This is a genomic window from Rahnella sp. PD12R, from assembly GCF_019200965.1.
GTDB lineage: Bacteria > Pseudomonadota > Gammaproteobacteria > Enterobacterales > Enterobacteriaceae > Rahnella > Rahnella laticis.
Genome location: NZ_JAHTMS010000018.1, coordinates 1 through 57,671 on the forward strand (window position 1 = coordinate 1; position 57,671 = coordinate 57,671).

49 protein-coding genes, 1 tRNA gene and 1 pseudogene (1 of these 51 running past the window's edge) are annotated in these 57,671 nt (G+C 49.1%); 23 read left to right on the plus strand and 28 right to left on the minus strand.

Going from position 1 to position 57,671, the window contains the following annotated elements; translation table 11 throughout:
• A pseudogene (locus KWG64_RS23870) lies at nucleotides 1–82 on the minus strand (IS200/IS605 family transposase); the annotation flags it as partial.
• A gap of 191 nt (nucleotides 83–273) precedes the next feature.
• Nucleotides 274–2,268, minus strand: coding sequence for a transketolase (gene tkt, locus KWG64_RS23875; RefSeq protein WP_195823742.1), 1,995 nt, complete (start codon nucleotides 2,266–2,268; stop codon nucleotides 274–276).
• Nucleotides 2,269–2,516: 248 nt separating this feature from the next.
• Here tkt and KWG64_RS23880 point away from each other — a divergent pair, with 248 nt between their 5' ends.
• Entirely contained in the window at nucleotides 2,517–3,269 is a 753-nt protein-coding gene (locus KWG64_RS23880) for a M48 family metallopeptidase (protein ID WP_152327750.1), read from the plus strand.
• A gap of 216 nt (nucleotides 3,270–3,485) precedes the next feature.
• Complete coding sequence (locus tag KWG64_RS23885) at nucleotides 3,486–4,244, plus strand: M48 family metallopeptidase (RefSeq protein WP_218523340.1); 759 nt, start codon at nucleotides 3,486–3,488, stop codon at nucleotides 4,242–4,244.
• 117 nt (nucleotides 4,245–4,361) lie between these two features.
• On the opposite strand, the gene speA is transcribed toward KWG64_RS23885, so the two are convergent.
• Nucleotides 4,362–6,344 (minus strand): biosynthetic arginine decarboxylase, encoded by a 1,983-nt coding sequence (gene speA, locus KWG64_RS23890; protein WP_195813867.1) that lies wholly within the window; start codon nucleotides 6,342–6,344, stop codon nucleotides 4,362–4,364.
• Nucleotides 6,345–7,215: 871 nt separating this feature from the next.
• Between speA and metK the strand changes: the two genes are divergently transcribed.
• The 8 genes from metK (at nucleotide 7,216) to ruvX (ending at nucleotide 14,495) form a co-directional block, all read left to right on the plus strand.
• On the plus strand, nucleotides 7,216–8,370 hold the full coding sequence (gene metK, locus KWG64_RS23895) for a methionine adenosyltransferase (protein ID WP_152327747.1): 1,155 nt from the start codon (nucleotides 7,216–7,218) through the stop codon (nucleotides 8,368–8,370).
• Between the two features lie 414 nt (nucleotides 8,371–8,784).
• On the plus strand, nucleotides 8,785–10,179 hold the full coding sequence (locus KWG64_RS23900; RefSeq protein ID WP_101075329.1) for a sugar porter family MFS transporter: 1,395 nt from the start codon (nucleotides 8,785–8,787) through the stop codon (nucleotides 10,177–10,179).
• Between the two features lie 75 nt (nucleotides 10,180–10,254).
• Entirely contained in the window at nucleotides 10,255–10,776 is a 522-nt protein-coding gene (locus KWG64_RS23905; RefSeq protein ID WP_218523341.1) for a SprT family zinc-dependent metalloprotease, read from the plus strand.
• A 93-nt stretch (nucleotides 10,777–10,869) separates the two neighbouring features.
• A complete protein-coding gene (endA, locus tag KWG64_RS23910; protein ID WP_218523342.1) occupies nucleotides 10,870–11,583 on the plus strand; it encodes a deoxyribonuclease I in 714 nt (237 codons plus the stop codon).
• A gap of 100 nt (nucleotides 11,584–11,683) precedes the next feature.
• Complete coding sequence (gene rsmE / locus KWG64_RS23915) at nucleotides 11,684–12,415, plus strand: 16S rRNA (uracil(1498)-N(3))-methyltransferase (RefSeq protein ID WP_195813864.1); 732 nt, start codon at nucleotides 11,684–11,686, stop codon at nucleotides 12,413–12,415.
• A gap of 11 nt (nucleotides 12,416–12,426) precedes the next feature.
• On the plus strand, nucleotides 12,427–13,377 hold the full coding sequence (gene gshB, locus KWG64_RS23920) for a glutathione synthase (protein ID WP_218523343.1): 951 nt from the start codon (nucleotides 12,427–12,429) through the stop codon (nucleotides 13,375–13,377).
• A 126-nt stretch (nucleotides 13,378–13,503) separates the two neighbouring features.
• Entirely contained in the window at nucleotides 13,504–14,067 is a 564-nt protein-coding gene (locus KWG64_RS23925) for a YqgE/AlgH family protein (protein WP_152327741.1), read from the plus strand.
• Complete coding sequence (ruvX, locus tag KWG64_RS23930; protein WP_195813862.1) at nucleotides 14,067–14,495, plus strand: Holliday junction resolvase RuvX; 429 nt, start codon at nucleotides 14,067–14,069, stop codon at nucleotides 14,493–14,495. Before KWG64_RS23925 ends, ruvX begins: the two co-directional genes overlap by 1 nt.
• On the opposite strand, the gene KWG64_RS23935 is transcribed toward ruvX, so the two are convergent.
• Nucleotides 14,486–15,508 carry a type IV pilus twitching motility protein PilT gene (locus tag KWG64_RS23935; protein ID WP_218523344.1) on the minus strand — a complete coding sequence of 341 codons (1,023 nt, stop codon included), beginning with the start codon at nucleotides 15,506–15,508 and terminating at the stop codon, nucleotides 14,486–14,488. The genes ruvX and KWG64_RS23935 overlap by 10 nt on opposite strands.
• A gap of 22 nt (nucleotides 15,509–15,530) precedes the next feature.
• On the opposite strand from KWG64_RS23935, the gene KWG64_RS23940 reads away from it, so the two are divergent.
• The 6 genes from KWG64_RS23940 (at nucleotide 15,531) to hemW (ending at nucleotide 19,787) form a co-directional block, all read left to right on the plus strand.
• Nucleotides 15,531–16,250 (plus strand): YggS family pyridoxal phosphate-dependent enzyme, encoded by a 720-nt coding sequence (locus KWG64_RS23940; RefSeq protein ID WP_218523345.1) that lies wholly within the window; start codon nucleotides 15,531–15,533, stop codon nucleotides 16,248–16,250.
• A 78-nt stretch (nucleotides 16,251–16,328) separates the two neighbouring features.
• Nucleotides 16,329–17,150: a pyrroline-5-carboxylate reductase gene (gene proC / locus KWG64_RS23945; protein WP_218523346.1), complete on the plus strand. Its 822-nt coding sequence runs from the start codon at nucleotides 16,329–16,331 to the stop codon at nucleotides 17,148–17,150.
• Between the two features lie 21 nt (nucleotides 17,151–17,171).
• Complete coding sequence (locus KWG64_RS23950) at nucleotides 17,172–17,726, plus strand: YggT family protein (protein WP_104923215.1); 555 nt, start codon at nucleotides 17,172–17,174, stop codon at nucleotides 17,724–17,726.
• Entirely contained in the window at nucleotides 17,711–18,016 is a 306-nt protein-coding gene (gene yggU / locus KWG64_RS23955; protein ID WP_218523347.1) for a DUF167 family protein YggU, read from the plus strand. Before KWG64_RS23950 ends, yggU begins: the two co-directional genes overlap by 16 nt.
• A 33-nt stretch (nucleotides 18,017–18,049) precedes the next feature.
• Nucleotides 18,050–18,658 carry an XTP/dITP diphosphatase gene (locus KWG64_RS23960; RefSeq protein ID WP_218523348.1) on the plus strand — a complete coding sequence of 203 codons (609 nt, stop codon included), beginning with the start codon at nucleotides 18,050–18,052 and terminating at the stop codon, nucleotides 18,656–18,658.
• Nucleotides 18,651–19,787: a radical SAM family heme chaperone HemW gene (gene hemW, locus KWG64_RS23965; protein WP_218523349.1), complete on the plus strand. Its 1,137-nt coding sequence runs from the start codon at nucleotides 18,651–18,653 to the stop codon at nucleotides 19,785–19,787. Before KWG64_RS23960 ends, hemW begins: the two co-directional genes overlap by 8 nt.
• A gap of 223 nt (nucleotides 19,788–20,010) precedes the next feature.
• Here hemW and KWG64_RS23970 read toward each other — a convergent pair whose 3' ends face one another.
• The 4 genes from KWG64_RS23970 to trmB all read right to left on the minus strand — a co-directional run bounded on the left by KWG64_RS23970 (nucleotide 20,011) and on the right by trmB (nucleotide 22,816).
• The gene (locus tag KWG64_RS23970; protein ID WP_218523350.1) at nucleotides 20,011–20,745 is read right to left on the minus strand and encodes a DUF2884 domain-containing protein; all 735 of its coding nucleotides are present in this window, start codon (nucleotides 20,743–20,745) and stop codon (nucleotides 20,011–20,013) included.
• A gap of 24 nt (nucleotides 20,746–20,769) precedes the next feature.
• Nucleotides 20,770–21,696 (minus strand): glutaminase B, encoded by a 927-nt coding sequence (gene glsB, locus KWG64_RS23975; protein ID WP_165059139.1) that lies wholly within the window; start codon nucleotides 21,694–21,696, stop codon nucleotides 20,770–20,772.
• A 74-nt stretch (nucleotides 21,697–21,770) separates the two neighbouring features.
• Nucleotides 21,771–22,097: a YggL family protein gene (locus tag KWG64_RS23980; RefSeq protein WP_195813854.1), complete on the minus strand. Its 327-nt coding sequence runs from the start codon at nucleotides 22,095–22,097 to the stop codon at nucleotides 21,771–21,773.
• Nucleotides 22,097–22,816, minus strand: a complete 720-nt coding sequence (gene trmB, locus KWG64_RS23985) for a tRNA (guanosine(46)-N7)-methyltransferase TrmB (protein ID WP_195813853.1) — start codon at nucleotides 22,814–22,816, stop codon at nucleotides 22,097–22,099. The genes KWG64_RS23980 and trmB overlap by 1 nt, the downstream gene beginning before the upstream one ends.
• Nucleotides 22,817–23,035: 219 nt before the next feature.
• Between trmB and mutY the strand changes: the two genes are divergently transcribed.
• The 3 genes from mutY (at nucleotide 23,036) to mltC (ending at nucleotide 25,546) form a co-directional block, all read left to right on the plus strand.
• A complete protein-coding gene (gene mutY / locus KWG64_RS23990; RefSeq protein ID WP_218523351.1) occupies nucleotides 23,036–24,130 on the plus strand; it encodes an A/G-specific adenine glycosylase in 1,095 nt (364 codons plus the stop codon).
• Nucleotides 24,127–24,399, plus strand: a complete 273-nt coding sequence (locus tag KWG64_RS23995; RefSeq protein ID WP_101075311.1) for an oxidative damage protection protein — start codon at nucleotides 24,127–24,129, stop codon at nucleotides 24,397–24,399. Before mutY ends, KWG64_RS23995 begins: the two co-directional genes overlap by 4 nt.
• 67 nt (nucleotides 24,400–24,466) lie before the next feature.
• The gene (mltC, locus tag KWG64_RS24000; protein ID WP_152327729.1) at nucleotides 24,467–25,546 is read left to right on the plus strand and encodes a membrane-bound lytic murein transglycosylase MltC; all 1,080 of its coding nucleotides are present in this window, start codon (nucleotides 24,467–24,469) and stop codon (nucleotides 25,544–25,546) included.
• A gap of 75 nt (nucleotides 25,547–25,621) precedes the next feature.
• Here mltC and speF read toward each other — a convergent pair whose 3' ends face one another.
• Nucleotides 25,622–27,784 carry an ornithine decarboxylase SpeF gene (speF, locus tag KWG64_RS24005; RefSeq protein ID WP_218523352.1) on the minus strand — a complete coding sequence of 721 codons (2,163 nt, stop codon included), beginning with the start codon at nucleotides 27,782–27,784 and terminating at the stop codon, nucleotides 25,622–25,624.
• Between the two features lie 682 nt (nucleotides 27,785–28,466).
• Here speF and KWG64_RS24010 point away from each other — a divergent pair.
• Together KWG64_RS24010 and KWG64_RS24015 are read left to right on the plus strand one after the other, a co-directional pair.
• Nucleotides 28,467–28,542: transfer RNA gene (locus KWG64_RS24010), tRNA-Phe, on the plus strand.
• 273 nt (nucleotides 28,543–28,815) lie between these two features.
• Complete coding sequence (locus tag KWG64_RS24015) at nucleotides 28,816–29,154, plus strand: DUF1294 domain-containing protein (protein WP_218523371.1); 339 nt, start codon at nucleotides 28,816–28,818, stop codon at nucleotides 29,152–29,154.
• 77 nt (nucleotides 29,155–29,231) lie between these two features.
• Here KWG64_RS24015 and KWG64_RS24020 read toward each other — a convergent pair whose 3' ends face one another.
• From KWG64_RS24020 to KWG64_RS24110, 19 genes are all read right to left on the minus strand, one after another.
• The gene (locus tag KWG64_RS24020; protein ID WP_218523353.1) at nucleotides 29,232–30,317 is read right to left on the minus strand and encodes a GDP-mannose 4,6-dehydratase; all 1,086 of its coding nucleotides are present in this window, start codon (nucleotides 30,315–30,317) and stop codon (nucleotides 29,232–29,234) included.
• A gap of 145 nt (nucleotides 30,318–30,462) precedes the next feature.
• Nucleotides 30,463–31,617 carry a glycosyltransferase family 4 protein gene (locus tag KWG64_RS24025; protein ID WP_218523372.1) on the minus strand — a complete coding sequence of 385 codons (1,155 nt, stop codon included), beginning with the start codon at nucleotides 31,615–31,617 and terminating at the stop codon, nucleotides 30,463–30,465.
• 145 nt (nucleotides 31,618–31,762) lie between these two features.
• Nucleotides 31,763–33,142, minus strand: a complete 1,380-nt coding sequence (gene cpsG / locus KWG64_RS24030) for a phosphomannomutase CpsG (RefSeq protein WP_218523354.1) — start codon at nucleotides 33,140–33,142, stop codon at nucleotides 31,763–31,765.
• Between the two features lie 14 nt (nucleotides 33,143–33,156).
• Nucleotides 33,157–34,578: a mannose-1-phosphate guanylyltransferase/mannose-6-phosphate isomerase gene (locus tag KWG64_RS24035; protein WP_218523355.1), complete on the minus strand. Its 1,422-nt coding sequence runs from the start codon at nucleotides 34,576–34,578 to the stop codon at nucleotides 33,157–33,159.
• Nucleotides 34,579–34,674: 96 nt separating this feature from the next.
• Complete coding sequence (locus KWG64_RS24040) at nucleotides 34,675–35,664, minus strand: glycosyltransferase family 2 protein (RefSeq protein WP_218523356.1); 990 nt, start codon at nucleotides 35,662–35,664, stop codon at nucleotides 34,675–34,677.
• 8 nt (nucleotides 35,665–35,672) lie between these two features.
• On the minus strand, nucleotides 35,673–37,136 hold the full coding sequence (locus tag KWG64_RS24045; RefSeq protein WP_218523357.1) for a lipopolysaccharide biosynthesis protein: 1,464 nt from the start codon (nucleotides 37,134–37,136) through the stop codon (nucleotides 35,673–35,675).
• A gap of 17 nt (nucleotides 37,137–37,153) precedes the next feature.
• Nucleotides 37,154–38,170 (minus strand): polysaccharide pyruvyl transferase family protein, encoded by a 1,017-nt coding sequence (locus KWG64_RS24050; protein ID WP_218523358.1) that lies wholly within the window; start codon nucleotides 38,168–38,170, stop codon nucleotides 37,154–37,156.
• 25 nt (nucleotides 38,171–38,195) lie between these two features.
• Complete coding sequence (locus KWG64_RS24055; protein WP_218523359.1) at nucleotides 38,196–39,413, minus strand: glycosyltransferase; 1,218 nt, start codon at nucleotides 39,411–39,413, stop codon at nucleotides 38,196–38,198.
• Nucleotides 39,414–39,469: 56 nt separating this feature from the next.
• Nucleotides 39,470–40,507 carry a cellulase family glycosylhydrolase gene (locus KWG64_RS24060; RefSeq protein ID WP_255562292.1) on the minus strand — a complete coding sequence of 346 codons (1,038 nt, stop codon included), beginning with the start codon at nucleotides 40,505–40,507 and terminating at the stop codon, nucleotides 39,470–39,472.
• A 53-nt stretch (nucleotides 40,508–40,560) separates the two neighbouring features.
• Nucleotides 40,561–41,556, minus strand: a complete 996-nt coding sequence (locus tag KWG64_RS24065; protein ID WP_218523360.1) for a glycosyltransferase family 1 protein — start codon at nucleotides 41,554–41,556, stop codon at nucleotides 40,561–40,563.
• 33 nt (nucleotides 41,557–41,589) lie between these two features.
• The gene (locus tag KWG64_RS24070; protein ID WP_218523361.1) at nucleotides 41,590–42,798 is read right to left on the minus strand and encodes a hypothetical protein; all 1,209 of its coding nucleotides are present in this window, start codon (nucleotides 42,796–42,798) and stop codon (nucleotides 41,590–41,592) included.
• Nucleotide 42,799: 1 nt separating this feature from the next.
• On the minus strand, nucleotides 42,800–43,948 hold the full coding sequence (locus KWG64_RS24075) for a glycosyltransferase family 4 protein (RefSeq protein WP_218523362.1): 1,149 nt from the start codon (nucleotides 43,946–43,948) through the stop codon (nucleotides 42,800–42,802).
• Nucleotides 43,949–44,035: 87 nt separating this feature from the next.
• A complete protein-coding gene (locus KWG64_RS24080) occupies nucleotides 44,036–46,213 on the minus strand; it encodes a polysaccharide biosynthesis tyrosine autokinase (RefSeq protein ID WP_218523363.1) in 2,178 nt (725 codons plus the stop codon).
• A 19-nt stretch (nucleotides 46,214–46,232) separates the two neighbouring features.
• Entirely contained in the window at nucleotides 46,233–46,667 is a 435-nt protein-coding gene (locus KWG64_RS24085) for a low molecular weight phosphotyrosine protein phosphatase (protein ID WP_218523364.1), read from the minus strand.
• Between the two features lie 2 nt (nucleotides 46,668–46,669).
• Nucleotides 46,670–47,806 (minus strand): polysaccharide export protein, encoded by a 1,137-nt coding sequence (locus KWG64_RS24090; RefSeq protein ID WP_218523365.1) that lies wholly within the window; start codon nucleotides 47,804–47,806, stop codon nucleotides 46,670–46,672.
• 288 nt (nucleotides 47,807–48,094) lie between these two features.
• Nucleotides 48,095–49,525: an undecaprenyl-phosphate galactose phosphotransferase WbaP gene (wbaP, locus tag KWG64_RS24095; protein ID WP_195813806.1), complete on the minus strand. Its 1,431-nt coding sequence runs from the start codon at nucleotides 49,523–49,525 to the stop codon at nucleotides 48,095–48,097.
• Between the two features lie 369 nt (nucleotides 49,526–49,894).
• Nucleotides 49,895–50,590 carry an EAL domain-containing protein gene (locus KWG64_RS24100; protein WP_218523366.1) on the minus strand — a complete coding sequence of 232 codons (696 nt, stop codon included), beginning with the start codon at nucleotides 50,588–50,590 and terminating at the stop codon, nucleotides 49,895–49,897.
• Between the two features lie 88 nt (nucleotides 50,591–50,678).
• Nucleotides 50,679–51,182, minus strand: a complete 504-nt coding sequence (locus KWG64_RS24105; protein WP_255562293.1) for a helix-turn-helix transcriptional regulator — start codon at nucleotides 51,180–51,182, stop codon at nucleotides 50,679–50,681.
• A gap of 953 nt (nucleotides 51,183–52,135) precedes the next feature.
• Nucleotides 52,136–54,844, minus strand: a complete 2,709-nt coding sequence (locus tag KWG64_RS24110) for a cation-transporting P-type ATPase (RefSeq protein WP_218523367.1) — start codon at nucleotides 54,842–54,844, stop codon at nucleotides 52,136–52,138.
• Between the two features lie 278 nt (nucleotides 54,845–55,122).
• On the opposite strand from KWG64_RS24110, the gene KWG64_RS24115 reads away from it, so the two are divergent.
• Nucleotides 55,123–56,223 (plus strand): efflux RND transporter periplasmic adaptor subunit, encoded by a 1,101-nt coding sequence (locus KWG64_RS24115; RefSeq protein WP_370628763.1) that lies wholly within the window; start codon nucleotides 55,123–55,125, stop codon nucleotides 56,221–56,223.
• 1 nt (nucleotide 56,224) lies between these two features.
• On the plus strand, nucleotides 56,225–57,671 hold the 5' end (the start) of the coding sequence (locus tag KWG64_RS24120; protein ID WP_218523369.1) for an efflux RND transporter permease subunit. The gene runs 1,619 nt beyond the window's last position; only the first 1,447 of its 3,066 coding nucleotides appear in the window; it begins with the start codon at nucleotides 56,225–56,227; its stop codon lies off the right edge, out of view.

Sequence of the window (57,671 nt, forward strand, 5' to 3'; positions counted from 1 at the left end):
CCTTTCTTCGGTACTTCGGCGCAAAAACTATGTGATATTTACAGTTCCATCGCGTGTGCGCTAAGCTCTTTTCGTCCCTCATTGGGACCCCCTTTTGATTTCTTGTTGAACCTTTGCAGTTGCCAGACCGCAAACTGTTTTAACAAATCAAAAGGGGTTTTTATAACTGGCTCAAAGCTGAAAGCTTTACTGAACCCCCAGCCTAGCTGGGGGTTTTCTGTGCACAAAAAAAAGCACCCGAAGGTGCTTTTTTAAGATGACATCAGGGGCAGATTACTTCAGTAATGCCTGTGCCTGAGCCACAACGTTATCAACCGTGAAGCCGAACTCTTTGAACAGCAGCTCTGCCGGAGCAGATTCGCCGAAGCTATGCATGCCCACGATAGCGCCGTTCAGGCCAACGTATTTGAACCAGTAATCAGCGATACCCGCTTCAACTGCCACGCGTGCAGAAACGGCTTTCGGCAATACAGATTCACGGTAAGCCGCGTCCTGTTTGTCGAAGGCGTCGGTAGACGGCATGGAAACCACGCGCACTTTAGTGCCCGCTGCGGCCAGTTTGTCTGCGGCTTCAACGGTGATCCCCACTTCAGAACCGGTCGCGATCAGAATCACTTCTGGCGTGCCGTCGCAATCTTTCAGGACATAACCACCACGTGCCACGTTCGCCAGTTGCTCAGCGGTACGCGGTTGTTGGGTCAGGTTCTGACGGGAGAAGATCAGGGTAACCGGGCCGTCGTTACGTTCGATGGCGTATTTCCATGCCACCGCAGATTCGACCTGGTCAGCCGGACGCCATGTGCTCATGTTTGGCGTTACGCGCAGGCTGGCGATTTGCTCAACCGGCTGGTGCGTAGGGCCGTCTTCGCCCAGACCGATGGAGTCATGGGTGTAAACGAACACGTTACGGATCTTCATCAGTGCTGCCATACGCACGGCGTTACGCGCGTATTCAACAAACATCAGGAAGGTTGCGGAGTACGGCAGGAAACCACCGTGCAGCGCGATACCGTTGGTAATCGCGGTCATACCGAATTCGCGCACACCGTAATGGATGTAGTTACCCGCCTGATCGTCGCCGATAGACTTAGAACCGGACCACATGGTCAGGTTGCTTGGCGCCAGGTCAGCGGAGCCGCCCAGGAATTCTGGCAACACTTTACCGAAAGCTTCCAGCGCGTTCTGAGACGCTTTACGGCTGGCGATGTTGGCAGGTTTTGCCTGCAACTCTTCGATAAATTTCTGTGCGTCGGTTTCCCAGTTAGCAGGCAATTCGCCGTTGATACGACGTTTGAACTCTTTTGCCAGCTCAGGGTGCGCTTTAGCGTAAGCGGCGAATTTCTCATCCCATGCGGATTCTTTCGCTTTGCCGGCTTCTTTAGCATCCCACTGTGCGTAGATGTCTTGCGGGATTTCAAACGCAGCATATTTCCAGCCAAGAGCTTCGCGGGTGGCGGCCACTTCGGCTGCGCCCAGCGCTGCGCCGTGCACATCATGAGTACCGGCTTTGTTCGGAGAACCGAAACCGATCACGGTTTTGCACATCAGCAGGGAAGGTTTGTCGGTGACTTTGTGCGCTTCTTCGATAGCCGCTTTGATGGAATCAGGGTTGTGACCATCAACGTGACGCACAACGTGCCAGCCGTAAGCTTCGAAACGGGCAGCGGTATCATCGGTAAACCAGCCTTCTACGTGGCCGTCGATGGAGATGCCGTTGTCATCATAAAACGCGGTCAGTTTGCCGAGTTTCATGGTACCGGCCAGGGAACACACTTCGTGAGAAATGCCTTCCATCATGCAGCCGTCGCCCAGGAACGCGTAAGTCTGGTGATCGACGATATCGTGACCTGGTTTGTTGAACTGCGCGCCCAGTGTACGTTCAGCAATCGCCATACCCACTGCGTTCGCAATGCCCTGACCCAGCGGGCCAGTGGTAGTTTCTACGCCAGGGGTATAACCGTATTCCGGGTGACCCGGAGTTTTGGAATGCAACTGACGGAAGTTCGCCAGCTCGCTGATTGGCAGGTCATAACCGGTGAGGTGCAGCAGGCTATAAATCAGCATAGAACCATGACCATTAGACAGCACGAAGCGGTCGCGGTCAGCCCAGTTCGGGTTTGACGGGTTGTGGTTCAGGTAATCACGCCACAAGACTTCGGCAATGTCTGCCATGCCCATAGGGGCGCCAGGGTGGCCGGAATTCGCTTTCTGCACGGCGTCCATACTAAGTGCGCGGATAGCGTTCGCAAGCTCTTTACGAGAGGACATGTTCTACTCCAGGTCGGATTAAAAAAGCAGTCAAGAAAGTCATTTTCTCAGACTCGGCATTAAAACGGCAATCCTTAATCACTCTCGTGACTAAGTTCACAGAATTCGCTTTTAAATCAGTGCGTTTTTTCAGACTTACACTATAGATCGGGCGATCCCAAAAACCTATCTTAACGCTATTCTTACAATCAGAGCCTTTTTGAGGCTGTACTGACTTTATTATTAACGTTCTCCGGGAACCCAAACTGATGAAATTCCACCCCGTTTTGCTGAGTCTTTGCGCGGCCGCACTGGTCAGCGGTTGTTCAACCCTTAATACCGATACCTTAATGCAATCCGGCGCGCAGGCTTATCAGGCTTATACACTGAGCGACGCCGATGTAAAAACCCTGAGTGTTCAGTCCTGCGAAGAAATGGATAAAAAAGCGCAAATAGCACCAGAAAGCAGCGAATACGCGCAACGTCTGAAAAAAATCTCGGCGGCGCTGGGGGACAACATCAATGGCACGCCAGCCAACTACAAGGTGTATCTGACGAAAGACGTCAACGCCTGGGCGATGGCGAACGGATGCATCCGCGTGTACAGCGGCCTGATGGATATGATGAACGACAACGAAGTTGAAGGCGTACTCGGCCACGAAATGGGCCACGTCGCGCTGGGACACACCCGCAAAGCGATGCAGGTTGCCTACAGCGCCACGGCGGCGCGGACGGCGGTGGCGTCACTGGGCGGCGTCAGCACCACGCTTTCTCAATCGCAGCTGGCCGATCTTGGTGAGAAATACGTTAACGCGCAGTTCTCGCAGAAACAGGAATCCGAAGCCGACGATTACTCTTTCGATCTGCTGAAGAAACGCGGAATTGATCCGACCGGGCTGGCGACCAGTTTTGAAAAACTGGCAAAACTGGATCAGGGAAGCAGCATTGGCTGGTTTGACGATCACCCGTCATCCGAAGCGCGTGCCAAACATATCCGTGATCGCATAGCTGCCGGTAATTAATTCCTTCCTGCATACAGATGCGCCCGCTAAAGGGCGCATTTTTTATTATCGGTATAAATGAAGCTTCCTAATTTTATTAAAAATCCATTATTCAGAAATAAATATCGCACAAAATCTGAAAATAACCTTTCATGAAGACTTTTCCTCGCTAAGTAAAAACGTTTGGTTATTCTTCCTGCGTTTTTATTTAATTTAACTATCAAAGGAAGATGGATTATGAATTTTCGCATAACTGCAATTGCGTTAGGGATCACCGTATTATTAAGTGGTTGTCAGAACGGCGCGCTCAATACCGATGCCTTAATGAAATCCGGCTCAGATGCATACAAAGCGGCCACGCTGACCGATCAGGATGTCATCAATATGACGGAAGGTTCCTGTAAAGCGCTCGATGCCGAATCCCAAATTGCTTCATCAAAAAGCAAATACACAAAACGCCTGAATAAAATTGCCAAAAACCTCGGCAAGGATATCAATGGCCGGCCGGCGAATTATAAAGTGTACCTCACCAGCGACGTTAACGCCTGGGCGATGGCGAACGGCTGTATCCGCGTGTACAGCGGCCTGATGGACATGATGACCGACGATGAAGTCGAAGGCGTACTGGGCCACGAAATAGGTCACGTCGCACTGGGTCACAGCAAAAAAGCCATGCAGGTGGCGTATAGCACTTCCGCCGCGCACAATGCAGCGGGCGCAGCCGGTGGCATTGCCGGACAACTTTCCAGCACACAGCTGGCCGATCTGGGTGAAGACCTGATTAACGCGCAGTTCTCTCAGAAACAGGAATCTGACGCTGATAATTATTCCTACGACTTGCTGAAAAAACGCGGCCTGCCGACCAAAGGGCTGGTTACTGCCTTTGAGAAACTGGCAAAAATGAGCGGTGGCAGTGAGAAGAGTTTATTCAGCTCTCATCCGCCTTCTCAGGAGCGCGCAGATAATATTAAAAAGCGTATCGCCGAAGATAAATAATCGCGAAATAAATTCGTTATTTATATCCCCCAAAATAGAATATTCATAACCTAAATAATAAAGGCACCCGAAGGTGCCTTTATTTTATCTGTCATTCAGGGCTAAAAACCGGCGCCCCTATTCGTCTTCTTCCAGATACGTATAACCGTATAAACCGGATTCAAACTCTTCCACAAACTGCGCCTGCAGTTCCGCATCCAGATCGGTTTCTTTTACCTGATCGCGGAAACGGGTCAGCAACACATTCGGGTCAAGCTGCACGTATTCGAGCATATCGGCCACGGTGTCGCCTTCGTCAGACTGCTGCACTTCAATGCTGCCGTCCGGGAACACAAATACGTCTACTGCCGCGGTATCGCCGAACAGGTTGTGCATGTTGCCGAGAATTTCCTGATACGCGCCAACCATGAAGAAGCCCAGCACCGGCGGATTCTCAGGATCATACGGAGGCATCGGCATGGTGGTCGCCACGCCGTCACCGTCGATATAGTGATCGATAGTGCCGTCGGAATCACAGGTAATATCCAGCAGCACCGCGCGGCCAACCGGCGGTTTGTCCAGCCCTTCCAGCGGCAGAACCGGGAACAGCTGATCGATACCCCACGCATCCGGCATGGACTGGAACAGCGAGAAGTTCACGTACAGCTTATCAGCCATACGTTCCTGCAATTCGTCGATGATCGGACGGTGCGCGCGGTTGCTTGGATCCAGCTGATCCTGAATTTTATTACAAATATTCAGGTAGATATCTTCCGCCCAGGCGCGCTGAGTCAGATCCAGAATACCGTGTGCGTAGGCCGAATGGACGTCGTGCAAGTCCATCTGGCTGTCGTGCAACCATTCGCGCAGTGAGCGGCGGTTTTCCGGATCGTGCATTTCATTCCAGGTATCCCACATGCTGCCAAGCGCGCGTGGTGCATCATCTTCCGGCGCAACCGGCTCTTTGAACTCGTTGCGCTCAACGCCAATCACGTTGGAAACCAGCACGGTGTGATGCGCCGTGACGGCGCGGCCTGATTCCGTGATCACCGTCGGGTGCGGAAGACCGTGCTCATTACAGGCATCACCGATACCCCAGATGACGTTGTTAGCGTATTCGTTCAGGCCGTAGTTCACGGAGCAATCGGACTGAGAACGCGTCCCTTCGTAATCCACGCCCAGACCGCCGCCTACGTCGAAGCACTGGATATTGACGCCCAGTTTGTGCAGCTCAACATAGAAGCGCGCCGATTCACGCACACCGGTTGAGATGTCGCGGATATTCGCCAGCTGCGAACCGAGGTGGAAGTGCAGAAGTTGCAGGCTTTCCAGACGCCCTGCTTCGCGCAACATTTCGACCAGTTGCAGAACCTGAGAAGCCGCCAGACCAAACTTGGACTTTTCGCCACCGCTGGACTGCCATTTACCGGAACCCTGCGAAGACAGGCGCGCACGCACACCCAGACGCGGGATGACGTTCAGACGTTCAGCTTCTTCCAGCACCAGTTTAATCTCGGTCATTTTCTCAATAACCAGATAAACCTTGTGACCGAGTTTCTCGCCGATCAGTGCCAGACGAATGTATTCGCGGTCTTTATAACCGTTACAGACGATAACGGAACGGGTCATTCCGGCGTGAGCCAGAACAGCCATCAGTTCCGCTTTTGAACCCGCTTCCAGGCCCAGCGGTTCGCCGGACTCGACCAGAGATTCAATCACGCGGCGATGCTGGTTAACCTTGATCGGATAAACCAGGAAATAATCACCCTCATAACCGAACGATTCACGCGCACGTTTGAACGCGGCGTTAATCGAACGCAGACGGTGTTGCAGAATTTGTGGGAAACAGAACAAGGCTGGCAGACGCTGACCGTCCTGCTCGCGCATGTCTTTCACCAGTTGCGCCAAATCGACACGGGCAGAAGGCTCGTCTGGATCCGGGCAAACACTGATGTGGCCCAGTTCATTGACGTCAAAATAGTTGTTACCCCAATAGGCAACGTTGTAAGTGCGCAGCATTTTGCTGGCATCACGATCGTTCACGGCAACCTCCTGCATGGAGCGCAAAGAAACAGTATCGCCCGGTTGTGACGGACGGTGGGACTGGATGTCATCAGACATAGGTAAATCCTCTTTCTATACTGACAACATGGCCAGCCACTATCGCAGTAACAACATGTGAGAACAACCCGCAAGGCTGGCTTTCAGACAGGATAAAACCCTGCGAGCCACAGCCATGGGACTGTTTTTCACTCATATCATTGTAAAACACGTTTTTAGACTCCGTGTAACGAGTCGGAAGAAATCAGGGGAAATCACCCCGGAGGTCGCAGGCTACATCAGTTATATGTCGGGAATACGATCCCGGTTTTACTGAGTAGCGTACAGATGTCGGCGACTGACCTGTCTGTAGTCAGGCTGTCTGTAACATCGCAGAGAGGGCAGACATTTCTCTGAAAGAAGGTCCGCTGAAAGAAGTGCTGCAAGGCGCATTAAAGGCTGCAGGGGATGCTGTTGAAATGTAACAACCGGTAAAAAGTGGGTCATTAACCTAACCACCTCCACACGTGCCACGCATCACCCGCGGGCATTCGAGCTGAGAAAACAGTAATCACTGGAATACGCTGGGATCTACAGTCTCTATAAATATGTACAGCGCGCGCCGTTTATACCGGCAACCTGCTGAAATTGCAAAATGAAAATGACGTCAGGATTGTTTCTATGCGTGAATATCACTGCAAACCCGCACAATAACGCCATGTTCGTCACAAAAATGACTGGCTTTCAGCACAGGTGCTATCCTAAAATAGCCGTCCAGATGTTAATCCGTCCGTAGCAATTTTAGGGATTAATGCGCAAACTGCTTTAAGGCTTTGCCTAATGGGGACATGCAGGACGCATTGTGACAATGACGAGCTGTGCTCCTCATCTGCCCGTCTCCCCGGTGCTATGCAGTGATATCTAACCCGTCGTATGTAAGGTAAAGAACATAATGGCTAAACACCTCTTCACGTCCGAATCTGTTTCAGAAGGACATCCAGATAAAATTGCAGACCAGATTTCTGACGCAGTACTGGACGCAATTTTAGAGCAAGACCCGAAAGCACGTGTTGCATGTGAAACTTATGTCAAAACCGGCATGGTCCTGGTTGGCGGTGAAATCACCACCAGCGCATGGGTCGACGTTGAAGAAATCACGCGTCAGACCGTTCGCGAAATTGGCTATATCCATTCTGACATGGGTTTCGATGCCAACTCTTGTGCCGTTCTGAGCGCTATTGGTAAGCAATCTCCGGATATCAATCAGGGCGTTGACCGCACTGACCCGCTGGAACAAGGCGCGGGCGACCAGGGTCTGATGTTTGGTTATGCTACCAACGAAACCAGCGTTCTGATGCCAGCTCCGATCACTTACGCACACCGTCTGGTGCAGCGTCAGGCTGAAGTACGTAAATCAGGCACCCTGCCATGGCTGCGTCCTGATGCGAAAAGCCAGGTCACTTTCCAGTATGACGAAGGCAAAATCGTTGGCATCGATGCCGTTGTGCTGTCCACTCAGCACGCTGAAGACATTGCGCTGAAAGATTTGCAGGAAGCGGTGATGGAAGAAATCATCAAACCTGTACTGCCAGCAGAATGGCTGAACGCCAGCACCAAATACCACATCAACCCGACTGGCCGTTTCGTTATCGGTGGCCCGATGGGCGACTGCGGTCTGACCGGACGTAAAATCATCGTTGATACCTACGGCGGCATGGCCCGTCACGGCGGCGGTGCGTTCTCAGGTAAAGATCCGTCGAAAGTTGACCGCTCTGCTGCTTACGCTGCACGTTATGTGGCGAAAAACATCGTGGCAGCCGGTCTGGCTGACCGTTGTGAAATCCAGGTGTCTTACGCCATCGGCGTGGCTGAACCGACTTCCATCATGGTGGAAACCTTCGGTACGGGTAAAGTTTCTAACGAACAGCTGACCCTGCTGGTGCGTGAGTTCTTCGACCTGCGTCCATACGGCCTGATTCAGATGATGGATCTGCTGCACCCGATCTACAAAGAAACCGCTGCATACGGTCACTTTGGTCGCGAACATTTCCCATGGGAAAAAACCGACAAAGCGGCTCAGCTGCGCGAAGCTGCCGGCCTGAAATAAGTTTTTCAGACTGTTCTGCACTGAAACCCTGCCCTTGCGGCGGGGTTTTTTATTGCCTGTTTTTAGGGGATTAGCGCGGAATGAATTGGGATGGAATCTGATTTTTAAATACCTGTGAAAACGGTTACAGATAATAACTTGTTATAAATTAATAGATTATTTTAATGATTAAAAATGTGTCACATAATTTTGATTGATATAAATCAATTTATGGGCTATTACTCTGCATGAAAGCCCCTTCCCTGCTGCATATCTCATTGAAACCCTTACCGAACAACATTCCCGATGACACCTATAAGTGTAAACGATTACAACACTGTGACCGGGTTCACGTTAAGCTGTGTACAGGGTAAATAACATAACAGCCTAAGCATTATTACAAACTCAAAACGATTGCATTATTTTGGAGACCGGATGAACAACTCAACTTCGACCAAAGGAAAACGCTCAAACAAAAGCGTCACTTTCTTTGTGTGTTTTCTCGCTGCGCTGGCCGGACTGTTATTCGGTTTAGATATCGGCGTCATCGCTGGTGCCCTTCCGTTTATCAGCCATGATTTTCAAATCACCAGCCACCAGCAGGAATGGGTGGTCAGCTCCATGATGTTTGGTGCCGCCGTCGGTGCTGTCGGCAGTGGCTGGATGAACTTCCGTATTGGCCGTAAATACAGCCTGATGATTGGCGCGATCCTGTTCGTTGCCGGTTCCCTGTGCTCCGCCTTTGCGCCAAACACAGAAATTCTGATTATTGCCCGCGTCCTGCTGGGCCTGGCGGTCGGCGTCGCGTCTTACACGGCGCCAATCTATCTGTCAGAAATTGCACCGGAAAAAATCCGCGGGAGCATGATTTCCATGTACCAGCTGATGATCACCATCGGTATTCTGGCGGCGTATCTGTCTGATACGGCGTTCAGCTACACCGGCGCATGGCGCTGGATGCTGGGCGTTATCACCATCCCCGCCCTGTTGCTGCTGATTGGCGTGTTCTTCCTGCCGGACAGCCCGCGCTGGCTGGCAGCACGCGGTGACGATGGCAAAGCCCGCCGAGTTCTGGAAAAACTGCGTGATTCCAGCGAACAGGCGAAACGTGAGCTGGATGAAATCCGTGAAAGCCTGAAAGTAAAACAAAGCGGCTGGGGTCTGTTCACTAACAACAAAAACTTCCGCCGTGCGGTTTATCTCGGCATCCTGTTGCAGGTCATGCAACAGTTCACCGGCATGAACGTCATCATGTATTACGCACCGAAAATCTTCGGCATTGCCGGTTTCGCCAGCACGTCTCAGCAGATGTGGGGCACGGTCATTGTCGGTCTGGTTAACGTTCTGGCGACCTTCATCGCCATCGGTCTGGTTGACCGCTGGGGCCGTAAACCGACCCTGAAACTGGGCTTCCTGGTTATGGCCGTCGGTATGGGCGTGCTCGGAACAATGCTGCACATTGGCGTTGTATCAGATGCCGCGAAATACTTCTCTATCGCGATGCTGCTGATGTTCATCGTCGGTTTTGCGATGAGTGCCGGTCCGCTGATCTGGGTTCTGTGTTCTGAAATTCAGCCGCTGAAAGGCCGTGATTTCGGTATCACCGTTTCCACCGCGACCAACTGGATTGCCAACATGATCGTGGGCGCAACCTTCCTGACCATGCTCGACAGCCTCGGCAACGCCAACACCTTCTGGGTATACGCGGCGCTGAACGTTGTGTTCATCTTCATCACCATTGCGCTGATCCCTGAGACCAAAAACGTCTCCCTGGAACACATCGAACGCAACCTGATGAAAGGTGAAGCACTGCGCGACATCGGTAAGTAAGCCCGCCATTCCTCCCCTGCAAAGGGGAGGAATTCAATATTGCATCTCGCTTCCCACAGATTTATCCTTCGCCTGATGAAAACCTCACGCCTTCCCATCGCCCTGCAACAAGCCGTCATGCGCTGCCTGCGGGAAAAACTCCAGATGGCAAATCAGTTTTTTGGCACCGATTACGCGGAGCCGGAAATCACATATCAGCAACGCGGCACCAGCGCGGGCAGCGCGTACCTCCAGCACTGGCAAATCCGTCTTAACCCCGTCTTGCTGATGGAAAACCAGCAGCCTTTTATTGATGAAGTGGTTCCGCACGAGCTGGCGCATTTGCTGGTTTACCGGCGTTTCGGGCGGTCACCGGCTCCGCACGGTAAAGAATGGCACTGGATGATGGAGCACGTGCTGGGCGTTTCGGCCAGCCGGACGCACAAGTTCGAAGTCGCCTCCGTGCAAAGTAAAACGTACCCGTATCTGTGCGCCTGCCGTGACCATCAGCTGACGGTTCGCCGCCACAATAAGGTGATGCGTAAAGAGTCGGAATACCGCTGCCGGCATTGCGGCGAGCTGTTACGCTTTAACGCTAAAGGCACCGCTAACTGCTGATTTTTCAATCACTAAATAGCCATATTGTCTGATTGTCACACCGCTTCGCATCCGTTACCCTTGCGACCTTTTACACTCGGGCTATTCGGAAACATGTTTCGTAAAACACTTTTATCCTTTCTGTTTATCGGTGCTCTGGCACCGCTGAGCGCTTTCAGCCAGTCTGGCAACGCCATCAATAATTTCACTCAGGCCAAAGCGGCAGCGGTCAAAATCAATCAGGGTGCGCCGACGTTTTACTGCGGCTGTGACATCAGCTGGCTGGGAAAAAAAGGGACACCGGATCTGAAATCCTGCGGCTATGAAGTCCGCAAAAGCGAGCAACGTGCCAACCGTATTGAATGGGAACACGTTGTGCCCGCCTGGCAGTTTGGCCACCAGATGCAATGCTGGCAGGATGGCGGACGTAAAAACTGCGCGAAAAGCGCCGACTATCGCCAGATAGAAACGGATTTGCACAACCTCGAACCGGCTATCGGCGAAGTGAACGGCGATCGCAACAACTTCATGTACAGCCAGTGGAACGGCGGTGAAGGCCAGTACGGCAAATGCGGGATGAAAATCGACTTCAAAGCCAAAGCCGCCGAGCCGCCAGCCCGTGCGCGCGGCGCCATCGCCCGCACCTATTTCTACATGCGCGATCAGTACAAACTGAATCTGTCACGCCAGCAAACTCAGCTGTTTACCGCCTGGGATCGCCAGTATCCGGTCACTGCCTGGGAATGCGAACGCGACAACCGTATTGCGAATGTGCAGGGAAATCATAATCCGTACGTTCAGCAGGCTTGCGCGCAAAGAAAAAGCTAACTTAGTATTAAACTCATCATCAGAGCACATTAGTTCGCGACAATGCGGGCTAATGTCGCCAAAATAACCCCTCTCAAGACTTTAAGGACAGCAGCCTCACATGCGCATACCTCGCATTTATCACCCTGAACCGTTAACCGCGCACAGCGAAATTGCGCTCAGTGAAGATGCCGCGAATCACGTCGGGCGCGTTCTGCGCATGCAGCCTGGTCAGGTCATTCAGCTTTTTGACGGCAGTAATCAGATCTTCGACGCCAGCATTACGCAGGTGGATAAGAAGAACGTGCGCGTCAGCCTGGGCGAAGGCGTGCTGTCAGACAATGAATCGCCGCTGAATCTGCATCTCGGCCAGGTGATTTCACGCGGCGAGAAGATGGAATTCACCATTCAGAAATCCATCGAGCTGGGCGTGAATACGATTACGCCGCTGTTTTCCGAACGCTGTGGCGTGAAACTGGACGGTGAGCGTCTGGAAAAGAAATTGCAGCAGTGGCAGAAAATCGCCATCGCTGCCTGCGAGCAGTGTGGCCGAAACCGCATTCCGGAAATTCGTCCGGTCATGCAGCTGGAAGCCTGGTGCGCAGAGCAGGACGACAGCCTGAAGCTGAACCTGCATCCTCGCGCCAGCCACAGCATCAATACCTTGCCGCTGCCGGTGAATCATGTTCGCCTGCTGATCGGCCCGGAAGGCGGTTTATCCGCCGACGAAATTGCAATGACCTCCGGTTACGGATTTACTGATATCCTGCTGGGACCCCGTGTTCTGCGTACAGAAACTACAGCTCTCACCGCGATAACGGCCTTACAGGTCCGTTTCGGCGATCTGGGTTAAGAGGAGACCAAATGATCAAGCTTGGCATCGTGATGGACCCGATTTCTTCCATTAACATCAAAAAAGACACCAGTTTCGCAATGTTGCTCGAAGCGCAGAGTCGTGGCTACGAGCTGCATTACATGGAAATGAATTCCCTGTATCTGCGCGGCGGCGAAGGCCGTGCAACCACCAAAAAGCTCAGCGTGAAACAAGATTACGACGGCTGGTATGAATTCGGCACCGAACAGGATATCGCCCTGCAGGAGCTCGACGTGATCCTGATGCGTAAAGATCCGCCTTTCGATACCGAATTTATTTATGCCACTTACATCCTTGAACGCGCCGAAGAAAAAGGCACGCTGATCGTTAACAAACCGCAGAGCCTGCGCGATTGTAACGAAAAGCTGTTCACCGCCTGGTTCCCGGAACTGACGCCGGACACGCTGGTAACACGCAACGCGGCGCAGCTGAAAGCGTTCCATAAAGAACATACCGATGTGATCCTCAAGCCGCTCGACGGCATGGGCGGCGCATCAATCTTCCGCCTGAAACCGGAAGACGCGAACGTTTCCGTTGTCATCGAAACGCTAACCGAGCACGGCAGCCGTTTCTGTATGGCGCAGAACTATCTGCCTGCCATTAAAGACGGCGACAAACGCATTCTGGTTGTTGACGGCGAACCCGTGCCTTACTGCCTGGCGCGTATTCCTGCACAAGGTGAAACCCGTGGCAATCTGGCCGCCGGTGGCCGCGGTGAAGCACGTCCGCTGAGCGAAAGCGACTGGGCGATTGCCCGCACCGTTGCACCAATCCTCAAGCAAAAAGGCCTGATTTTTGTTGGTCTGGATATCATCGGCGATCGCCTGACCGAAATTAACGTCACCAGCCCGACCTGTGCGCGTGAAATCGAAGCAGCATTCCCGATTTCCATCACCGGTATGCTGATGGACGCTATCGAAAAACGTCTGGCTGCACGCTGATCACGCAATACCGTCATTAACGGGTTATCCGCTCTGCCGGATAGCCCGCTTTTTTTGATGACGCTGACGTAATAAACTGGCTTGTCTGATTTTGTTTCTATTTTGAGGTTAAACATCCTACATACCATGAATCTACAACATCACTTTCTTATTGCGATGCCCGGACTGGACGAACCCCAGTTCAAACGTTCGGTCGTGTATATCTGCGAACATAATGAAGACGGCGCAATGGGTCTGGTGATTAATAAACTGGTCGAAGATTTCACCGTCGAAAATGTGCTCGATAAACTCGATATCAGCCCTGAGCCACGCGATCCGGCGATCCGCCTCGACCGTCCGGTATTTTCCGGCGGCCCTCTGGCAGACGATCGTGGTTTTATTTTGCATACGCCGCGTGAAGGTTTTGGTTCCAGTATCCGGATTTCAGACTGCACCATGATCACCACCTCCAAAGACGTTCTCGAAACCCTGGGCACGCCTGACCAGCCGAAAAATGTGCTGGTGGCGCTAGGGTATGCGGCCTGGGAACAGGGGCAGCTGGAGCAGGAATTGCTGGAAAACTCATGGCTGACCATTGAAGCGAGCAGCGACATTCTGTTCCACACTCCGATTGCAGACCGCTGGCGTGAAGCCGCGAAAATGATCGGCGTGGATGTCAGCCAGCTCGCCACCCACGCAGGGCACGCATAATGGGTAACCGCACAGTCTTCGCCTTCGACTTCGGCACGAAAAGCATCGGCCTTGCGATCGGCCAGGAAGTCACCGGCACGGCGCGCCCGCTGACGTCGTTTAAAGCGCAGGACGGCACGCCGGACTGGCAGAAGATCGAAAAGCTGCTGAAAGAATGGCTTCCGGATCTCGTCGTGGTTGGCCTGCCGCTGAACATGGACGGCACAGAACAGCCGCTGACGGCGCGTGCGCGAAAGTTTGCCAACCGTCTGCATGGCCGTTTTGGCGTTCAGGTGGAGCTGCATGATGAACGTCTGAGCACCGTTGAAGCCCGCGCGGATTTGTTTGACCGTGGCGGTTTTCGCGCGCTGGACAAAGGCAGCGTGGACGCGGCTTCGGCGGTCATCATTCTGGAAAGCTGGTTCGAGAAACAATGGAGTCAGTCCTGATCCGCAGCCAGTAACCCGGCGCTTTGCCGCTGCTGGCGGCTCTGCGCAAATGTCTGCATTCCGGCCTGTGCGCCGGTTTGCAGCACATCCGCCAGCTGATGCGTTTTCCCCTCGCGGATCAGATTGCACACGCCCGGCGTTGATGTCAGCACTTCAAACAATGCCACCCTTCCGCCCTGCTGTGCCTCCGTCGCTTTCGTTACCGCCAGTTTTTGGGCAATCACCGCCCGCAAACTGCCAGCCAGTTGTGCCCGGACAAACGCCTTTTCTTCTGCGGGAAAAACATCGACCAGCCGGTCAATCGCCTGCGTGGCATTGCGCGTATGCAAGGTTGCCAGCACCAGATGCCCGGTTTCTGCCGCAGTCAGCGCCAGCCGGATACTTTCGGTATCACGCAGTTCACCCAGCAGCAACACATCCGGATCCTCACGCAGGGCACCGCGCACGGCCTCAGAGAAAGAACGCGTATGCTGCCCCAGCTCACGCTGCTGGATCAGGCAACGACGGCTGGTATGAATCAGCTCAATGGGATCCTCAAGCGTAATGATGTGCCGTGCCGTATGCCGGTTGAGATGATCAATCAGTGCCGCCAGCGTGGTGGATTTCCCGCTGCCGGTCGCGCCGGTAACCAGAATCAAGCCATCCTCCTGCATAATCAGCCGCTGCAAAACGTCAGGCGCGTGAAGCGTGGTCAGATCCGGGCAATGCGCCGGAATGGGTCTCAGCGCCGCGGAAAGCCCGTGCCATTGCTGAAAAATGTTGAGACGCATCCGCACGCCCGCCCCGAGCGTCAGCGCTTTATCCACCTGTCCGGCCTGATGCAGACAGGCAAGCTGCGCGGTATCCAGCCACTGCTGGCTGAGTGCCTGCATCACCGACGCCTTCACAACCGGCATATCTTCACAGCGGCATAATTCGCCATCAATGCGTAACATTGGCGGATAGCCGGTACAAAGGTGCAGATCAGAGGCATTTTGCTTTACACTACGCCCCACTAATCCATCAATATCCATGTTGAAATCCTCCCGAGTCCTTATGAGCCTGAGTCAGCAAAACGCTATTGAGCAGAACTTACAGAATGTCCGCGAGAAAATCGCAGCCGCTGCACAGCTTTGCGGCAGGTCTCCAGAAGAAGTTACTTTGCTTGCAGTCAGCAAAACGAAACCTGCGAGCGCTGTCGAAGAAGCTATCGCCGCCGGGCAGTTTGCCTTCGGTGAAAACTACGTGCAGGAAGGCGTGGATAAGATTGCCCACTTTGCCGGGCATCAGCCTGCGCTCACCTGGCATTTCATCGGGCCATTGCAATCAAACAAAAGCCGTCTCGTTGCAGAGAATTTCGACTGGTGCCATACGATTGACCGTCTGAAAATCGCCCAGCGCCTCAATGAACAACGCCCGGCTGATTTCGCGCCATTGCAGGTTTTGATTCAGGTGAATATCAGCGATGAAGCCAGTAAATCCGGTATTGCGCTGGAAGACGTTGCGGAGCTGGCGGCGCAAATCATGGCGATGCCTAATCTGAATCTGCGCGGCCTGATGGCAATTCCGGCGGCAGAAACCGACTACGCTCGCCAACTGGACGTTTTCAGCCAGATGCGCGACGCACTGAAGGCATTGCAGGTCATTTGCCCGCAGGCGGATACGCTTTCAATGGGCATGACTGACGATATGCCGGCAGCCATTGCGGCGGGCAGCACCATGGTGCGTATCGGGACGGCGATTTTTGGTGCCCGCGATTACAGCGCCAAACAGTAACCTCTGCGATGCAGTAAACTGTTTTAAATCATCTATAAATGACTTACTTATCCCCTGTTCTGACAGCAAGGAGCACCAATGCAACATCGTAAACTCTGTTTTATCGGCGCCGGTAACATGGCAGGCGCGATTATTGCGGGTCTGGTCGAAAGCGGCTATCCGGCAAATCTGGTCAGCGTTTGTGCCCCTTCCACCACGCACCGCGACGCGCTGGCTGAAAAATATGGCGTAAAAAGCAGCAGCGATAACAGCGGCTGCGCAAAAGACGCTGATGTGGTGGTACTTTCTGTAAAACCACAAATGATGGCCGATGTATGTAAAGCACTGCAAAAAGACGTGGATTTTAGCGACAAGCTGGTACTGTCGATTGCCGCAGGCGTCAGCGTGGCGCGTTTCTGCGAGCTGCTGGGCGATAATCTGAACATTGTGCGTATTATGCCTAACACGCCGTCTCTAGTCGGAAAAGGCATGAGCGGTTTGTTCGCGCCAGAACAGGTTTCACAGGCTGACCGCGATTACAGCGGCAAGCTGATGACCGCCGTCGGCAAAGTGTGCTGGGTCGATACCGAAGAAGGCATCAACCATATTATTGCTGCCGCGGGCAGCGCACCGGCGTATTTCTTCCTGTTTATGGAAGCGATGCAGGCTGAAGCGCAGCGTTTAGGCTTTAGTGCAGAAGCGGCGCGGATGCTGGTGGAACAGGCTGCAAGCGGGGCGACTGCGCTGGTCGCCGCCAGCCCGGACACGCCATTGTCACAACTTCGTGAGAATGTGACGTCCAAAGGCGGCACGACGTTTGAAGCACTGAAAGTTTTCACCGATCGTAAATTACCGGAGATTGTCTCCGAAGCCATGCAGGCCGCCATTACCCGCGCACAGGAAATGGAAAAACAGTTTTAACATACTTAGATAAGGCAATTTATGCTGACCAATTTGTTAGTCATGGTAATTAATACTTACGCAATGATTTTGCTTCTCCGCATCTGGATGCAGTGGGCGCGGACAGATTTTTATAATCCGTTATCCCAGTTTGTCGTGAAAGTGACACAGCCGGTTATCCGTCCGCTTCGCCGGGTGATCCCGCCGCTGGGGCCGATTGACAGCGCGTCATTGCTGATTGCGTTCCTGCTGCTGACGCTCAAATACCCGCTGATGGAGCTGATTATCAGCGGCGGGATTTCACTGAGCCTGGTGAATTTGCTGGCGGGTCTGGTTTCGTTAATCAAAACCGCAGGCTCGCTGATTTTCTGGGTTGTGATTATCCGCTCCCTGCTGAGCTGGGTGACGCAGGGTCGTGGCCCGATGGATTATCTGCTGATGCAGTTAACCGAACCGCTGATGGGGCCGATTCGCCGCATCTTACCCGCGCTGGGTGGCATCGATTTTTCAGGCATGATTATCGTGATTATTCTTTATATTCTCGATAATTTCTTCGCGAACTTAAATTACATCGGAACGTTATGGCAGTTGCCGTAAATCCGGTGAGCTGGCAGTCCGACGCGCTGGTTTTGCGGTTGATTATTCAGCCCAAAGCCAGCCGCGACAGCCTGGTCGGTTTGCATGGCGATGAATTCAAAGTCGCCATCACCGCGCCACCGGTGGACGGTCAGGCCAACACGCATCTGGTGAAATTTCTCGCCAAAAAGTTTAAAGTCGCCAAAAGTCAGATAAGCATTGAAAAGGGCGAGCTGGGCCGCCATAAACAAGTCCGCATTACGAATCCGCAAAATATCCCGACCGAGGTCGCGGTACTGCTCGCTGAATAAACTCATTTCAGATGGTCTTCAGGACGTTATTTTATGCAAAAAGTCGTATTGGCTACCGGCAACGCCGGTAAAGTCCGTGAACTCGCACATCTTCTGGCCGATTTCGGGCTGGACGTCGTCGCACAAACCCAACTCGGCGTTGAATCCGCTGAAGAAACCGGCCTGACGTTCATTGAGAACGCCATTCTCAAAGCCCGCCACGCGGCGACAGAAACCGGTTTACCGGCTGTGGCCGATGACTCCGGCCTTGCCGTTGATTTTCTGGGCGGCGCGCCGGGGATTTATTCCGCGCGTTATGCGGGTGTTGATGCCAGCGATCAGCAAAATCTCGACAAACTGCTCGTCGCGTTGAAAGACGTGCCGCAGGGCCAGCGCAACGCACAATTCCATTGCGTTCTGGTTTACATGCGCCACGCAGAAGACCCGACGCCGCTGGTATGTCACGGCATCTGGCCGGGTGAAATTGCCTTTGCAGAAGCCGGTGAAGGCGGTTTTGGCTACGACCCGATTTTCTTCGTTCCGGAACTGGGCAAAACAGCCGCAGAGCTGACGCGTGAAGAAAAAAGCGCGGTATCGCACCGTGGTCAGGCGTTGAAACTGCTGCTGGCGGCGATGAAAGAGGCAGTACAGAAGAATGCGTAAGTTGCCGCCGCTGAGTCTCTACATTCATATTCCGTGGTGCGTGCAAAAATGCCCTTACTGCGATTTCAACTCGCATGCGTTAAAGGGTGAAGTGCCGCACGACGACTATGTCGCGCATCTGCTGGCCGATTTGGATGCAGATTTGCATCTGGCCGCTGGCCGTAGCGTAGGGACAATTTTTATCGGCGGCGGAACCCCAAGTCTGCTGAGCAGCGAAGCGATGCAAAACCTGCTCGACGGCGTCCGCGCGCGTTTGCCTCTCGATGCCAGTGCGGAAATCACCATGGAAGCCAATCCGGGTACCGTCGAAGCAGACCGCTTCAGCGGCTATCAGCGCGCCGGTGTGAACCGCATTTCAATTGGTGTACAAAGTTTCGATGCGCAAAAACTGGAGCGTCTGGGGCGTATTCACGGGCCGGAAGAAGCAAAACGCGCCGCCCATCTGGCGACCGGCCTGAATTTGCGCAGCTTCAATCTGGATCTGATGCACGGTTTACCGGATCAGACGCTGGAAGAAGCGCTGGACGATTTGCGTCAGGCCATCGCACTGAATCCGCCACATTTATCGTGGTATCAGCTGACCATCGAGCCTAATACGATGTACGCCTCACGTCCGCCAACGTTGCCGGATGACGACGCGTTGTGGGATATCTTTGAGCAAGGCGATCAACTGCTGACGGCCGCCGGTTATCAGCAATACGAAACGTCTGCCTATGCTAAACCCGGCTATCAGTGCCAGCATAATCTCAACTACTGGCGCTTCGGGGATTATCTCGGCATCGGTTGCGGTGCGCACGGCAAGCTGACACAGCCCGACGGGCAAATCCTGCGCACGGTCAAAACCAAGCATCCGCGGGGTTATATGCAGGGACGTTACATGGATAAACAGCATCCGGTGGAAACTGAAGATTTGCCGTTTGAATTCTTCATGAACCGCTTTCGTCTGCTCGAAGCCGCACCACGCGAAGAGTTTGGGTTGTATACCGGGCTGGATGAATCGGTCATCCGCGCGCAGCTCAATGAAGCCATCAGCAAAGAATATCTGCTGGAAACCGAAACGCACTGGCAGATCACCCGCAAAGGCAAACTGTTCCTGAATTCACTGCTGGAATTGTTTTTGGGTGAGTAAATCGGATAGCAAAAAGCCGAAAATATTTTGGAAGCCGAATCAGAGTCCGAACAAACGCAGATTGTCGTGGCATTAGATTGAGTATAAAATGCACCACGTCGAGATGCTGGCTTTCGCGATATTCACGAAAGTAGAATCCTGGGAGATGTAGCGCTAACTGCTTTTCCCAACAAAAAAACCGCTTAATTGCGGTTTTTTTGTTTCTGAATTTTGAGGAAGGAAATTACTGCTTCAAATCCGCCAGCAAGGTTTTGTGCTGAGTATCCAGCGCGGTGACGCGTTTACAGACATCGTCGCCGAAGGCTTTGAATTCTTTTTCCTGTTTGTTCCACTCTTCCTGTACGGCCTGTTGCAGACCGCCAAGATTGCCCATCATTGCCTGCAACGGATTGCCGCCGCTTGTGGCTTGTTTCAGGCCCATCTCGTTGATGCTGTCTTGCATCACGCCGCCCATGGTTTGTTCCATCAGCTTCTGACCGTTCTGTTTCACCTGTTCTACGGCTTTATGGTGGAAGGTCAGGCCATCCGGGCGATGCTCGATGATGAGATTCATCTGCTCTTTAAGCTGCTTGTCGAGCGTCACCAGACGGTTACGCACATTGCTGTCGCTGCCCAGTTTGTTCACGATCACACGGTCCACGGCGACGCGGCCTTTTTCCAGATGCGCGGTGGCACCCTGATCAATCCACGGCAAATCGCGACGCAGCGAGGCCTGATAATCGATCGCTTCCTGGCGCTGTTTCGCGCTCAGGGTGAGGTCTTTTCCATTGAGAGTCACGTTGCCGTTTGGCGTGATCAGCAAGTCACCGCTGTTACCTACAACCTGCACGGTCTGCGGTTTGATGATCACATCTTCTTTCGGCTGCACGGCGCACTGATAATCCGCCTGCGCACTCCACGCTGTCAGCGCCAGCAAGGCCGCTACGGATGCTTTAACAAATCCAGTTTTTACTAACATGTACTCTCCCTTAAGACAGCAAACTCAAAAAATTGAACGGCCAATACGTTGCGCCAGTAATTCTAAGGCAGCGATACCTGCCAAAGAGTTCCCCGCCGCATCAAGTTCCGGCGACCAGACAGCGATACACATCTCCCCCGGCACGATAGCAATAATGCCGCCACCGACACCGGACTTACCTGGCATGCCGACGCGGTATGCGAATTCACCGGCGCCGTCGTACATGCCGCTGGTCACCATCATTGCGTTAATCTGTCGCGCCTGACGGGCATCAATCAGCGGCTGCTCATTGCCCAGCGGATGGCCCTTGTTCGCAAGATAAACGAACGTCCGCGCCAGTTCCTCACAACTCATGCGCAATGCGCAATAGTGGAAATAGGTATGCAACACAGTGATGACGTCGTTATCGAAATTACCGAAAGATTTCATCAGGTAAGCAATCGCGGCGTTGCGATCGGAATGATCGAATTCAGAACGCGCAACGTGCCGATCGTAGTTGAGATCGGCTGAACCGGCCAGCTGACGCACCACTTCCAGCATTCTTTGCTTGGGCGCAGTCAGACGTGTTTGCAGCATATCGCAAACCACCAGAGCACCGGGGTTAATAAACGGATTGCGCGGTTTGCCCTGTTCCAGCTCAAGCTGAACCAGCGAGTTAAACGGCTGGCCGGAAGGCTCTTTGCCCACGCGTTGCCAGATTTCGCTTTCCTGATAGCGGGTCAGCGCCAGCGTCAGGCTGAGCACTTTAGAAATCGACTGGATTGAGAACCGGGTATTGGCATCACCGGCACGAAAGATTTCCCCTTTCGTGGTACACACGGCAATCCCCAGATGATCAGGGCTGACTTCTGCCAGCGCGGGAATATAGTCGGCGACTTTGCCACGGCCAATCAGCGGCCTGACCTGCGCAAGAATATCTTCCAGCAAACTGTTATCGAGCTCGGTACCCAACGTCCTTCCTCCAGATGTAACAAAGGTGCCGGAAAGGCACCTTTAAAAGATTCAGTGTTCAACTGCTGGCAGAGTCAATCCCACCAGATATCGAACAGGTCTGAAACCTCAACGTCTTCCATTTTCTGGTCTTCTAACCATTTTTTCACCTGCGCACGATGGTCGTCGGTGCAGTGACCGATTTCCTGCAGGCAAACCAGGCCTTCCCATTGCAGATAGCCACTGCCGTCAAAGGCCAGTTTGTTTGGCTCTATCACACCGTCAATGAACTTATCCAGTGATTCGTCGATGGTTTCAACCGGAGTACCTTCCGGGAAACGCCATTTTACAGAGAAGCCCAGTTCCTGGAACTCTGCAATGTGTAACTTCTTACGTAAACGACGACTGCGATTCTTAGCCATTATTGCTTCCTCTCAAACATCAGATCCCATACGCCGTGGCCTAAACGCTGGCCACGCATTTCGAACTTGGTTACCGGGCGCGATTCCGGGCGCGGTACATAGTTGTTTTCCTGCGACAGGTTTGCCCAGCTTTCGAGACTGGTCATCACCTCAAGCATGTGTTCTGCATACGGCTCCCAGTCGGTTGCCATATGGAATACGCCACCCACTTTCAGCTTCCTGCGCAGTTTCTCAACGAATTCAGGCTGCACGATACGGCGCTTATTATGACGCGCTTTATGCCACGGGTCAGGAAAGAATAGCTGCACCATGTCGAGCGAACCATCCGGAATCATTTTTTCCAGCACTTCGACCGCATCGTGACACATCACGCGCAGGTTGCTGACGCCCTCTTCGTGCGCGGTCGCCAGACAGGCACCGACGCCCGGTGAGTGGACTTCAATGCCGATAAAGTTCTGGTCCGGGTTCTGTTTCGCCATCGTGACCAGCGAGGTGCCCATCCCGAAACCGATTTCCAGCACAACAGGTGCGGAGCGACCGAATAAGGTATCAATTGCCAGAGTTTCCGGCTGAAACTCCACGCCCATCACCGGCCAGAAGTTGTCCAGCGCAAATTGCTGACCTTTGGTCAGACGGCCCTGACGGCGGACAAAGCTGCGGATACGGCGCATCGCGCGACCGTTCTCATCGAACTCCGGAGAAATGACGTCGTTTTTCATGGTGTTTCCACTCCGTTACGCAAGACGCGGTATTCGGTCACTGCTGTATTTTGGTCATTAACTGTTAAGAATGGCGCATTATCCAAACTTACTCCCGATTAGCAAGGCTTGCGGGCAGGAAATCCGTCAATACAGTGCGGAAAGTTCCGGTTTACAGCCAGACGGGAACTGTGATGTGATCAGCCCCGTCTTTTAACCCTGCCGGACTGTAATTCACCCATGATGGAAGCCTCCACTTTTTCGCCGCTGGTGCTCGACTGGTATCAGCGCTATGGCCGTAAAACGCTGCCGTGGCAAATCGCCAAAACGCCTTATAAAGTCTGGCTTTCAGAAGTGATGTTGCAGCAAACGCAGGTAGCGACCGTTATTCCTTACTTCGAACGGTTTATGGAACGCTTCCCGACGGTGTCCGATCTCGCCGCCGCGCCGCTCGATGAAGTGCTGCATCTGTGGACCGGCCTGGGTTATTACGCCCGTGCGCGTAACCTGCATAAAGCGGCGCAAACTATTGCCACTCAGCACAATGGTGTGTTTCCGATCACCTTTGATGAAATTCTCGCGCTGCCGGGCATTGGTCGTTCGACCGCAGGCGCCGTATTGTCGCTGGCGCTGAACCAGCACTATCCCATTTTAGACGGTAACGTGAAGCGCGTGCTGGCCCGGTGTTATGCCGTTGACGGCTGGCCGGGCGAGAAGAAAACTGAAAACCGTTTGTGGAAGATAAGCGAAGACGTCACGCCCGCTGAAGGCGTCGCGCAGTTTAATCAGGCGATGATGGATTTAGGCGCGATGGTCTGCACCCGCAGCAAACCAAAATGCGAACTTTGCCCGGTGAAATCCGGTTGCGAAGCCTACGCACATCACAGCTGGGCAAAATATCCGGGTAAAAAACCCAAGACGACGCTGCCGGAAAAAACTGCCTTTATGCTGATGATTCAGCAGGACGATAAAGTCTGGCTGGAGCAGCGACCGCCGGTGGGCCTGTGGGGCGGTTTATTCTGCTTCCCGCAATTTGCGACAGAAGAAGAACTGGCGCAGGGTCTTCAAAAATACGGTGTTACGCAAAATCAGTTGCAGCAGCAGACCGCTTTTCGCCACACTTTCAGCCATTTCCATCTGGATATCGTCCCGATGTGGTTAAATCTGCGAACGACAGCGGGTTGCATGGATGAAGGTGCGGGTCTCTGGTATAACTTAGCGCAACCACAACAGGTCGGGCTGGCCGCGCCGGTCGAGCGTTTGCTGACCTCTCTGGCAAAACAGGCCGATGGCAAAAAACCGTCCCAACAGAATGATCATAAGGAATTAGCATGAGCAGAACGATTTTTTGTACTTTTCTGAAACGCGATGCCGAAGGACAGGACTTCCAGCTGTATCCGGGCGAAATCGGCAAACGTATTTTCAACGAAATTTCAAAAGAAGCCTGGTCTCAGTGGATGACCAAACAAACCATGCTGATCAATGAAAAGAAACTCAGCATGATGAACCCGGACGACCGCAAACTGCTGGAACAGGAAATGGTTAATTTCCTGTTTGAAGGTCAGGATGTTCATATTGAAGGCTACACCCCGCCTTCAAAATAACGTTCAGGAACAGAAATTTAGGCAGGCTCGTGCGCGGCCTGCTTCTTTCACCAGAAATGGTTTTCAGATGAAGAAAATTTTAGCTTTGCTGGTTATCGCACCGATGCTGATTTCCTGCTCCGGCAGTAAAAAAAACCAGTTCGACGAAGCTTTCGTAAAAGACACCAACGGATTCGATATTCTGATGGGCCAGTTCGCTCATAACATCGAAAATATCTGGGGTATGAATGAAGTGCTGATTGCGGGTCCGAAGGACTACGTAAAGTATAGCGATCAGTATTACACCCGCAGCCACATCAACTTTGATGCGGGTACCATCACGATTGAAACCATTTCCGGCACCGATCCGGCCGCGAGCCTGCGTCAGGCGATCGTCAGCACCTTACTGGTGGGCGATGATCCGGGCAATGTTGACCTCTATTCCGACGCCAACGATATCCAGATCAGCCGTGAGCCGATGCTTTACGGGCAGGTTCTCGACAACACCGGGCAGCCTATCCGCTGGGTCGGCCGTGCCAACAGCTTTGCCGATTATCTGGTGCAAAACAAACTGATGCGCCGCCAGTCCGGCATGCATATCATTTATTCCGTCACGATCCAGATGGTGCCAAACCACCTGAATCAGCGTGCGCATAAATATCTGCCGATGATCCGCGAAGCCTCCGCCAAATACGGCGTCGATCAGTCGCTGATCCTGGCGATCATGCAAACCGAATCCGCCTTTAACCCGTATGCGGTCAGTAACGCCGATGCGCTGGGCCTGATGCAGGTTGTGCAGCATTCCGCCGGGGTTGACGTCTTCAAATCCGAAGGCAAGTGGGGCAAACCGAGCCGCAGCTATCTGTTTGATCCGCAGAATAATATCAACACCGGCACCGCGTATCTGGCGATGCTGCAAACGACGTATCTGGGGAACATCAGTAACCCGACGTCGCGCCGTTACGCCGTGATCACGGCCTACAATGGCGGTGCAGGCAGCGTGCTGCGCGTGTTCTCTCAGAACAAAACGCAGGCGTTCAACATCATCAACAACATGGCACCAGGCGATGTCTATACCACGCTGACCACCAAACATCCGTCAGCCGAATCGCGCCGCTATCTGTACAAAGTGAACAACACGCAGCGCAGCTATCGTCGCGTAGACTGATGTGATTGCGGTACAAAAAAACGGAGGCCAGCTGGCCTCCGTTCTCATTTCTGCGTGAGCGTAAAAACGTGCAGATTACTCCGCGACGACGTAGCCCATAATGCGCTTCCAGCCGACCGGTTTTTTCTCGATATAAACGCCCTGAAGTTCAGGTGAGAAGCCCGGCAGCAGGTTAATCCCCTCTTCCAGCGCCATGAAGTAACGCTGCACAGCGCCGCCCCAGAGCTCGCCCGGCACGACGCACAGAACGCCCGGCGGATACGGCAACGCACCTTCCGCCGCGATACGGCCTTCGGCTTCACCGATCGGCACCAGTTCAATATTGTCGCGAATAAACTCGTTGTGAGCGTCCTGCGCGTTCATCACCACTTTCGGGAAACTCTTCTCGCGGAACATCTCTTTTTGCAGCTCTTTCACATCAAAACTGACGTACAGGTTATGCATTTCCTGGCACAGCTGGCGGATGGTGTAGTTGTGGTATCTGTCTTCGTTTTTACGGTAAACGGTCGGCAACACTTCGCTCAGCGGCGCGTCTTCTTCGATGTACTGCTCGAAGCGAACCAGCTCTTCCACCAGCAACTGCATTTTGGCCGGCGTTTCGGCTGGCGTCAGCAGGAAAAGGATCGAGTTGAGATCGCATTTCTCCGGCACGATGCCGTTCTCACGCAGGTAGTTCGCCAGTATCGTCGCGGGAATACCAAACTCGGTATATTTTCCGCTGGATGCATCAATGCCCGGCGTGGTCAGCAGCAGCTTACACGGATCAACAAAATACTGTTTTTCCGCGTAACCCGAGAAGGCATGCCAGCGCTCGCCCGGCACAAAATCGAAGAAACGCACATCGTTCGCCATCTCAGCGGTTTCATGATCCTGCCAGCGCTTTCCACCGACCACCGGCGGAACAAACGGCAGAATCATCGAACACTGATCGAGCAGCATTTTGCGGGTTTCGATACCCAGCTTCACGCACTCCATCCACATATGCTTACCGCTGCCACCGGCATGAATACGCGCATTAACATCGAGCGCGGCAAAAAGCGGGTAAAACGGGCTGGTCGAAGCGTGCATCATGAACGCGTTATTCAGCTTCTTATGGCTGCAATGTCGCTTCTGGCCTTTGATGTGATTGTCTTTTTTGTGGATCTGCGACGTCTGCGAGAACCCGGCCTGCTGCTTATGCACGGATTGCGTGACGATAATGCCCGGATCGTTTTCGTTGAGTTCCAGCAACAGCGGCGAGCACTCTTTCATCATCGGGATGAATTGCTCATAACCGACCCATGCAGAATCAAACAGAATGTAGTCGCACAGATGCCCGATTTTATCGACTACCTGACGCGCGTTATACACGGTGCCGTCATACGTGCCGAGCTGGATAATCGCCAGGCGGAACGGACGTTTTTCCGCAGCACGATGCGGCGCCACTTCTTTGATTTGCTTACGAAGATAAGTTTCATCGAAACAGGCTGCGTCAATGCCGCCGATAAAACCAAACGGGTTGCGCGCGGTCTCAAGATACACCGGCGTCGCGCCCGCCTGAAGCAGTGCGCCGTGGTGGTTGGATTTATGGTTGTTACGGTCGAACAGCACCAGATCGTCGCGTGTCAGCAGCGCGTTAGTCACAACTTTGTTCGCCGCAGAAGTCCCGTTGAGCACAAAATAGGTTTTATCCGCGCTGAAGACTTTCGCCGCATACTTTTGCGCATCTTTCGCCGAGCCTTCGTGGATCAGTAAATCGCCCAGTTTGACGTCAGCGTTGCACATATCGGAGCGGAAAATGTTCGGGCCGTAAAAATCATAGAACTGACGCCCTGCCGGATGGCGACGGAAAAACTCACCACCCTGATGCCCCGGACAGGCAAAGGTCGCGTTCTCCATCTCGACATACTTTTTCAGCGTGTCGAAAAACGGCGGGAATAAGGCTTCTTCATAGCCCTGCGCAGCCGATTCAATCTGCGCGGCATAAAATGCCTGATTAGCATCGGAAAGCGTAATCACGCCTTTCAGCGACGGCAAAAACTCCGGCGAAATCAGCTCCGTTCCCTGCACTGCAACAAACGCGGGGATCCCGAATCCCAACGTTTCTATCTCCGCCAGCCTGCCGTGATTCAGATCCCCGACAGAGATAATAATGGCCGCCACGTCAGCATAATCGGCACGACGCAGATCGACGACCAGGCGGGACGTCTGGAGATAAGGGGCGACAGAAGCGCTTGCTGCAAGTTTTAAGTGTTTCATTCAGACTCTCAAACGGTTAAGTAAGAGGGTGTGCCACAGGGCACGGCAATGAGCTGGTTCTTACGTCTTAAAGGTATAGTGCGCAGAGTCCAGCCCGGCAAATGACGTTGGCTTGAGCGCGAGGTCGAGTGCGATGAAACGATGCCAGAGGGGCAAAGTGGTAACAGATCGACGTTCAGGCCCGGCCACGTCTGATAGACAACAGTAAAATCAGAGGTGCGCTCTGTTTTTACTAATATCTAACAGCAGGCAAACGGTAGCCTTACCGCATGAAAGGATCTGCAAAAGGAGGAAAACTGAAATCGTGGTGTTTACAGCACCCGGAGATCATCATCAGATTTTTTCTGCACTTATGAAAAGCGCGATGTGATAAACCAGCCATGCCGCAACCCTCTTGAGCTGTCGCGTGAAAACGGGATCAGAGTTGTTTAATAAATCGGCGCAATAATGGCATCTTTTATTCCCCTGTTCAACCCTGAACATTGCGGGAAATTCTTACAGAATGCGACATCACAAAACGCGAAAATTCACCCCATCACACCCTGTTTTGACGGACACTTTCCCGGTATCGTAAGTTAAATCGCCAAAACGCGGTAAAAAGCATCAGTCGGGTGACGAACCCCACCGATGTTACAAAAAGCCGTTGACGGCACATGCCCAATACGGTTTAATGCGCCCCGTTGCCCGGATAGCTCAGTCGGTAGAGCAAGGGATTGAAAATCCCTGTGTCCTTGGTTCGATTCCGAGTCCGGGCACCATCTTTAAAGAAACCAGCTTAACGGCTGGTTTTTTGCTTTCTGAGCTACGGACTCTCCATCGAACTCCGTTCGATTATTCGTCTCATACTGAGACTCACCCCTTCGGGGCCAGCGCAAGCGCTGTTCAAAGCTGCTCCGCAGCATTGTCCGAGTCCGGGCACCATCTTTAAAGCAACCAGCTTAACGGCTGGTTTTTTGCTTTCTGTCCTTTCTGTTTTTCTGTCCTTTCTTATCTTTATAGCTATTCTGGGTCTTCCTTCAATTTCCGGTGATATTTCAATGAACACTGTCTGTTGTGTCCTGCTGATCCTGGCGGCCGGTACCAGTCTCATCTCTCCTTATCCTGTCCCGGTTGGCTTACTGCTGATCAACCTGCTGACATTGCTGATTTACGGTGCCGACAAGCTTGCTGCCCGCAAAAGCTGGCGCAGGATACCGGAAAGCACATTACTGCTGTTCGGGCTGCTCGGCGGTTGGGCTGGTGCGCTGGCAGGTCAGCAACTTTTCCGGCATAAAACGCAGAAGCAACCTTTCAGAACGAGATTTATGCTCAGTATCGCTGCCAATATCGCTGCTGTTTTACTGGTACTCTGGCTGGAATACGGACGGTAAAAAGCAGGCAAAAAAAAGCCGGAGAATGTCAGCGCATTCTCCGGCTTTTTTATACATCACAGAAACAGCGGCTGGCTTTATCCGTACAATTTCAGCCGTGCAGCTTTCTTCGCGCAAGCAAGGTCTGCCTGAACCATCTCAATCACCATATCCTGCAAAGATGTTTCCGGTGCCCAGCCGAGTTTACGGCGTGCTTTGGTCGGATTGGCATTGACCTTACAGGCTTCGGCAGGCCGGATATAACGCGGATCGACGGCGACAATCACGTCCCCGACTTTCAGGGCCGCCGCAACCGGGCTGATGATCGCGGTAATAATTCCCTTTTCTTCCACGCCCTTGCCGGTAAAGCGCAGTTTAATCCCGAGCTCCAGCGCGGCAAACGTCACAAACTGGCGGACGGTATACTGCACGCCGGTAGCCACTACAAAATCTTCGGGATTATCCTGTTGCAGCATCAGCCACTGCATTTTGACGTAATCCCGGGCATGGCCCCAGTCACGCAGCGCATTCAGATTCCCGAGATGCAGGCATTTCTCCAGCCCCTGCGTAATATTGGCCAGGCTGCGGGTAATTTTACGCGTGACGAAGTTCTCGCTGCGGCGCGGTGATTCATGATTAAAAAGAATGCCGCTGCACGCATATAACCCGAAGGTTTCGCGATAATTCACAATGGTCCAGAAATCAGAAATCCCCGTGGCATACCAGGAGGGATAAATATTCAGGCTCACCATTTCATTAATCGCGATGCCATTCACCAGACCGCATAATGCCGAAGGCGACGCATGATAATAACGCGTTTTCGTTTCCAGCCCGAGAATACGGATGGCCTCCAGTACCTTCAGCGCACTGAATTCCCCCGTGGAAAACAGATCATCTGCGGAATCAGAGTTTTCGGGTGACTGACCCGCTCCGCCCAGATTATAAACTTCGTCCGGCCGGATAATAGCGAGTAAATCACGGGCCGTTCCCGTACTGATATCAGCATGGGTATAAATATGAAGATCAGAGGATTTATCGTGAAAATTACTGCCCGCATTACCGGTATTAAGCGGAACGACATTCCCGCCAATCCCGTGAACAGTATAACCTTTCTTTAATAAAAGTTCGGCAAGATAAGAACCATCCTGCCCGGTTATATGGGTAATCAGTGCGACTTTAGACATATAAGATCCTTTGATTACAATTTAATAAACACATCATGAATGATGCCCGATTATAATCGTAAGGTTATTCACCGGAAGGCAGAGAGCGAACCAGAATTAAGATGCAGAAACGGTTTAATAAATGATATAAGTGAACCATAAAGAATTAATAGATGACTTTCTTACTTTCATTAAACGCTTGCCACTTTGTTTTAATATAGTCATCCAGTTCACTGTGAAAACGTTCCTCAGAGAACCGCAATGCATTGTTACGGCAATTCACTGGCAGGAACGATTCCTGAATGGTCTCGAAGTGCAAAACAGCGCGCAGGACTGAATCTGTCGTCTGCTCCGCAAAGAAAATACCGGTAGGATTTACTTCGCCGTAAGGCCGGATGGACTCCAGCACGCCGCCTTTGCCAAAAGCAATAACCGGAGTACCGCAGGCCTGTGCTTCAACCGGCGTGATGCCAAAATCTTCTTCGGCAGCAAAAACGAACGCCTTCGCACGACGCATATGATCCTGCATGACCTCGTCCGGCTGATACCCTAAAATCTCAATATTCTTACCCGCCTTGGCCTTTATTTTGGCCATCTCAGATCCGTCGCCAATGACCACCAGCTTTTTATCCGGCATCTGGCTAAACGCTTCCACAATAATATCGATGCGCTTGTATGGCACCATACGGGACGCGGTAAAATAGAAGTCGTCTTTATTTTCCTGCAACGTAAAACGGTCCACACTCACCGGCGGATAAATTACATCTGCATCACGCCCGTAGACTTTTTTAATCCTCCGCGCGATGAAATGTGAATTAGCAATAAAATGGTCCACACCGTTGGCGGTACGACAATCCCAAATACGTATTTTGTGCAAGAACCATCGTGCTAATTTTCCCTTAAGGCCTTTATCCAAACCGGCTTCCCTGAGGTACTGATGCTGAAAATCCCAGGCATAACGTATCGGAGAATGGACATAACTGATATGCAGCTGGTCGGGCCCGGTGAGAACCCCTTTTGCTACGGCATGGCTGCTGGAAAGAATAATATTGTGCTTTGTGACATCCAGCTGCTCGATGGCTAACGGCATCAGCGGCAAATATTGCTGATACTTTGTTTTTGCATACGGAAGCCGTTGAATAAATGATGTCTTAACATCTTTACCGTAAAATTGTTTTCTGGATTCATCAGAGAGAAAATCAACAACCGAATAAAGCTCAGATTCAGGATAAAGTTTTATAAATTCTGCAATAACTTTTTCTGCCCCGGCAAAAGTCACCAACCAGTCAGCGACAATCCCAACACTCACTTCATGTGACATCATTAAAACCTCATAAATTATTATTTTTGGTATGATGATAAAAAATACAAATAAGAGTAAACGCGAAGCCTTCCGAAAATTAAAAGTGAGCAATACGAAGTCGATAGTGAGCTGTATTACTCACCAGAAAATATTTTACAGATAATTACATACTGCGGAGAATAGAAAGGATCCTTCTCGTCTGTTCCTGCATCAGTTTTGAATTAGCCCTGGATTCCACATTCAGACGCACAACCGGTTCCGTATTTGAGCTGCGAAGATTAAACCGCCATTCATCAAACTCAAGGCTGATACCGTCCGTATGATCGACATGAATCGCTTCGCCTTCATACACCGCCAGCACGCGCGCGATAGATTCTTTCGGCTGATGCAGAAAACTGTTTATTTCACCCGAAGCCGGATAGGCAATAATGCGGTCATTAATCAGTTGCCGCAGGGACTTGCCTTTTACATGCAGTAATTCCGCGACCAGAAGCCACGGAATCATCCCGCTGTCGCAATAATAGAAATCACGGAAGTAATGATGGGCGCTCATCTCACCGCCGTAAACTGCATCTTCCTGGCGCATACGTTCTTTAATAAAAGCATGGCCGGTTTTCGACATAACAGGCACGCCACCCGCTCCGCTGACAATATCAATGGTATTCCAGCTTAAGCGCGGGTCGTGGATGATTCGGGATTGCGGATATTTTTCGAGGAAAGCGTCAGCTAATAACCCGACAATATAATAACCTTCGATGAAATTCCCAAGATCATCAAACAGGAAACACCGGTCAAAATCACCGTCAAACGCAATCCCCATATCGGCGTTGTATTTGATAATAGCGTCCGTGGTGTCCTGACGACATTCGGGTAATAGCGGATTGGGGATCCCGTTAGGGAAAGTACCGTCTGGCTGGTGGTGGACTTTGATAAACTCCACCGGCGCACCGGCCTGTTTGAAGCGCGCTTCGATTGCATTAATAACATGCCCCGCAGCGCCATTACCCGAGTTAATGACCAGTTTCAGCGGGCGGGTAAAATTCTTTAAATCGACATAACTGAGTAATTTGTCGATATACGCATCGAGTACCGACGCTTTTTCGTAGGTTCCACGCTGAGCAGGATCGGCAGGTGAAAAATTGTTCTCTTCTGCCAGACGTTGTATTTCCCCAAGTCCGGTATCGCCGCTTATAGGTTTAGATTCTTCACGAACTAATTTCATGCCGTTATAGTTCATCGGATTATGGCTGGCCGTCACTTCTATTCCGCCATCCAGTGCCAGATAAGACGTCGCAAAATAGATTTCCTCTGTCCCTGTCACACCAATATCGACAACATCTGTTCCTGAATCTTGCAAACCATTCGCGAGTGCCAGTTTTAACACTTCACTGGTTAAACGAACATCCCCGCCTAATACCATCTTTTTTGGTTTTAAATATTCACCGTAAGCCCGACCAATCCGGTAAGCAATATCTTCATTAAGTTCAACGCCCAGTTCACCGCGAATATCGTAAGCTTTAAAGCAGGTCAATTTATCTGACATAATTCATCCCCAAATTAACAACGACCATAGTGATCTTGTGTACGGACAATATCGTCATCCTCAAGATAGGAGCCTGACTGAATTTCCAAAAGCTCCAGCGGGATCTTTCCGGGGTTCTCCAGTCTGTGCTGCGCCCCGATAGGAATAAACGTTGACTGGTTTTCAGTCAGCAGGAAGTTCTCATCATTAATTGTGACTCTGGCCGTTCCTGAAAGAATGACCCAGTGTTCAGCGCGGTGATGATGCATTTGCAGGGAGAACTGACCGCCCGGTTTAACTGTTATTCGGTTAACGTGATATCTCGGGGTATTAACCACAATATCGTTTCTGCCCCACGGGCGATAAGACTCGCGATGCAAACGATATTCGCGGCGCTGAGCACTCTTTAAATATTCAACGACCTTCTTAACGTCCTGCACCTGAGATTTATCAATAACTAAAACGGCATCCTTGGTATTAACAATAACAAGGTTCTCAACACCAATTGCCGCCACAAGTTTTTCATCAGTATTGATATAACAATTCTCAGCATTATGGGTAAACACGTCGCCGGTAACGGCGTTCCCGGCGGTATTCTTATTATTGACATCCCACAATGCCGCCCACGAACCAATATCATTCCAGCCCGCATCTAGCGCAACCACAATGGCATCAGTCGTTTTTTCCATAACCGCATAATCTACAGATTCATCCGGACAGGCCGAAAAGGATTCCTTATCTACGCGGATAAAATTCTGTTGCTGATCAGGTTCCAGTGTTTCGATAGCTTTCAGACAGGCTTGCAGAATATCGGGCCTGAATGTGGCCATCTCTTCGAGAAAACGTTTTGCCCGGAACAGGAACATCCCGCTGTTCCAGTAGTATTCGCCGGTTTCGAGATATTGCAGTGCCGTCGGTAAATTGGGTTTCTCCACAAAACGTTGCACACGAAAAACAGATTCCGCGTTACTGCTCAGTTCCATTCCACGCTGAATATACCCGTATCCTGTTTCAGGGCCGGTCGGCACAATGCCGAACGTTACCAGCTTCCCCTGCTCGGCAAACGGAATGGCATTCTGCACCGCCTGATGAAAGGCTTCGGGATTTTCAATCACGTGGTCAGCGGCCAGAACCAGTAATAAGGGATCGCTGCCTTCATCGATTGCACTGAGCGCCGCCAGCGTAATCGCCGGCGCAGTATTACGCCCCACAGGCTCCAGGATAATATTTTTTGATAACCGGTTAATCTGCCGTAATTGTTCTGCAACAAGAAACCGGTGCTCTTCATTACAAATAACCAAAGGTTCAGAAGCCCCTAAACCATTTAATCGCGTGACAGTTTCCTGCAACATCGATTGCTCGCCATGAAGACGAAGAAATTGTTTAGGATAAAGCTCACGAGACATTGGCCATAAACGACTGCCGGTACCACCGGCCATGATTACTGGAAGGATCATAGTTTTCGTCTCTGGATTTAACGAAGTTTAATAAAAAATCAGATAGCGGGCATAAGGCCTATTCAGAATTAAAGAGAATAAAGATCTCCAGCCAGACTATGGTTTAATTAAAAATGCAGACTTTAAAAAATAATAAAGTAAAGAAGGAGATATCCTGATGGCCAGAATGGAACAGAACCGTTTAACACTAAGTTGATTCTTCAACCTGAATAAATATTTAATAACAATATGCGCTCTTAAATTAACAACGTCTTTCGCTGCTGCACCAGATTTAATTGCATTGATGAAAACCATCAGGATAACGATATATTCATGCCTGATAAGTCTTAATTTATCAGCTTCTGACGTCACCAAAGGTGCAACCAGATATTTAGTTATCTCCAGATATGTCAGCCTGTTAAGTGCTTTTTGGTAGGATTGCTTCGTTAACGACGCTGGATGCTGCACATAATGATATTTTGCCTCATTGCCAAATGAGATACTGGCCCCCTGAATAAACAGAGTCATTATGACTAAATAGTCTTCAAAAACTGACAAATCAGCATTGAACCTTACCGTTTTAAAAAGTTCTCTCTTAAATATTTTATGCCAAAGAAAACCAGTTATCTCATTATCGAGCATTGAAAAAACTGCATCTTTTCCCTGTAAAATATTATTTGTATAGAAATTATTAGTATTGCCTGATCTCTCACCTGACAGTTCTTCAGAATAGTAAAGACACTGGCCTATCGACGTTTTATTCTTCGCAATGATGCCCATCAAATACTCTATGGCATCAGGTTCGAAGTAATCGTCAGAGTCTAAAAAACAAATGAATTCACCACTTGCATTACCCACTAAGCGGTTCCTGGTAAAGGAAACCCCTTCATTCTTGTCATTTTTTATAATCTTATGACAAAAATTCGGATGCTGAACAAAAAAATCATTCACGAGTGACCAGGATGAGTCGGTTGAACAATCATCAACAATGATAATTTCTATATCAGAATAGGTTTGAGATGTAACCGAAAGCAAAGCTTTATTGATATATTTCCCGGAGTTAAAAACGGGAATGAGAACACTAACTATTGCCGGATGAGTACCCATAAAATTAGTTATTCCCTTTTAAGAATCTTTCTTGCAAGTGAGAGGATCATTGATTTTTTGCGCTTAGATGAGAAGGATAAAATTAAAGCAAAATAAAATATGGCTCCTGCAATAACTTTCACAACAATCCCAGACCACGATTCGTTCAGCACTGCAAATGTCTGCATACCGAGTAAGAATAAACACATCACGGCAGAGCATAATATCGGGGTGAAAATTTCCAGAAGATATTGTTTGAAGCTTAAATTTAAGAGAGTAAGGGCGCACCATGCAGAAATAGGATAGAGAAGAACGGTACGAATTGAAAATACCAGAGCTGTAGCAATCAGCCCAAATCTGACAAAGATATAGAAGGCCAATACATTACTTATTGCATAAACTAATGTCAGCCTTGCCTGCCATTCCGGTTTATCCCTGGCAAACATGACAGAGTGGTTATAATAGCCAATAGATGTAACGAATCCGACGGCACTCACAATTTGCATAATGGGCACAGAAGGCATCCATTTCGGCCCTAAAAGCAGGAAGGTAATATCATGAGATAAAGCGCTAAGACCAACAAAAGCCGGTGCAGTCACGAGAACAGTAAAATAGGTTGCCTGCAGGTATTTATTTCCGAACTCAACCAAATCATTTTTATAACGCGTAAATGCGGGTAATGAAACTCTCATCAAAGCAGAAGAAAGTACCATATTCAGAGTATTTACTATACGTTTACCGGCGGAGTAGACCCCGGCCCCCGCCGTCCCCAGGAAATACGTTATGAAAAAGACATCACTATTCTGATTTGCAAAATTCGTGATATTACTAAGAGCGACATGTTTGGAAAATCCAAGAGATTCTTTAACGGAATCTTTTGAAATCTTCATTTTTGGTTTCCACGGTGTCGCAACCCACAAAGCGACCAGAGAAATTAACGATGTGACAACCTGCTGAACAACCAAACTGGTAACCGCAAATCCTTTATAAGCCAGTATCACCCCAACAATGCCGCCGATAGAAATAGAGCTGATTGACCTGATAGCCAGTGGCCGGAACATCAGATTATGTGTCAGCCAGGCTTCATGAGTACGGCTTAATCCACTGACCACAATGATAATACCCGTTCCGCGAATTACATTGGCAAGTTCCGGAACTTTCATATAGGCCTCAATAAATGGGGCAGAAAAAAATACAATAAAAAAAGCAGGAACCGATAAGGAGAAACATAAAAAAAAGGCGGAATTATAATCAACTGCCGAGGGAGATTTCATTCTGACAATCGATGTTGCGATACTATCGAATATCACATTCCTGAAAAATTGAGTCACGAGCAAAGAGACACTAAGCATTCCGTATATACTGGGCGTTAAGAGTTTAGCCAGAATAATAAATATGACAAAAGTGATCACCTGCGAGGCAGTATTATCAAGAACCGACCAGATAGCACCAGAAAGAATAGTCGGTTTCTTTTTTTGCGCTTCGATATTCAACGTAATTCCTTAGAGTATCACTTGCATTTTGAAAGTTTATCTAAACTATTTACCAGCCGCTCTACGTTTGAGTTAAATTTATTCTCCTGACTTAAAAATCCAGGTTGAGATTTTGCCTGCAAAAGGACTGCGGAAGCAGCATCAATAAATTGGCTATTAAAGTTAATATTTAATATCGCCTCAGTGGTTTTAATTCCTTTATTGGGAACCCTGCAAAGTACCAACTCAGCGAAGCTCTGATAATTAGGCCACCATCGTTTATTTTTAATTTCTCGCTGTTTTTTAAAATAGTTAACGGCATAATCAACATCTGCGTTGGGTAAGAAGTATTTTTCGCCATAAACACATAAGGACTTATCGCGCAGGTATTCACGTAATGAACTGCTGCCTAACACGGTTGGCCTGTAGGGAACATCAATCGTCTGTGTCCAGTCTAACCATTTGAATGTGTTAATCTGAGAAGAAGTTATCAAAGGTACCCACGGAACCCGCATGGCGTCGGCGATAATGGCTGCATGCATCGCATCAGCCAGAACCAGTTTTGCGTTTCTTATTTTTTGGATAACAAATTTTGCATCAGATTGCGGGTTTACGAATTCGACCCCAGCATGCTGGCAAACTTTTTCCCACTGCCCTGTAACTAAAGCATGATGATGAGGGATAAATATCACCCCTTTACGTTCTGCATCTGGAAGAGGCTTAAATTCGGCCAGAGTATTTAAGAGTGCTGCTCCATCCGTAATAAACTTCTCTTTTGGCAATCCTAATATTTCAGCACTGAGGGGACCCCTGACGCACAGAGTTTCCCATGAACTGTCGCCGAAATTACCAGGAGGATAACCGTAACCGACGCCACTGGAAAAAACATACCACTTCTTAGCGGGCGGCATAGCTGATGTAATAATAGTTCCTATTCCAGAGACGCGTATATTATCGTCATCGTCAAAAAAATCTGGAAGAAGCGCATCCCATATCCATGCGTTGAGATCATCTCCAAAATTACCCTGAGCAGACTTATAATAGTAAATTTTCAAATTATCACCAATTTGTGTTTAAAAGTTATCTGGATAGAATATTCAACATTCGAGAGTATGACTTATCCTGATCAAACTCTTCATCAATTGTTTTTTTGGCGCAGAGACAAATATCAGCTAATACATTCGGGTTATCTATTATTTCTGTTATTATTTCAGCAATAGCGTTTGCATCATGTTCTTGTACCAGATAGCCGGATTTGCGGTCTTTTATCAGCTCAGGGATCCCGCTGTGAAAAGTCGAGATTACAGGTATTCCTATCGCCATTGCTTCCATTAAAGCTACGGGTATCCCCTCCATATCACCATCTTTCGCAGTTACCGAGGGCAATAAAAATATATCGGATTCATTCAAATAGTCGGATACAACTTCCTGAGTCCGGGCGCCTAAAAAAATAACTTCTTTGCCTAATTCAAGTTCCAGCACCTGGGATTCGAGCTCTGTTCTCAATGGCCCATTACCAATGATGCTGTAATGAAAATTGATACCATTTCTCTTCAGAATTGAACACGCTTCGATGGCAACAGCTATTCCTTTTTTTTCTGTTAATCTGGCAATAGATAGTAAACGTAAGGGACTATTAATCGTGCGTTCTTCCTTAAAGGAAAACTTACCAACACTGATTCCCATCCTGATTACATGAATATTATTATCATAATCAGAAATTGATTTTATTTTTCTTGCCCATAACTGGCTAACAGGAAACAGGAACTCCGTAGTGGCGAAAAGCTTTTTGTAGTCATTTTTAAAGAGGCTAAGCGTTCGTGTTTGTGATATATCGTTGCCGTGAAATACAGCCGCTAACTTTCCCTTAAGAAAATCTAAATTTCTTAACTGGCTTGCCAGCACTGCTGTTGTGCCGAAGTGCGATACAATGACATCTGCGGCAATGGGGGTCCTATTTTTTGCTAAAATCTTTGGCAACATTAACGTCTTCGCATAATACCCGTACTCTGAAATGTTCATACTTCTTGCAACACGACGGGTAAACAATGCGGGAATGAGAATTTTGGCTCTGTCTAAAACCTTTGCCATTCTTCCCTGAGGCTCCCTCTCGAGTAAAAACTGCGTCTTATTGATTAAATCAAAATCTTTAATAACATTATGCTCTGCATGTAGGTCACCCGGGAAAACTGAAACAATGCGAACATCACAACCTTGATTAATAAAATAACCAATCTGGTTAAGAATAAACGTCTCTGAGAGCACCGGAAATTTATATACAAAAAACAAAATCTTCATATTGCCTCTTTAGGATGCACAATATATTTTTTAAATCACTTTAATAAAATTATAACTTACTTACCATTAAGAAACTGAGAAACAACCGGTGCGGCCTGCTTCGGGGATAAATCGTTATTGAGTAAACCAAAGTTGAAGTCTCTCTTACTTTTGTCCTTACCATCATCGATAAGGTCATAAATCCATACCCCTTTGATGTAATTCCGCGTTATTGCACTCTTGATATATTCTTTAATATAATTGGCGGCCTCATCTTCTTTCATGCCGCCAGGGCCAGTGTAGTTGGTGACACCGATTTCAGTAATATAAAACGGAACACCTTTTCCTGCTATTTTTTCACTGGCAGCATGGAAGCTATCCAGATAATCTAAATTCCCTTCCACCGTTCTTAATGAGCGCCTTCCATTAAGGTAGGAATAGGTGTGAATCGAGATCCCGTCTGCATAATTTAAAATCCCCAGTTTTAGCAACTGGCTAAACCAGACTGTATCAGTGACGTCGATAAACTTAGCTCTCTGCTCTAAAGGATTAAAACCGCCGGCTAAAATGATTGCATCGGGGTCTATTTTTTTTATCGCCTCGCTCGTCGCTTTAACCAGATTAAAATAAATTTCTGCAGAAGGAATGTTCTTGCGATACTTTGTCATACCAGTGCCGATAGTCCATTCATTCCAAACCTCATAATATTTTACTTTCCCTTTGAATCTTGTTGCAGTCCAGGTTGCATATTTTACAAATGCATTTATTGATTCTTCATTTCTAGGATAATCACCGTCATTGTAGAATTTATTTCCATAATCAAGGATGAGTACAGGTTCCAGCCCGTTTCCCTTTGCCTTTAGGAATGCCGAGTCTTTTTTCCTGATGCTGTCACTTACAGCAAAACTTCCTTTAGTTTTCTCGACATTTGACCACGGGTAATCTTCTCTGAACGAAGTGAAACCCAGACTTTTAATCTTTACTAAATAGTTCTCGCTGTCTCCACGATATCCCTGAAAATGAGTACCTACACCAATAATTGTGCACATTCCGTAGAATGGGTAGCAAAAAATCATTAAACATAAAATTTTCATGAAAATAACCACTTTACTCATTTCATAAACCTTTTCACAAATTGGGTTGGGATAATATTTATGTATGGTTATTTTTACCTGACAGAAAGTTCATTTAAAAAACATTTAATCTTGTCTGAAGTTGTCGCCCACGAATATTTTTTTGCTTGTTTCAAACCTTTTTCAATCAGTTCATCCCTGATATTTTTATTAAAATAAAGGTTGTTAATCGCACCGGAAATCTCTTCGATGCTTTCAGGATCCACCAGCAGAGCAGCATCTCCGGCAACCTCAGGTAACGATGTGGTATTTGATGTAATAACGGCGGTTCCGCTCGACATAGCCTCAATGACCGGCAGTCCAAAACCTTCATATAAGGAAGGGAACAATAAGAAAAGTGAGTTTTGATATAAACGCGCCAATTCATTATTCTCTACTCGGCCTTTGAAAACAATCCGCCCTTGTAACCCTTTGCTTTCTATTTCTTTCTCAATTTCTCCTGTCGAATTACCTGTAAATACTAATTTTACAGATTGAGGAATGGCAGCCTTACCGAAAGCAGACAGGATCCTGGACTCGTTCTTATGCTTTTTCCGGTTACTTACAACCAATATATATTCTTCCTGATCGTTTTTTTCCGATTCCTTTGCGTGAGCAAACTCATCGGAAACTCCATTTCCGACTACAATCACTTTGGAACTTTCTATCCCAGACCATTCACAGATTCTTTTTTTTGAGAAATTTGACACCGTCAGTACTTTCAGAGATTTTCTGCAAGCTCTCTTCATGATCCATTCATAATATAATTTCTTCATAAAACTGCTGTTGTGATCGATATCTATATGGTTCAGGTCATGAATGGTGATAATACTTCGATTCAAAAATAAAAATGGACAGTTATACCCCGGAGAAAAATACACCCCTTTGTTAAATGCCAGATACAAAGTAATAAAAACAACATCCAAAGGACTGGTTGGTTTGAGGTTACTTTTTATTTTTATAAATCCATTATTTCTTTCAAAGACCTCATTCGCGAACCGGCCTATTCCATGCTCGCCAATCCAACGTGCATCATAAAGTATTTTAACCATCTAAAACTCCAAATAAATAACATGCCTGTAATATCAGCACAGTTTAAAGACTCTAGAATTAATCAAAAATCCGATCGAAAGCGCCATAAATGGATATTCTGGAGCTGTCATTGATAAACCAAACAAACATAAAACGACAAGAAGCAATGAAAGATATCTGCAAGTGTTCTCATTCGTGAATGTGGCGGACTGATAAAAAGCCCAAAACAAAAATATAAATCCTAATAAATACCCGCCAGAACCAATTATATACAGGTACATACTGTCACCTGGGTTATACACACCCGTACCCAATTTTGACCCAACTCCAATAGTCCCCATCCCACCGCCGAAAAATAAACTCCCATTATTGACTATTGTTTTTACACCTTCAGGCCATGTGTTCGTCAACCGGTCATTCAGGGAAGCCAGCAGCATAACCTGAACGGGATCTTTGCTGACATTAAAATAATAGTTCGTGCTTCCGATGGTGAAAATTGAAAATCCAAGGGCGCAGAGTAACGTCATTCGCCATATCGCTTTAACAGGGATTATTTTCACAAAAATGTACAGTAGTAAAATAATGTGAAGCAACAGTATCGTTTTTGAAATGGTCATTATTGCGACAAGCGCACTGAATACAAAGGCAATGATTACAAAAATCTTACTTTTACTCGTTGCCACGATGTATAAAAGTAAAATAAGAACATTGGCTGATGCCTGTAACGAGCTTTTAAAAAAACCTGCATATCGGGTATAACCACCACTGCTCCCCATTTGGGCTGAAGAAACATCCATACCCGCGATTTCGTAGGACACGTTGTACCAGGGATAATTTACGAATATGTTCATAAAAATACCCAGGCAAGACAATAAAAAAACTATCGTGATTATACGGTTAGTTTCTTTCTCCCTGATATGCTGCATGATAATTCTTGCCCCATGGTATCCCAGGAATAAGGGGAGAATAGCCCAGATACCGACTAACATAGCGCCAATATGCGAGGATACCAGGCTAATAAATACAACATAAAATAGTGTTACAGTGGCAATCAGGCCGTTAACCGTTATCTTTCTGTAGTGAAATACCAGCATTACTGAATATGCTTGCGTTAATAAAATGAAGAGTTTTGGAAGAGAATATAAAAACTCAACACCCGCCATATGAAAGAGCATTCTCAACGGACCCGCAAAACACTCAAAGAGCAAAAACATCAGTAACGAAAGTCCTATCAGTTTTTGCTCCAATCCTCGCATTGTCATTCTACAGGCTCTCTTTTTCATTATAAATACAGAGGTATTGGTTAGCTATTTCCTCAGGTGTAAATTTATCAATTATCCCAGAGTCAACAGGAACTAATTTTGCCTGACTTATCTTCTTATCAAAGTCACTTCCAATATCATTTGAAATAATTATATTTGGCAATAATAATGATAACTCTTTCATCGCACCGACAGGATTAGTTAATACTAGCTTACCGGCCAATACACACTCTACAACAGTCCTGCCGAAAGGTTCATTCCATTTAATGGGGAGAACTACCGCGTCGATCTGGTCCAGAAACTCATCTAACTTCATGTACCCTTTAACCACAACACCGCTGCTCTTTGCAAGTTGATTTAATTCTGCTTGTTCATAGTTATTAACGTAATTCCCTGCTGCAATAAATGAATACTTCTCTTTATTTTTATCTGCAATACGGCAAAATACGTCAAAACCTTTTTCTATTGTCAATCGACCAATAAATCCTATTCTTCTGACTTCGCTTTGTTTATTTGATTTAATTTCTTTCACAGCATTATAAACGACATGTTTGTCCGCATTTTTAAAAAAACCGTTATTTTCATGTAACTCCTGGATAAAATGACTTATTCCAACATATTCATCCACATACCGGCTGTACTTTTCTTTAATCGCTGACCAAAAAACAACACGTTTATCTGCAATAGCCATATTTTTACCATTGCTGAATAATGTGCTGTTGGGATGAAACAGATAATAGTCTCTGGAGGTGTGTATTAACCGGACATTGCATTTTTTTACGGCCTTCCACAGCAGGACAGAAAACCCTGAAATATTGTTCGTATGCACGATATCCGGAGAGAACGTCTTAATCTCTTTCATCACCTTAAAATACATTCTGATGTTAAGGTAATCATATAAGTGCCACATTGCTTTTTGTAATTTACTTTTTTTACTATCAGAAAATGGCCAGTAGACATTGGCCAGTGGTAGCTTCAGGCTCTCAACGCCATTAATAATGGTTAAACTCTTTTTTTTCTCTTCAGTAAGACTCACCACCCTCACCGAGTGACCTTGATTTACGAGTTCTTCTGCCAGAATTTGTACTGATACTTCAGCCCCACCAATCCTGTAGGGGAAATATAATGTATTGAATATCATTATTTTCATTTTCTTTCCCATTAATTACGGCAATATAAATATCTTTCATCAAGTTTAAGTTCAGGATATCCGTTGATATCCTGAACCTAATTAAAATCACTTACTTTTATTGTTTTCGTAGGAATAATTATGCTGACTGTAACCATAACCATAATAACTACTGGCTTTTTTAAGTACGCTGTTAAGAATGCACCCTTTAATTTCAACACCCACTTGTTCAAACCGCCGGATACTGATTTCTACATCTTTGACCGTGTTGGTACCAAAGCGGGCAACAAGCAACGTGGTTCCGACAGAGCGACCAATAATTGCAGCATCGGTTACGGCTAAAATAGGAGGAGTGTCGATAATCACTAAATCATATTGTTCGGAAGCCCAATCGAGTAGTGCATTAAAGCGTTTATGCATCAGTAGTTCTGACGGGTTCGGTGGTATCGCACCTCGCGAAATAAAGTCGATCCCTATAGACGCAATGTTTTTATCAATATCATCAACATTCACTTTTCCGGAAAGAATCTCTGAAAGCCCGCTGGTTCCGTTGTATTTAAACAGTTTATGTGAATAACCTTTTCGCATGTCTGCATCAATAAACAGCACTCTTTTCCCTGCCTGTGAAATAACAGCCGCTAAGTTACTTGCGATAAAGGTTTTACCCGCGTTTTGCGTTGCACCAGAGATCATCAGGACATTATTTTTAGCTTCCATCATCGCAAAGTGCAGACTTGTTCTGAGGCTGCGAATGGCTTCAATGGCTAAATCGGCAGGGTTCTCCAGTGAAAGGAATCTGTAATCATCCTTTTTCTTTTTAGATCGGGAACCTTGTGGTCGTTCTGATTTCTTTTTCTTCGTTAACCACTCGGATAACGGAACGCTCGCGTAAACACTCACGCCAATTTCTTCGAGCTGTTCAGGGGATTCAATTCCCCGCCGCAGGAAAATCTTCAGCAAGACCAGGGCAAAAGAGAAAAATAATCCCGCAACAACTCCGATAAGCACCACCAGTAATTTTTTGGGTTTAACCGGTTTAGGCTGCGTCACCGCATCATCAATGATGCGGACATTCCCGATGGCACTGGATTTAGCGATACTCAACTCTTGCTGGCGGTTAAGTAGTTGCATATAAATGGCACGGCCAGAATCAACATCACGGCTGAGACGTTCGACCTCCTGTTGAGTCGCGGGCATGGCTGAAACGCGCTTATTAAGCTTGTCCCGCTCTTCCTGCAATGTCTTACGTTTCTCGAGCAACGCCTTGTAAGTCGGATGATCCTTGGTAAACAGCTGTGAAATCTCTGCCTCACGGAAAGTCAGCTCATTCAGCTGGCTGTCGACATTGACGATCTGATCCAGGACTGATTTTGCTTCCAGCGACAAATCGACAGAATCTTTCTGACGGCGATAGAGGTTAAGTTTGTTCTCCGCCTGGTCAAGTTCACTACGGACTTGCGGCAGTTGCTGATTAAGAAACTCCAGACTTTTTGCATCTTGTGCAGCCTGACGGGCAATATTCTGATCCAGATAGTTTTGGCTGATATCGTTCAGTATCGTCGTAGCCATTACCCTGTCATCACTGTTGAATGTCAGGTTAAGAATCCCGGTGTCTTTCCCCTGATCGGCGACATCAAATGTCGTCAGCATGCCGTTGATCGCATCCAGCCGCGTGATGTAATTGACGGTGAACTGTGTGCCGGGGTCCGCGTCCAGACTTTTGACGTTGAGCGCAATACCGTCTTTGGCGATTAATGTGCCGACTTCGCCATCAAACTCAAAATTATCACCTTCTACATGAAACCGATTTTTATCGATAACGGTCAGCGTGATGCTGGGTACGTCATTACTGGTTTTTGGTATATATAAACGGCTGATGCTGAGTTTTCCCGGAATATCACCGGTCATTCTCGCCCAGCCACGGCCGAATAGCGGAAAATAATTCTGCGATATCACGGCCTGCAAGTTCAAATCATCAACGGTTTTCCCCAAAATCATCCGTGACTGTAACAATGCCATCTCGGGCTCAGAAACCGGTTGAGAATCGGGCAACATCTGGCTGATGCTGTCGAGAATAGCATTACCCTGCTTTTGTTCGATCTGTATCATCGCTGTCGCCTGATACGTTGGCGTAGCAAACAGGGCATAGGTAATAGCTAAGAGCGTGCAGACCACGGTCAGCGTTAAAATCAATTTTCGGTGGTCAAGAAACTCACCGTAAAGACGTCCCAAATCGATTTCGTCAGAGTCTGGTGTGGCGGTTTTTTTTGAAATAACTGATGACATGCGATGATTTCCTGAGAGATTAGCCGGTGAGCTTTTGAGCCCAGCGTTGACAGGCCTGATCGATAAGTTGATAAACAGATTCGAAAGCTTCCTGGCTTTTACGGTAAGGATCCGGGATTTCCCGCCGCCCTGACCAGTGCCCCAGAAGCATGATTTTTCCTCTGGCCTGAGGTGCGATAGAGCTAATCTTCTCTAAATGCCCGGTCTCCATGACCAAAATCAGGTCATATTCTCCTGCCATTGAAGATCGAAACTGCCTGCCTTTATGCCCTTCTAATGAAACACCGTGATGACCTGAGACAATGGACGCGGTTTCATCCGCAGGGTGATCTACCATTGCCATCAGGCCAACTGAGCGGATATTTTTTTCAGGAAGGTATTGCTTCATGATCCGCTCGGCCATTGGAGAACGACATATATTTCCGGTACATACGACAAGGACTGAACCGAACATATCTAGTTCCATTGTTTTATATAGCGGGTGGCTTCAATCATGTCATGCACCCCGGAAATCGTCGGCACGATCTGCGAAATAACACGGTTCCAGCGTGCAATCGGTGCGGTCGTCACGTAGACAATGTCGTAGGGCTGCAACTGGAATTCCGTGCTCATCACCATCGACGATGCATCTTTGGCATTCAGCTGGTAAATGTTGGCGATTTTCCCCTGGTTGCTGCCTTTCAGAGAGCGGATAACGAAGATCCCGGAGGCGTCCGCCATGCTTTGCGAAATGCCCTCGGAATTACCCAAAGCCTCGGCCAGCGTCATGCCGCTGCGGTCCATTTTGAGCGTACTTTGTTTCCCGACTTCTCCCATCACAAACACTTTCAGGTCGTCGTTGCGCGGCACAAAAAGAATATCGCCCGGATACAGCAACCGGTTCTGCGTCAGGTCACCCTTCTGCATCAGCGCGTGTAATGAAATGGAGGTGTCCTGCCCGTTGTGGTTCAGCACCACGTTTCGCCAGTCGGCGTCCGGCGCTAATCCGCCCGCAGCATTTATCGCATCAATAATGGTGAGAGGAATATTGGTAATCGGCTGCTGACCGGACTTAACCACTTCGCCGGTTGTATACACTTTCTGGGAACGGAAAGCGGCGATGCTGACATCAACCTGCGGGCTCTCAATATAGGTCGCCAGCTTGCTGCTGATGTCCTGCCGCACCTGGCTAACCGTCTTGCCGGTGACCTTCAATTTGCCAATATACGGATAGAAAATCGTGCCATCGGAATTGACCCAGTTACCTGTGTCACTCGCACTGCGGTATTGCCCCGCAGGTGTCGTCAGCTCAGGGTGATCCCAGACGGTAACCATTAATACGTCGCCGACGCCGATATGGTATTCATAATTTTTTAACTGCTGGTCTAGTTGCGGATTAGGCCGCGCCATGACCGATGCAGGCCGTAAATTGTCTACCAGTGTGGGTGTCAGAGGATAAATATTGACGAGTTTATCAATATTGTAATTATTGTCCGGCTGTTCAACGACGTTTTTTCCCACTGTGTTCAAATGCTGTCCCGGAATCACAGTACAACCGCTTAGCAAGCCGAACGTAGATATCATTATCGAAATATTAAAAAAGCTATTTTTCATTATCTCACATCATCTGTAGTTCAGGTTTAATATCTGCCTCTCAACGAGACTTCCTATTCCAATCGGGCAATGTCGATTGCTCATTACTGTGCGTAGATATTAAAAAAAGATAAAAACACTTTCATATCAATGCGTTTACGCGCTGGTAAATAGCGCGCATTCAATGCGTTGAACAAAAAGTTAAATTAAAAAAGGAAGGTTTATTCTGCGAGGTCTGTCTGATGAATTTATAGAACCACCATTAACATAAAAACAAACCAGCGGCATTACCGCCGGTTATTATAAAAATTAATAAGCACCTTCTTTACGAAGAACAACACCTACGGTTTTGAACAAAATGGCAATGTCATTCCACATAGACCAGTTTTTTACATACCACGCATCAAGATAAACGCGGGTGGAATAATCCACTTCACTGCGGCCACTCACCTGCCAGAGACCCGTCATCCCCGGTTTACTCAGCAGGTAATATTCCACTTCATCGTAATAACGTCCCAGCTCAGCGGTAATAATCGGCCGCGGCCCGACCAGGCTCATTTCTCCTTTCAACACGTTAAATAACTGCGGTAATTCATCCAGGCTGGTCCGGCGCAGGAACTGTCCGATAGAAGTAATGCGCGGATCATTCCTGAGCTTGAATGTCAGGTCCCACTCCTCACGCGCCTGCGGATCGGTTTCTAATAACGTTTCCAGCACTTCTTTAGAGTTGATGACCATCGAACGGAACTTCAGGCATTTAAACGGTTTGCCGGATTGTCCGATCCGCTCGTGTCCGTAAATCGCCGGGCCGCCGTCTTTTCTTACCTTACGGCTGATGTAAATCAGCAGCGGCGACAGCAAGGCGATGATGGCCAGAGAGGCGGCGATATCGAATGCTCGCTTAGTCACCCGCGAAGACCATTTGGCCAGGTTCTGATGTACCCGGAATATCATCACTTCATGGCTGAAGATAAATGACATATCGGTGTTATCCAGCGGCATGCCGCGCAGCGTCGGGATGACGGACACAGAACGGAAGCCGTTAATCATGAAAACCCGCAGCCAGGCGTTACGTATGCCACTCTGATGCGACTCGACGGCCACAATGAATTGGGTTTTCTTATCGACGTTCGCCCGCACCCATTTCTCATCCGACGGCATAATCGCAACGTTGTCGATTTTATCGCCGGGCTTGTCCTGAGGTTCACTCGAGATAAATCGTGTGACTCGCAGACCGAGATTTTTGTCGGCTTTAATCGCGTTATAGGCTTCTCTCGCGTTTGCACCGCTGCCGATAATAATGGCGTCGCGCTGCCAGCAGCCCAGATTATTGAGCGTGCGTTTGGTGAGCATTCTCGCCACGGGCACCAGAACCAGCACCAACATCCAAGTCAGCACAAAGAGATAACGTGAAAAATACCATTTGGCGAAGGCAATCACGGCAATTTCAATTAAGGCGAAAATCAGTAAAGTGCGAAGGATTTCTTTAAGTTCAAACCAGAATGTTTTGCGGTAGTAATAATGTCGCAACCGCAGGTGAAACCACCCGACACAACAAATTGCCAGCAAGGTGTGCAGCGCGATCCATCCCGACGTCTGGGCGTCAGGAATACGCAGTTCAAAATGCGTCATCACATGGCTGAGGATCCATTTAGCCAGATACAGAGAGAGGGTAAAGCTGAGGAAGTCGGATATGGCGAGTAATAAACTCGACCAAAGGTTTCTGGTGAGATATGTCATATACCCCTCACAACGCTGTGTGATAAAAATGATTCTCCGCGTCCGGGAAATTCATTTTCATGATGATAAATGAAATGCTGCAAGTCAGCTTATCAGCATCCGTTTTTCTAATTTTTGGAGGATTTTAAATTTTAGCGAGGGTGTTCAGCCAGTGAAATAAATACAAAGCCCAGTCTGTCCAAATAAATAACAGGTCAGCATTTCCTGTTATTTTAGCTATGCTACCGCCCCTGGTTTACGGCCACCAATTTGCCAAAATATTTTTCCAATAGTTTTCCGCGCAGGGAAGCCTCGCCATTAAATATCAGGCGAAACTTCCTTAGCGTTTACAGAGGTCATCAATGCTTTAAAACTTTATGGCGATAAGATTCAGCTATTCGAAAAGAATGACTGAATCAGTTCCTCCTGATTATAGGAGGACCACAATACTCCCTGCATGCCATGAATATTGCTTCCCGTTAAATATTCTACATGTTGTGCATTTTCGACACCTTTAACAATAACGCCCTGACAGTAAGGCGTGAGGTGTTCAATCGTTTTTCTAAAGGACTGGGTTCCCTGGTGTTGCCAAAAAAAACTTTCGTCGATCTTTATATATTCAAACGATTCGTTCATAACCAGTGAAAGGCTGGTGTTCCCGGCCCCAAAGTTGTCTAACCATAAAGTACAGAATGCTGATAATGACCGGATTACCTCACGCGGAGCTTCTTGCGTAAACTCCGGAAAATTCTGATCCACTTCCAGCCTGATAAAGCGGTGTTGCTCTAACACGTTACGCAGTGCTGTGTTGCTCACGATATGACAGGCGATGTCATAATCGATATTTACGGATAATAGAAAATCATTATCGGTAAATATGTTGGCATTGACGCAGGCAAGAGTGACCTGGTTGAAAAATACTTTTATCTTATCTTCGGGAGATAATTTATATTCATAACCATCTGAATCTGATTGACTTTCTACTTTGTACGATCTTCTTACTAATTCAAAACCCAGTAAGCCACCGGATGCTGTGACGATAGGTTCAAAAATATGTCCCGGATAACCACGTGTGACCGATTGCATACCGTCCCCTGAAATAAACAGCAATAGCCGAATAAAACTGATTCAAAGTAGAAATAATCTTTAATGCTCTTTATTTTTATCGGTTAACTCAACTTCCTACAGCATGTCGGTGTAAAAAGAACAATGCCGAACTGCTGCTGGCATCCACACCTATTTTTCTTAACGAATTGCATTTGTGCACACTGATGGTTTTCACACTCAGCTTCAGTATATTTGAGATGCTGGTGACAGAAAGGCCGGACATCATCATCACCAAAACCTTCTCTTCCATTCGCGTGATATTATAATTAAACGCCTCCTTGTTAATCGGGGTACCGCGCAGCTGGATAAACTGTTCCACGGCATTCTCCACATCGGATAAATCTTTTTTCTTCTTCAGAAATTTAAATTCTTTTTTCAGAAGAAGTTCAAGCATCAGGACATCCACCGCCGAAGACACAATGAGTATCCGTTCCGGGTCCAAAACATTCAGATTCTCTCTCAAAAACTCGTAGCATTTGTGGAAACCGCCCGCTGAAGGGTCAATGATCAGATAATCCTTTGTATACAATTGCACCTGTTCGCTTTGGTCAAAGGAAATGACACCGTTCACGTAAGGCACCTTCTTGGAGATTATTTCTTTCAACGCCAGTTTCGTAAACTGGCACTCACTCCAGATAATTACCCGAGGCATTGGGCCGCCTAATTTTGTGGTTTTAAAAACGCTAAAACTCTACTCCGAGAGAACGGGGGAGAATAAAGCACTTTCAGAACGATATAAAGAAAACGAAGTTTACCTGCGTTTTAATTCATATTTTTCCTTTCCAGTGACTGTATGTAGAGTAATACGCAGCGGAAACTCTTCAAATCGTTTTTCTCGCTCATAATCACGAGCAACAATAGGTTTGACCGATCGATTTACACATTCTTATCGTTATTAACCTACCTCTTTCCTAGGCACATTCTTACTTATCTTCCTAATGGCGCACAGAAATGTGAGCTATACGACGCTTTTGACTGATATGACTGCAAAAATCTAAGAACTATCTTATTAGGAACTAATCGCATTCTCACGAATTTGTTTACACCCGATTTAGTCTAAATATTTACACTACAACAGAGCATTATTCTTTTTTAGTGTAAATTTTGGTTTTAATTTTCACCAAAATTAAACACCCATATTTCAAAATTGGGTTATTTTCTTAAAAACCCTGTTAAAAATCTAAACTATTGGAATTTCATCCAGCTATGTGGCACAAAATTACCTTTTTTCTAATTCAGATAATTACCTAGGAGTTATCTTAAAGAGACCACAAAATATACTTACTGCTCTATTTTCAGGCCAATATAGGATTTTTATTACTTAACTTTATTTCCCAGAACCAAGATGAGTCCTAAGTGTGATGGCATTAATTGCTAAATAAAGGTGAGGATTCTGGCAGATGGCCGCAGGAATGCGCCTGTAAAACCCCTGCAAGCAAAATGAACAGCAATAACGTACTGACGGCAGGCATAAAAAAACCCGCCTCGTGGCGGGTTGTTTGCGGGCTAATTAATGGATTTTGACTAACTCTTACGCCAGCCGCGCGTCAGCACTTTCTCTATCTCGACAATCACGAACAGCGCGACGCCGATCAGCAGCCCGATGATCCAATAGATAAACGGCAGCGGGCGCGTACCGAACAGCGTGTTCATCAGCGGCACATAAATAATGATTGCCTGAAGCGCGAACAGCACAACGGTGACAATCCAGATCCCTTTATTTTCCAGCAGCCCGCGGCTGAGGGAGAAGTTGTCCGAATCGCGGCAGTTGATCATGTAAACCCACTGCGCGGTCACCAGCGTCTGCAACAGCACGGTACGGATGAATTCCGGTTCATATCCACGCGGTTGCAGCCAGGCTTCCAGCATGAAGGCGCTGACGGAAATCAGCAAACCGACGAACGCCACGCGCCAGATGGCGTATTTGTCCATCACGTGTGCGCTGACGTTACGCGGCGGACGGCGCATCACGCGGCTTTCCGCCTCTTCAAACGCCAGACCAAATGACAGCGTGGCCGAGGTTGCCATGTTCATCCAGAGAATTTGTACCGGCGTTAACGGCAGAAAATTCCCCATCAGAATGGCGATAATAATCAGCAACCCTTGCGCCAGGTTGGTCGGCATAATAAAGAGAATGGTTTTTTTCAGGTTGTCATAAACCCGGCGCCCTTCCCTGACCGCGTTGGCGATGGTGGCAAAGTTGTCGTCCACCAGGATCATATCCGCCGACTCCTTGGTCACTTCCGTCCCTTTGATCCCCATCGCGATACCGACGTTCGCCTGTTTCAGCGCAGGCGCATCGTTCACGCCGTCGCCGGTCATCCCGACGATTTCACCGGTTTCCTGCAACGCTTTTACCAGCCGCAGTTTATGTTCCGGGCTGGTGCGGGCGAAGATATCAAACTGCGTCGCGGCAACCCGCAGCTGATCGTCATTCATATGCTCCAGTTCATACCCGGTGATCGAGTTTTCGCTGTTGCCGATCCCGAGCATTTTACCGATCGCCATCGCGGTTTCCTGATGGTCGCCGGTGATCATCTTGACGCGGATCCCCGCCTGCTGACATTCACCGATCGCCACAATCGCTTCCGGACGCGGCGGATCCATCATGCCTGCAATGCCAATCAGCACCATGCCGTGGCTGAGTTCCGGGTGATCAAGCGCCGTCACCGGCTGATCAACCGGCTTCCAGGCCGCCGCCACCATACGCAAACCTTCGCTGGCGTATCGGGTAATCGCCGATTCCCAGTAGGCGTGATCCAGCGGAACGGCACCGTCCGGCGTCTGCTGGTACTGGCAAAGTTTCAGCAAAACATCCGGTGCGCCGGTGAGCATAATCTGAGCCTCACCGTTTTTATCGCCCGCCACCGCCATGTATTTGTAGAGCGAATCGAACGGAATTTTGCTGCTCAGGTTAAACGGCAACTCCGGCAAATGCGCCTTCGCGGCCAGCACTTTCAGCGCGCCTTCCGTCGGCCCGCCGGTAATGCCCCAGTGGCCCTGCGCGTCCTGTTTTAACGTGCTGTCATTACAGATATCGACCGTGCGCAGGAATTGCGTCAGCAGCGGCGAGGAATCTGGCGGCACCTGCGCCGCCGAACCGGCAAGAGAAAAACTGCCCATCGGTTCGTAGCTGTTGCCTTCGACGGTCCAGATGTTATCGGCCAGAATCACCGCTTTCACGGTCATTTCATTCATGGTCAGCGTGCCGGTTTTATCCGAGCAAATTACTGACATCGCGCCGAGGGTTTCGACCGTCGGCAGCTTGCGGATAATAGCTTTGGAACGCGCCATCGCCTGCACGCCGAGCGACAAGATGATCGAGATAATCGCCGGCAGCCCTTCCGGAACGGCGGCCACGGCCAGGCTGATGACCGAAAGCAGCAGCTCGCCAAACGGAATATCGCGCAGCAGGAAACCGAAGATCAGCAGCGCCACCATCATGAACAGAATGATGATAAAAATGGATTTACCCAGTTTATCTATCTGCACCAGCAGCGGCGTTTTGTTGTCTTCAATCGAGGAAAGCATTTCATTGATGTGGCCGAGTTCCGTCTGGCCACCGGTGGCAAACACCACGCCGCTGGCAGTCCCGGAGCTGACGGTCGTTCCCGAGAACGCGAGGTTTTTGCGGTCACCGATGGATTTCTCGCCTTCCAGCGAATCGGTTTTTTTCGAGACGACGGTGGATTCGCCGGTCAGAATCGCTTCTTCAACGCGCAGGTTGTGCACGTCAATCAGGCGTAAATCGGCAGGGATTTTGTCGCCGGGGCGTAACAGAACAATATCTCCCGGCACAATTTCATCGGTTCCCACGGTAACCTGTTGTCCACCGCGTAATACCAGCGCCTCACTGGAGAGCATATTCTGGATGCTCTTCAATGATTTTTCAGCGTTATTTTCCTGGATGAAGCCGATTAGCGCATTGATAACTGCCACCGCTAATATCACCAGTGTGTCGACCCAGTGCCCCATTATTGCGGTGACCACACCCGCGGCCAGTAATATATAAATCAGGATGTCTTTAAAGTGAGAGATAAACTTAATAAATAAAGACTTACCTTCTTTTTGCGGCAGAACGTTAGGGCCGTAATGTTGCAGTTTGTTTTTGGCTTCTTCGGGTGTCAACCCGGCTGGCCCGGATTGCAGCCCGGCCAGGCTCTCTTCTACGGTGTGCTGATACCACAATTTTTCCGATGTTTTATTACCGGAAGCTGGTGCTGGATTATTCATGATGCCTGACTCCTTGACCCCTGAAATGGTTCATGAATGAAGCGGATAATGAATTAATTATCGTGTTGATTCTGGCAAGTTACCTAAAGCTGTATAAACTATAATATACCGTGTTAAATAGTGTTAACGGGTTGCCTGAAAAAACAAATTATTAAAGAAAAACAATAAGTCACCGCACAGTTTCAATGGGAATACGTCGAAGGCAGAATATACCGAATCCTGTTTATCAAAAGCCCTTATATATTCTGCCGGGATTTATTAATTTCGCGTGTAGTTGCATGAGGGGAAGTATTTTGAAGATCCGTTTTTCTCTCGTTCTGGCCCTCGCTTTAGCGTTAAGCGCCTGCGACCAGAAAACGGCGGATGCGCCCGCGCCGCCTCGTCAGGTAAAAATTGCCACCGCCGAAGCGGCCAGCCCGCTAAGTACCCGCGTTTTTCCGGCACGTATTCTCGCAGGCGATAACACCGACATTGCCTTTAAGCGCGCCGGTCAGTTGCAGACGCTTGATGTGCGCGAAGGTGAAGCCGTGAAACAGGGGCAAGTTCTCGCCCGTCTCACCAACAACGACGCCCGCCAGCGGCTCAACGATCGCCGCAGCGCCGCGACACTCGCCCAGCGCCAGTTCGAACGTTATCAGACCCTCGCACGTCGCCATGTCGTTTCTCAGGCTGAACTTGAAGTGCATAAAGCCAGCCGGGATTCTGCGGCAGCGGCGCTGAAAATTGCGCAGGAAGAACTCAATGATCTCAATCTGGTGGCGCCTTTCAGCGGCGTCATTGCCCGGCTGAATGTGCGTAATCATCAGGTGATTTCCGCCGGTCAGCCGGTGGCGACACTCAGCCGTTCCGATGTGCTGGACGTTATTTTCAGCGTGCCGGAAAACCTCTTCACCAGCCTTGATATGCGTAACGCCGATTACCGCCCGCGGGTGCGCATCAACCAGCTTCCCGACCGCGAATTCACCGCGACTTATAAAGAACACACCGCCAGCAGCGAAGCCAACACGCTGACCTGGCAGGTGACGCTGACCATGCCGCGTCCGGAAAACTTCCCGGCAGTAGCCGGGCTGAGCGGCACCGTCACGGTGAACCCGGCCAATCTCGCCACGGCCACGCCGGACTCCACGCTGGTGATCCCGGTTGAAGCCGTGTTTAATCCGGACAACACACAGCGCAACGACCCGCACGTCTGGGTGATCGCCGGAGAAGGCGACACTCTGCACGTTGAAGATCGCAAAGTCACCGTCGGCAAACTCACCTCGCAGGGCATTGAAATTACAGCCGGTTTGAAACAGGGCGACCGCGTTGTCGCCGCCGGTGTCGGTGAATTACATGCGCAGCAACCGGTTCGCATCTGGACACGGGAACGGGGCCTGTAATATGGGGATCAATGAAAGTTTTATCAGCAATCCGACACGCGTCTGGCTGGTGATCCTGCTGCTCGGCGTGGGCGGGTTAATTGCATTGTTCAACATCGGGCGGCTGGAAGATCCGGCGTTTACCATCAAAACGGCGGTGGTTTCCGTTCAGTATCCGGGCGCATCCTCGCAACAGGTAGAAGAAGAAGTTACGCTGCCGCTGGAAAACGCGCTTCAGCGCCTGCCTTACGTCGATAACATCACGTCGATTTCTGCCGTCGGTTTATCGCAAATCACCGTGAATATCGATGCCCGCTATCACTCTTCCGAACTGCCGCAAATCTGGGATGAACTGCGTCGCCGGGTGAATGACGCGACGCTGCAATTCCCGCCCGGTGTCAGTCCGCCGTTCGTTAACGATGATTTCGGTGACGTGTACGGGTACTTTTTCTCGGTCTACGGTGACAGTTTTACCAACCCTGAACTGCGCGCGTACGCCGAGCAGCTTCGCAGGCAACTGGTTCTGGTGCCCGGCGTGGGCAAAGTCGCGATTGGCGGCGTCATTCCTGAACAGGTTTACATCGAGATTTCGCGGGCGAAAATGGCGGCTTACGGCGTCACGCTGGCGCGTCTGGCGGATGTGCTGAACCGGCAAAATATGGTTTCCGACGCGGGCAGTATGACGGTCGGCAGTGAATCCATCCGCCTGCATCCGACCGGCGGTTTTCAGAATATCGATGAACTTAATAATGTCCTCATCAGCCCGGCCGGTTCCACGCACAGCATTTATTTGCGCGACATCGCCACGGTTTCGCAGGGCGTGACGGATCATCCCGGCAATATTTACCACGCCAATGGCCGCAATGCGCTGACCATTGGCGTCTCCTATATTCCCGGCGTGAATGTCATGAATATCGGTCACGCCCTCGAAGCCAGAATGAAGCAGCTCAGCGCCGACAAACCGGCCGGGATCGAGCTGAAAGTCTTCTACGATCAGGCTGCTGAAGTGAAGAAATCTGTTGACGGTTTCATCATTAACTTCCTGATGGCGCTGGCGATTGTGGTCGGCGTCTTGCTGATTTTCATGGGATTACGCAGCGGAATTATCATCGCCGTGTCACTGGCGCTGAACGTGCTCGGCACGTTGCTGATCATGTATTTATTTGGCATCGAGCTTCAGCGCATTTCGCTCGGCGCGCTGATTATCGCGCTGAGTATGCTGGTGGATAACGCGATTGTGGTGGTGGAAGGCGTGCTGATTTCCCGACAGCAGGGCAATCCGCTGATGAGTGCAATTTCGCACATTATTAAACGCTCCGCCCTGCCGCTGCTGGGCGCGACGGTCATCGCCATTCTGGCATTTGCGCCTATCGGGCTGTCTCAGGATTCGACCGGAGAATACTGTAAATCGCTGTTCCAGGTATTGCTGATTTCGCTGATGCTCAGCTGGGTGACGGCGCTGACGCTCA

Excerpts from the sequence above, each read along its gene's own strand:
- tkt (WP_195823742.1), bottom strand. The coding sequence starts at position 2,268 with ATGTCCTCTCGTAAAGAGCTTGCGAACGCTATCCGCGCACTTAGTATG.
- KWG64_RS23880 (WP_152327750.1), top strand. The coding sequence starts at position 2,517 with ATGAAATTCCACCCCGTTTTGCTGAGTCTTTGCGCGGCCGCACTGGTC.
- KWG64_RS23885 (WP_218523340.1), top strand. The coding sequence starts at position 3,486 with ATGAATTTTCGCATAACTGCAATTGCGTTAGGGATCACCGTATTATTA.
- speA (WP_195813867.1), bottom strand. The coding sequence starts at position 6,344 with ATGTCTGATGACATCCAGTCCCACCGTCCGTCACAACCGGGCGATACT.
- metK (WP_152327747.1), top strand. The coding sequence starts at position 7,216 with ATGGCTAAACACCTCTTCACGTCCGAATCTGTTTCAGAAGGACATCCA.
- KWG64_RS23900 (WP_101075329.1), top strand. The coding sequence starts at position 8,785 with ATGAACAACTCAACTTCGACCAAAGGAAAACGCTCAAACAAAAGCGTC.
- KWG64_RS23905 (WP_218523341.1), top strand. The coding sequence starts at position 10,255 with ATGAAAACCTCACGCCTTCCCATCGCCCTGCAACAAGCCGTCATGCGC.
- endA (WP_218523342.1), top strand. The coding sequence starts at position 10,870 with ATGTTTCGTAAAACACTTTTATCCTTTCTGTTTATCGGTGCTCTGGCA.
- rsmE (WP_195813864.1), top strand. The coding sequence starts at position 11,684 with ATGCGCATACCTCGCATTTATCACCCTGAACCGTTAACCGCGCACAGC.
- gshB (WP_218523343.1), top strand. The coding sequence starts at position 12,427 with ATGATCAAGCTTGGCATCGTGATGGACCCGATTTCTTCCATTAACATC.
- KWG64_RS23925 (WP_152327741.1), top strand. The coding sequence starts at position 13,504 with ATGAATCTACAACATCACTTTCTTATTGCGATGCCCGGACTGGACGAA.
- ruvX (WP_195813862.1), top strand. The coding sequence starts at position 14,067 with ATGGGTAACCGCACAGTCTTCGCCTTCGACTTCGGCACGAAAAGCATC.
- KWG64_RS23935 (WP_218523344.1), bottom strand. The coding sequence starts at position 15,508 with ATGGATATTGATGGATTAGTGGGGCGTAGTGTAAAGCAAAATGCCTCT.
- KWG64_RS23940 (WP_218523345.1), top strand. The coding sequence starts at position 15,531 with ATGAGCCTGAGTCAGCAAAACGCTATTGAGCAGAACTTACAGAATGTC.
- proC (WP_218523346.1), top strand. The coding sequence starts at position 16,329 with ATGCAACATCGTAAACTCTGTTTTATCGGCGCCGGTAACATGGCAGGC.
- KWG64_RS23950 (WP_104923215.1), top strand. The coding sequence starts at position 17,172 with ATGCTGACCAATTTGTTAGTCATGGTAATTAATACTTACGCAATGATT.
- yggU (WP_218523347.1), top strand. The coding sequence starts at position 17,711 with ATGGCAGTTGCCGTAAATCCGGTGAGCTGGCAGTCCGACGCGCTGGTT.
- KWG64_RS23960 (WP_218523348.1), top strand. The coding sequence starts at position 18,050 with ATGCAAAAAGTCGTATTGGCTACCGGCAACGCCGGTAAAGTCCGTGAA.
- hemW (WP_218523349.1), top strand. The coding sequence starts at position 18,651 with ATGCGTAAGTTGCCGCCGCTGAGTCTCTACATTCATATTCCGTGGTGC.
- KWG64_RS23970 (WP_218523350.1), bottom strand. The coding sequence starts at position 20,745 with ATGTTAGTAAAAACTGGATTTGTTAAAGCATCCGTAGCGGCCTTGCTG.
- KWG64_RS23980 (WP_195813854.1), bottom strand. The coding sequence starts at position 22,097 with ATGGCTAAGAATCGCAGTCGTCGTTTACGTAAGAAGTTACACATTGCA.
- trmB (WP_195813853.1), bottom strand. The coding sequence starts at position 22,816 with ATGAAAAACGACGTCATTTCTCCGGAGTTCGATGAGAACGGTCGCGCG.
- mutY (WP_218523351.1), top strand. The coding sequence starts at position 23,036 with ATGATGGAAGCCTCCACTTTTTCGCCGCTGGTGCTCGACTGGTATCAG.
- KWG64_RS23995 (WP_101075311.1), top strand. The coding sequence starts at position 24,127 with ATGAGCAGAACGATTTTTTGTACTTTTCTGAAACGCGATGCCGAAGGA.
- mltC (WP_152327729.1), top strand. The coding sequence starts at position 24,467 with ATGAAGAAAATTTTAGCTTTGCTGGTTATCGCACCGATGCTGATTTCC.
- speF (WP_218523352.1), bottom strand. The coding sequence starts at position 27,784 with ATGAAACACTTAAAACTTGCAGCAAGCGCTTCTGTCGCCCCTTATCTC.
- KWG64_RS24020 (WP_218523353.1), bottom strand. The coding sequence starts at position 30,317 with ATGTCTAAAGTCGCACTGATTACCCATATAACCGGGCAGGATGGTTCT.
- KWG64_RS24025 (WP_218523372.1), bottom strand. The coding sequence starts at position 31,617 with ATGTCACATGAAGTGAGTGTTGGGATTGTCGCTGACTGGTTGGTGACT.
- cpsG (WP_218523354.1), bottom strand. The coding sequence starts at position 33,142 with ATGTCAGATAAATTGACCTGCTTTAAAGCTTACGATATTCGCGGTGAA.
- KWG64_RS24035 (WP_218523355.1), bottom strand. The coding sequence starts at position 34,578 with ATGATCCTTCCAGTAATCATGGCCGGTGGTACCGGCAGTCGTTTATGG.
- KWG64_RS24040 (WP_218523356.1), bottom strand. The coding sequence starts at position 35,664 with ATGGGTACTCATCCGGCAATAGTTAGTGTTCTCATTCCCGTTTTTAAC.
- KWG64_RS24055 (WP_218523359.1), bottom strand. The coding sequence starts at position 39,413 with ATGAAGATTTTGTTTTTTGTATATAAATTTCCGGTGCTCTCAGAGACG.
- KWG64_RS24060 (WP_255562292.1), bottom strand. The coding sequence starts at position 40,507 with ATGAGTAAAGTGGTTATTTTCATGAAAATTTTATGTTTAATGATTTTT.
- KWG64_RS24065 (WP_218523360.1), bottom strand. The coding sequence starts at position 41,556 with ATGGTTAAAATACTTTATGATGCACGTTGGATTGGCGAGCATGGAATA.
- KWG64_RS24070 (WP_218523361.1), bottom strand. The coding sequence starts at position 42,798 with ATGACAATGCGAGGATTGGAGCAAAAACTGATAGGACTTTCGTTACTG.
- KWG64_RS24075 (WP_218523362.1), bottom strand. The coding sequence starts at position 43,948 with ATGAAAATAATGATATTCAATACATTATATTTCCCCTACAGGATTGGT.
- KWG64_RS24080 (WP_218523363.1), bottom strand. The coding sequence starts at position 46,213 with ATGTCATCAGTTATTTCAAAAAAAACCGCCACACCAGACTCTGACGAA.
- KWG64_RS24085 (WP_218523364.1), bottom strand. The coding sequence starts at position 46,667 with ATGTTCGGTTCAGTCCTTGTCGTATGTACCGGAAATATATGTCGTTCT.
- KWG64_RS24090 (WP_218523365.1), bottom strand. The coding sequence starts at position 47,806 with ATGAAAAATAGCTTTTTTAATATTTCGATAATGATATCTACGTTCGGC.
- wbaP (WP_195813806.1), bottom strand. The coding sequence starts at position 49,525 with ATGACATATCTCACCAGAAACCTTTGGTCGAGTTTATTACTCGCCATA.
- KWG64_RS24100 (WP_218523366.1), bottom strand. The coding sequence starts at position 50,590 with ATGCAATCGGTCACACGTGGTTATCCGGGACATATTTTTGAACCTATC.
- KWG64_RS24110 (WP_218523367.1), bottom strand. The coding sequence starts at position 54,844 with ATGAATAATCCAGCACCAGCTTCCGGTAATAAAACATCGGAAAAATTG.
- KWG64_RS24115 (WP_370628763.1), top strand. The coding sequence starts at position 55,123 with ATGAGGGGAAGTATTTTGAAGATCCGTTTTTCTCTCGTTCTGGCCCTC.